Genomic DNA, 55,250 nt, shown 5'->3' on the forward strand with positions numbered 1-55,250 from the left:
TCGGCATCGACGTCGAGGTCGTCGCCAAAGACCCGCACATCAAAGGATTCTCGGTGGTCAAACGCCGGTGGGTCGTCGAACGCACCCTCGGCTGGCTCATGCTGCACCGGCGCCTGGCCCGTGACTACGAAGCCCTACCCGGCAACTCCGCCAGCATGATCCAGATCGCGATGATCGACAACCTCACCAAACGGGTCACCGACGAAACCACCCCAACCTGGCGAGACATCTGAAGATCACATCACTCGCAAAATACCTGAATCAGACGCCCTCTCAGACCGAATAGCTGAGATCCTGAACGGTCATGGATTCAGCGGATATCCGTAGCCACACGGTCCCGCGGCTGTGCGGGTCGTCATAGAGATATCGATGGAACCTCTCATCCCAGCGGTTCTCGTCCGCACCGAGATAACGGGCGAGTTTGCGCCTACCGCGCGGAACGTCGAACGGCAGAAGTTCCCCGCGTCCACGGGCGATGACCTGCCTGACGACCCCGGTGACCAGGTCGCATTCGTCTACGATCAAGGCGAGGCTCGGATCGGCATGGACCCGGGTGAACAGCTTCGTCCACGGGCCGGTGAGGACCCAGAACGCATGGTCCTCCCACAGATACCAGACCGGTCGCACGGTCGGCCCGTTCGTTGCCACGCGGGCAACGAGGGGCCGGGCGAGGAAGGCATCCACGTCGAACGGGGTGCTGGCCATCGATTGCTCCTTTTGTCGCCTGCCGGAACGCCGGCCGCATGCGGTGGCCCTGCCGACAATTCCGACGTTTTCTCGCCGGTCAGAACTGCTGGTCCTTGGACTTCTCAGGGGTCGGTTGATCTGGCGGGAGAGTCGTGCGGGCTGGCTCACGCAGGTGCGCTGGTAACGCGGATGAGGTTGCCGGCGGGATCACGGAAGGCGTAGTCGCGGACTCCGTAGTCCTGGTCGCTCGGGGGCGCGCCGATCACGGAAATGTCACGCAACCGCTGGGTCTCCGCACGCCCGATACCCACACGCACCATCGTTCCACCTCGCACCTGCCGCTCGGGCGACAGGGCCGCGGGCCACGCGACGAGGTGTCTCCCAGGAGCACGGGGGGCCGCGCATCGATCAAGAATCGAGAAGCTCCGGCTTTCGCAGCACGGCTAACGTCACGATCACGTCCACCGATAGCGACCAGGAGAGCGACGCGATGAGCGCGAACAGCAATGCGAAGAGCAGGACAAGCACGGACGGTTTCTCCGAGGACGAACGCGCTGCCATGAAGGAACGTGCCGCGGAACTGAAGAAGGAGGCGAACCGCGGTCGTGGCAACAAGGCAGCCGCCGAGGCACTCGACGTGCTGTCGAAGATCGCGGAGATGGAGCCGTCGGACCGCGCCCTGGCCGAACGCATCCACGCCATCGTCACCACCAACGCCCCAGAGCTGTCGCCGAAGCTGTGGTACGGACAGCCGGCCTACGCCAGAAAAGGCAAGGTCGTGTGCTTCTTCCGTAGCGGGCTCGTGGACAAGGCGCCCTACTCAACCGTCAGCTTCACGTCCGACGCCAACCTCGCCGACGACAGCGGCCTGTGGCCCACTTCCTTCGCCTTGACCGAGCTCAGCGACGAAGCTGCAAAGACCATCACCACCCTCGTCAAGAGGGCCGTGAGCTGACGTACTGCGCGCCTTCGGGATGCAACTGAGCGCCGAGTTCGTGCAGGCGCCCAAGTAACGCTCACTCCGCATGGCGAACAACTACGGCTGCACGCACTCAAACATCTGACGCGCTCAGTCACAGCGACGGCGCGGCCAGGCGGTGTCGCGGTGCCCTAAGGCGACGGCGTCGCGTCGTGTGACAACGTGTAGTGGTGCATCGACACCGCGCTGCCGTCGGGGGCGGTCCACGATGCCGTGCTGGTGCCGGTGCACCGCCACCCGGTGCGCTCGTAGAGGGCGGCGGCCGCCGCGTCGCCGTCGGCCACCTCGAGCACCAGGTCCGTCCCGCGCTCGCCCGCCCACTGCCGGGTCCGGGCCAGCAGTGCGCTGCCGAGCGCCATGCCACGGGCGGCCGGCAGCACGAAGAGGCGAGCCACCTCGGCCGTCGGCCGAGCGAGCGGCACGTCCGCCCGGTCGGGCATCCGCTGCACCGCCACGTGCCCGACGACCGTCCCGCCGTCGTCGATGGCGACCCAGGCGCGCGCCGGGCGAGGCTCGCGCAGCCAGCGGTGCGGGTCGGCGGGCCAGTTCAGCGGGTACCGGTCGGCCTGGTGAACCAGAGCCAGCGCCGCGACGCATCCGTCGAGGTCGGTGGCGCGCCGACGCCGGATGAGCGGACGGCTCACAGCTCGTCGAACGGGGCGGCGTAGCGGAACTCGCCGCGGATCGACTCCCGCCAGGCGCCCAGCGGGCGGGCCTGGAAGTACTGCGGACCCCACGGCTGCGGCGGGGTGACGCCCAACTCGACGGCGGGCCGGAACCCGAACCGGGGGTAGTAGTCGGGGTGCCCGAGCAGCACCACCAGCGGCTCGTCCCGGGCGTCGGCCGCACCGAGCACCGCGTGCATCAGCGCCGTGCCGACCCCCCGCTGCTGCCAGCCAGGGAGCACGCCGAGCGGCCCCAGGCCGAGCGCCACCGGCTGACCGGCCACCAGACCGCGGGTGGCCACCACGTGCCCCACCACCTGTCCGTCGGGGTCGGTCGCCACCAGGGAGTACGCGGGCAGCCAGCCCTCGTCGGCGCGGAGCGCGTCGACCAGCGTCGCCTCGACCGGTACGCCACCGCCGGCGTCCGGCGCGGCGAAGGCGGCGGCGTGCACCGCGCGGATGGCCTCGACATCGGCGGGCGTCTCACGTCTGATCAGCACCGCGCCACGATACGGTGCCACCTGGCGCCGGTTCCACGCGTTATCGGCGGGCGCCGGTCAACCGACGGCGGTGGGGGAGGGCGGGGCGCTGCCGCCCTGCGGTGCCTCCGGGTTCATCAGCCGGACGATCTCCGCCCGGTCGGCCGGCGAGGGCAGCCCCCACTGCGGCCGGTAGCCGTACACCTTGTGCAGGGGGGTGGAGCCGGTGCGGCCGTCCAGGATCTCCACCGCGTCGGTGTCGATCAGGCCGGGGTGCTCCACGCCGCACGCCTCGGCCACCTTGGTCAGGTCCCGGCGCAGCGTCCGCAGGTAGTTGGCCGCCCGAACCGACTTGAGCGTGGGATCCAGGCCCCGGCTCAGCCACGCGTTCTGCGTCGCCACCCCGGTGGGGCAGGTGTCGGTGTGGCACTTCTGCGCCTGGATGCAGCCGATCGACAGCATCGCCTCCCGGCCCACGTTGACCAGGTCGCAGCCGAGCGCGAACGCGACGATGGCGTTGTCCGGCAGGCCGAGCTTGCCGCTGCCGACGAAGACCACCTGTTCGTGCAGGTCGTGCTCGGCGAAGACCTTGTAGACCCGGGAGAAGCCCTGCTGGAACGGGAGCGACACCGAGTCGGTGAAGATCAGGGGCGCGGCGCCGGTGCCGCCCTCGCCGCCGTCGATCGTCACGAAGTCGACGCCCCGGCCGGTGTCCCGCATCAGGGTCGCCAGGTCCTGCCAGAAGCCCAGGTCGCCGACCGCCGACTTGATGCCGACCGGCAGGCCGGTCTCGGCGGCCAGCAGCTCCACCCAGTCGAGAAGGCTGTCGCAGTCGGAGAACTCGGCGTGCCGGGACGGGCTGACGCAGTCCTGCCCGGCCGGGATGCCCCGGGTGGCGGCGATCTCGGCGGACACCTTCGCCCCGGGCAGCAGCCCGCCGAGGCTGGGCTTGGCGCCCTGAGTCAGTTTGATCTCCAGCGCTCGCACCGGCGCGCTGGCGACCAGGTCCTTCAGCCGGTCCAGGCTGAACCGGCCGTGCTCGTCCCGGCAGCCGAAGTACGCCGTGCCGAGCTGGAAGACCAGCTCACCGCCGTTGCGGTGGTACGGCGACAGGCCACCCTCGCCGGTGTTCTGCAAGCACCCGGCGAGCGCCGCGCCCCGGTTGAGTGCCGTGACGGCGTTGCCGGAGAGCGAGCCGAAGCTCATCCCGGAAATGTTGACCACCGACTCCGGTCGGAACGCGCGGGCCCGTCCCCGGGCCGCGCCGAGCACTTTGGCGCAGGGCAGCCGCACGTCGTGCCCGGCGGTCGGTGTCGACGGCGGCACGGCCCGGCCGAAGGTGCGGTGTTTGATGATCGGGTAGCCGGGGGTGTACTCGATGTCGTTGTCCGTGCCGAAGCCGAAGTAGTTGTTCTGCTGCTTCGCCGACGCGTACACCCAGCGGCGTTGGTCCCGGGTGAACGGCCGTTCCTCGTTGTTGCCGGCCACGATGTACTGCCGAAGCTCCGGCCCGATCGCTTCCAGCAGGTACCGGGCGCGCCCGAGCACCGGAAAATTGCGCAGCAGCGCGTGGTCGCGCTGGATCAGGTCCCGCGCGGCGAGCGCGGCGACAGCGGCGGCGACGGCAGGTACGGCTCGGCGGGCCCATCTCATGCCCCGCACTCTTTCCGCCCGGGTCGTCGGCCAAACCGGTCCACCGGCGAGGCCGCGCAGGTCAGGCCTGCGGCTGGACGATGTTGACCATCCAATCGATGCCGTACGGGTCGACACACTGGCCGTACTCGTCGCCCCACATCTGCTTCTCCATCGGCACGAGCACCGACCCGTTCGCGGAGAGTTGGTCCCAGTAGCCGCGCAGCTCGTCGGCGTTGTCACCGCTGAGGCTGATCGCGATGTTCCTGCCGGGCACGTGGTTCATCCCGGGCGCCGTGTCCGAGGCCATCAGCGTGAAGCCGCTGGGGGACTCCAACCGCGCGTGCATGATCTGGTCGGACAGGCCCGGCTCGGCCCTGCCGAACTCGCCGAAGGTGTTGATCGTCAGCTCGCCGCCGAACACGCGGTGGTAGAACTCCATCGCGCCGCGGGCGGTGCCGGGAAAGTTGAGGTACGGGTTGAGTCGCGTCTGCACAGCACCCTCCTTGGTCCTGGTCGGCGTCATCGTCGCAGACCGGTGGGGGGTGGACAACGAGGCGCGCCCACGTTTGCGCTGGTGTCGGGCCTGGTGGCGGCGTGGACGCGGTCCGCGCCGCCACCGTGCCGAGGATCAGCGGTGCCGGAACGACTGCCGGACCGTCCCGCCAACGACGGTGCACCAGGTGCTCGTGCTGAGCTTGCCGTTGCGAGGCAGCCCGTGCAGCGCCTGCAGGTCCTTCACCGCCGCTCGGGTGGCGTGGTCGTACGCCCCGGTGACGGTGACGGCGAACCCCTTGGTGGCGAGGATTTCCTGCACCGCGGTGACCGGCAGGCCGGTGGCGTGCTGGTTCAACTCGGGCACCAGGGTTTCCCAGGTCGGCGTGGTGAGGGTGGCGTCCACGTCCACCGGGATCCCGTTCCGGGCCTGCCAGTCCTGCACAGCCGTCACGGTGGCGGCGTCGAACGTGCCGCTGACCGTCACCGGGTAGCCGCGGAACGCGAGCAGGTACTGCACCACCCGGACCGACGGGGAGTTGACGAAGCGCCACAGGTCCGGCCAGCGGCGCGCCGGCACGTCGCCCAGGTCGGTGCCGAGGGCGGCGAACACCCGCTGGCGCAGTGCGGGGAACTGTCGGTAAAAGGCCGCGCCCGGGCACTGCGTGGTACGGAAGTCCCAGTGGCCGAAGATGTCGTGCGCGTGCAGCCCGTACTGCCGGCAGATGGAGACGCAGAGCTTCACCAGCGAGTCGGTCAGCGCCTGCGGTGGGGTCTCCGTGACGTAGGTGCCCTCGTTCTCGATCCCGATGGCCCGCCCGTTCTCGCCCGGGCAGTGCGCCGAGATCATCTGCCGGTCGCCGACCTCCAGCCGCTCCAGGCTGCCCCGACGGCCCTCCAGCACGTAGCCGCCCCGGCTGACGGTGAAGTGCTGGCCGGTGTCCGACCAGCCGTTGCCGTCCATGTGCAGGTCCTGGCAGTCGTGGGCCAGCTTGACCGCCTGCTCGCGGGAGTAGTCGGTGACGTTCGGGAAGGCCATGTGATGCACGATGATCTTGTTGGTGGCGATGGCGCTGACCGCCAGCGGATCCTTCGGCGGGCGGGCGTCCCACTCGTCGCAGCTGATGATCCAGTCCAGGTCGGTGCCGGGGGCGGCCTGCGCCGCGCCCGGGAGGGCGAGCTGACTCCCGACCACAGCAACTGTGGCGGCGCCGAGACCGGCGCGCAGCAGCGTCCGGCGATCCACTTCGGAATGGTCGACGTGCATGACATCTCCTCCTGCGGCCGACGGCGGGGGATGAAAAGTAACTCCAGTGGCCGCACGTGCTCTGGAGGATATTGCCAAATCTCACCCGCGCGCTAGACCTTGGTGAACCGGAGTCGACGGCGGGATAACCGGTCGGCCGGGAGATCAAAGTTCGGCTAATCTGGCCGCGCTGACTCGGGGGTGGAAGATGAAGCTTGGTGAGGCGTTGGCAGATCGCGCCGATGCGGTACGACGGGTGGAACAGCTGCGAACCCGGATCACCGGCAGCGCCCGGTACCAGGAGGGTGAGCTGCCGTCCGAGGACGCCGGGGCGCTCCTGATCGAGCTGGACGAGGTACTCGACGGGCTGGAGACGCTGATCCGGCGGATCAACCGGACCAACGCCACGGTCCCGGTCGGCGGCCTCGGCACGCTCACCGACGCGTTGGCGCGGCGGGACGTCCTGCGCCTGCGGCACGCCGCGATCACGAGCTCCGCCGACGCCGCCGCCGGCGGTGGGCGTGGCCAGTACGCCCGGCAGTTGCGCTCAGAGTTGAAGATGCTCGCCGCGCTGCCGGTCGCGGAGCTGCGGGGTCGCGCCGACCAACTGGCCCGGGAACTGCGCGAACTCGAGGTGCAGATCCAGCGTACTAACTGGGAGGCGGACCTGCTGGACTGACCGGCGGAGACGATGTGGAGCAGGTAGCCGTCGTGGAGGCGTGTACACACAGGGCCGGCTGCAAACCGGCACCCTCTCCTGGCGCGCGGAGGGCAGCGCGGGGTTCGACTCCCTGATCACGACGCAGCCCAGCACCAAGGACAGGTGACAGTGCAGCACGCACGACACATCACCACGTACAGATCCACGACGGCGAGGGTGGGCTCGGGGCACTCCACACCGCGGGACGGCCAGTCGCACACGACCAGATGAGGCCCAGCGCCTGGGCCATCCGGGCAGATCCCGAACGGCGGCATGGCCGGGGACGGAACGGGTACCCGGCGCTCCGGGGAGGTGGGCGCCTCCGGGGGAGCGGGATGTCATGGGAGCCGCCGTCGTTGGCCTGGTCATCGTCGTCGTGGTCGTGCTGCTGGCGTTGGCACTCAGCGTCCGGCAGGTGCAGCAGTACCAACGCGGCATCGTGTTCCGGTTCGGTCGGGTGCTGGAGCGGGTCCGCCAGCCGGGCCTGCAACTGATCGTCCCGATCGCCGACCGGATGGCGCGGGTCAGCCTGCAGACCACCGTGATCGGCGTACCGGCACAGGGCGCGATAACCCGGGACAACGTCACGCTCACCGTCGACGCGGTCGTCTACTACCGGGTGGTGGACCCGGTGAAGGCGCTGGTGAACGTGCACGACTATCCCTCGGCGGTGCTCCAGGTCGCGCAGACCGCGCTGCGTTCGGTGATCGGCCGGGCCGACCTGGACACCGTGCTGGGCGACCGGGAACGGGTCAACGCCGAGCTGAAGTCCGTCATCGACGCGCCCACCGAGAAGCCGTGGGGGCTGCTCATCGAGCGGGTGGAGGTCAAGGACGTCTCGCTGCCCGAAGGGATGAAACGGTCGATGTCCCGGCAGGCCGAGGCGGAACGGGAACGCCGGGCCCGGGTGATCGCCGCGGACGGCGAGTTCCAGGCGTCGCGGCGCCTGGCCGACGCGTCCCGGGCGATGGAGGCCACACCCGGCGCGTACCAGCTACGCCTGTTGCAGACCGTGGTGGACGTGGCGGCCGAGAAGAACAGCACCCTGGTCATGCCGTTCCCGGTCGAGCTGCTGCGCTTCTTCGACCAGATGGCACCACACGCGGCGGGGCCGGGCCAGCCGGTGACACCCGCGACGCCGGATCTGGGGCCGGTGACGGAGGGCGTTGCCGCCGCCGCCGAGGAAGGCGACGACCACCCCGGAGCGCCGCAGCGCTGAGCGGCCGGCGTTTCCGCGCGCGGCAGCGGGGGTAGGTCGGGACCGACCGTCCCGGCTGCCCCGCGTGGAGGAAACCCGATGAGTGACAACGTCAGCGATGCGGTGGGCGACGCCCTCCGCTCGGTGATGCTCTTTCTGCCCAAGGCCGTCGCCTTCCTGGCGATCCTGGTGGCGGGATGGCTGATCGCCAAGGCCGTACTGAAGATCGTGGAGAAGGTCCTGGAGCGGGTGGGCTTCGACCGCGCCGTCGAACGCGGCGGCATCCGCCGGGCACTGAGCCGCTCCCGGTACGACGCCAGCGACATCGTGGCGAAGGTCGTCTACTACGCGGTGCTGCTGCTCACCCTGCAGCTCGCCTTCGGCATCTGGGGACCGAACCCGATCTCCGACCTGATCGCCGCGGTGATCTCGTGGTTGCCCCGCGCCTTCGTCGCGATCGTCATCGTCGTGGTCGCCGCCGCCATCGCCAACGCCGTCAAGGACATCATCAGCGGCGCGCTCGGCGGCCTGTCCTACGGTCGGGTGCTGGCCGGCATCGCCTCGGTGTTCATCCTCGGCCTCGGCGTCATCGCCGCGCTGAACCAGATCGGCGTAGCCACCGCGGTCACCACCCCCGTGCTGATCGCCGTGCTGGCCACCGTCGGCGGCATCCTCGTCGTCGGGGTCGGCGGCGGCCTGATCCGTCCGATGCAGAGCCGCTGGGAGGCGTGGCTGACCCGCGCCGAGCAGGAGTCGCAGCTGATCGCCACGCACGCCCGGGCCTACCGGGCCGGCCGTCGGGACGCCGAGGCCAAGCTGGCCCGGCCGTCGGCCGTCGACACCGACCCGGAGGCCACCCAGGTGGTGCGTCCGTCCGCCGACCCGGAGGCCACCCAGGTGGTGCGTCCGCCCGCCGACCCGACGCCACCCAGGTGGTGAGCCCCGGCGTCGACGCCGACGCGACCCGGGTGGTGAGCGGCGGCGACCGCGTGGCGCCCGGCCAGCGCACCAGCGACGACATCGAGGCCACCACGGTCATCCCGCCGCTGGACCCGGACCGTCGCTGACACCGTGCGGGACAGCGGGGCGGGCTCCCTAGGGAGCCCGCCCCGCTTCGCGTCGTCGGGCACCCCGAAAACGCTGGCCGGCGCCGCGAACCAGGTCTAGCATCGCCGACATGACCTGGCGACATTGATCCAACGCCGTAGGCCGATCCCGTGGGCCACCACGGGCACCGCACGTCCGGTGTCCGTCTCCGCTCCCACGGGAAGGCCTCATGACCCACCTCGCCTCGCGCGTGCCCGACCCGGCGGTCCGCCGGCTCGCGGTCACCCTCTACGGGTACGCGTTCCTCAGTGACCTCGTCCTGCTCTACCCGCTGTACGCGCTGCTCTTCGCCGACACCGGGCTGTCGGTGGGGCAGGTCTCCTCGCTCTTCGTCATCTGGTCGGCTGCCGGCATCCTGTTCGAGGTGCCCTCCGGCGCCTGGGCCGACGCGGTGTCCCGCCGGCTGTTGCTGTGCCTCGCTCCGCTGGTGACGGCCGCTGGCTTCGCGCTCTGGGTGCTGGTTCCGTCGTACCCGGCGTTCGCGGTCGGGTTCCTGCTCTGGGGCGCGGGCGGGGCGTTGGCCTCCGGCGCACTGGAGGCGCTGGTGTGGACCGAGTTGGACCGGCTCGGCGCGGTCGGCCGGTACCCCCGGGTGCTCGGCCGGGCCCGGACAGCGGGTGTGCTGGGCGTACTGGTCACCGGAGTGCTCGCCGGCCCGGTGCTCGCCGCCGGCGGATACCCGGCGGTCGGTCTGGCCAGCGTGCTCGCCTGCCTGCTCGCCGCCGCCGTCGCCACCCGGTTCCCGGAGCACCGCACCCTCCCGACCGCGCCGCACGACCCTGCCTGGGTCGCGGCGCCGGTGGCCGCCGCCGCGGCCCGGGACCGCGACCCGGTGCCGACCGCGGCGGCACCGGCGGTCCAGCTCGTCGGTGCGGACAACGACGATGCCGACCTGGGTTGGCGGGACGCGCTGCGGGCCGGGTTGGCGCAGGTCCGTACACATCCGCCGGTGCGTGCCGCCGTGCTGCTGGTCGCGGTGGTGGCCGCCGACTGGGGCGCGCTGGACGAGTACACCCCGCTGCTGGCCCTGGACACCGGCGTCGGGGCGGAGGTCGTGCCGCTGCTGCTCCTGCTGCTCTGGGCGGGCGTCACCGCCGGAGGGTTGCTCGCCCCGGCGGGTGAGCGGCTGAGCGGCCGGGGCTACGCCGCCCTGCTGGGCGTGGTCGCCGTCACGCTGGGCGGGGGTGCCCTCATCGTGCACCCGGCCGGCTTCGTGCTGCTCGCCGTGGCGTTCGGGGCCGCGCAACTGGCCACCGTGCTGGCCGACGCGCGACTCCAGGCCCAGATCACCGGGAGCAGCCGCGCCACGGTCACCTCGCTGGCCGGGATGGCCACCGACGTGCTGATCATCGTGACCTACGTCGGCTACGGCCTGGTCGCCACAGCGGCCGGCAACGCGGTGGCGTTCGCGGTCACGGCTGGGCCGTACCTCATCGTGGCGCTGGTGCTGGTGGCCCGCCACCGACGGTCGCACGCCCGGCCCACCGCCGGGCGGGGCTCGTTCACGACCAACCCTCCGAGCGACAACGCCACGACCGTCTGACCGGCGGCGGCCTCCCCGGCGGCGGCCGGAGGGGCCGCCGCCGGGCCTTCGCTCAGCCGGCCAGATGCAGGAACGACCACTGGTGGCCGTCGATATCCCGGAAGCCGCGCATGTACATCGACCCGTTGGCCACTCCCGGCCCGACCGACACCCCGCCGGCCACCACCGCCCGGTCGACCAGTTCGTCGACCCGCTCCCGGCTCTGTGCCGACAGCCCCACGATGACCTCCCGGCTGGTTTCCGTGTTCGTAGCGGCGACCCCGGTGTACCCCTCGAAGGCCGAGCGCAGGTGCAGCATCAGCCGGGTGCCGTCGGAGACGGTGATCAGCACGTTGCCCCCCTCCAAGTTCTCCTGCTCGCTGGTGAAGCCGAGCGCCCGGTAGAACTCGGCGGCAGTGGTCAGGTCGCGCACCGGCAGGTTGATGAACGTCATGGTCATCGGTGGTCTCCGTCCGACTCCAGCAGTACCTTCAACGCGGCGAGCCGCTCCCGCCAGTACACCTTCAGCTCCGCGGCCTGCTCGGCCCCCGTCAGCTTCTCGTGCGAGACGCTGACCCGGGCCTTCGACTCGCCGACCGCCTCGAAGCCGACCACGATCCGGGTGGGACCACCGGCCCAGTCGGCCCGGAAGCTGCGGGGCGTGGTGGCGGTGCGGAGGCGCACCTCGGCGTCGGGCAGCCAACGGGCGCGTGCCGTCTCGTCGGCGAACGCCCCGAACAGCCGCAGTACCGGCACCGCCACCGTCCGGCTGGCGTTGGCCGAGAAGCCACCCCCGCGTTGCTGACCGGGCGCGCGCAGGCCGCGTTCCTGCTCGTACCCGACCGTGATGCTCTGTGCCCACCAGCCCGGTACCTCGTGCTCGACGACCAGTTGGCGGGCGATCTCGGTGTGCGTCCGCTCGGTGGCGCCCGCGGCGTCGAGCAGGGCGAACCACTCCGCCCAGCCGCGGCCGGTCCGCGCGTGGATCAGGTCGTCGGCGATCCGCTCGGTCTGCGCCGCGGCGGGTGCCGGAGACGGCGACACGTCCGGTGCCGGCGCGACGGTGGGTGCGGCGGTCCGATTGATCAGGTGCCGGCGGGCGGTGGTGTAGCTCTCGCCGGTCTTCTCCATCCGGGCTCGGACCCGGGTCTTGAACGATCTCTGGTTGGTCATCACATGCTCCCGGTCAACGGCACGGTCACCGGGACTCACGCTCCCGTCGACCCCGCCGGAGTGGGGCATGTGGCACCACGTCCCGAGGGCTCAGGCCCCCTTTGCCTCCGCATGGCCGGCGGCGTGAGCGCCGGGAGGGAGGTGCGGCGCAGGACTACGCCGACGTCATCCTACGCGCGAACCGGTCGTCGGCGCAGCCGTCATGGCTGTTCGCCGTCGAGGTAGACCCACCGGCCGTCCTCGCGGACGAACCGGCTGCGTTCGGTCAGCGTGCCCGGCCGACCCGCGTCCCGGTAGTGCGCGTGGAACGTCACGGTGCCGGCGGTGTCGAGCAGGCCGCCCCGCTCGGTCTCGACGATCTCGAGCCGGGTCCACCGCTGCCCGGGCTCCAGCTCCAGCCGCGCCGGGCGGGTCGAGGAGTGCCAGCTACGCAGCAGGTAGTCGGCGTCGCCGAGGGCGAAGGCGCTGAACCGGGAGCGCATCAGCGCCTCGGCGGTCGGCGCATGCGCCACGCCGCCGTGCACCTCGGCACAGCAGTCGGCGTACACCCGGCCGGAGCCGCACGGGCAGGCCCGTCCCGTCGTCGCGTCCGCCCGCCGACGCCCCGCACCCTTACCCACGCCGCCATCCTGCCGCACCGCCAACCGGCCCCGGACGCCGACCGTCGCTACTCCAGCGGCACGGGCAGCGGCACCGGCCGCTTCGCGACCCGGTCGTCGCCGGACGACCGTCCGCGGAGGTGCCGAACCAGCCAGGGCAGCAGGTGCCGGCGGGTCCAGGCCAGCTCGGCGCCGAGCACCTCACCGCGGCGCCGCCGTGACACCGGCGGCAACGGCTGCGTCCAGGAGTCGTCGAACCCGGGCAGACCCGCCGTGTACGCCAGCGCGGCGGCGATCCGCGCGTGGCCGGCGCTGTTGGCGTGCAGCCGGTCGTCGCTCCACAGCCGGGGATCGGAGGAGACCGGGTGCGCGCCCAGGTCGAGCAGGGTGGCACCGGTCTGCGTGGTGACCACCCGCAGTGCCGCGTTGAGCGCCAGCATCCGGCCTCGCAGCGGCCGGGCCAGCGGCATCACCGGTGCCGGGTCCGGCATGGTGAAGGTCAGCACGGTGGCGCCCTGCCCCACCAGCGCCCGCTGCATCTCCGCGACGTGCTCGGCGACCTGCTCCGCGTCGAAGGAGGGGCGCAGCACGTCGTTCATGCCGGCGACCACGGTGGCCAGGTCGGGGGCCAGGTCGAGGGCGGGCTGGAGCTGCTCGGCGCGGATCCGGGCGGTGGTCCGGCCACGGATGGCCAGGTTCGCGTACTCCAGGCCGCCCTGCGCGCGGGCCACCGCCAGGGCGAACCGATCGGCCCAGCCCCGGTAGCCGCCGGCGCCGTCCGGATCGTCGAGCCCTTCGGTGGTGCTGTCGCCGATCGCCACGTACCGCTGCCACATCACCCGGGCGACGTTAGCCGCCCGCCCCGCACCGGTGTACCGCTGGGGCAGGGATGGTTGACGGTCGATCCTAGACTCGCGACATGTCGCGATCTCCGGCCGTGCCGCTCGCCCCGAACGTCTGGCGCATCCCCACCCTGGGCCGCGCGGCTGTCAACTCGTACGCCTTCGTGAGCGACGACGGCAGCGTCACGCTGATCGACTGCGGGCTGACCCGGGCGCCCGCCCGGATCGTGCGCGGGCTGGCGGCGATCGGCAAGGTGCCGGCGGACGTCACCCGGATTGTGCTGACCCACGCGCATCCCGATCACGCAGGCGGGGCGGCGGAGTTGGCCCGCCGCACCGGTGCCCCAGTCGCCGCGCACGCGGCCGACGTGCCGTACGCCGAGGCGGGCCGCAAACCGGTCAACGACCCGGCGGTGACCGGCGGCCGGTTCTTCGCCCGGGTCGACGGGGGCCGGTTCCCCGCCGTCGAGGTGGCGCAGCCGCTGGTCGACGGCGATCTGATCGACGTCGGTGGCGGACTGCGGGTGGTGCACACTCCCGGGCACTCCCCGGGGCACGTGTCGCTGCTGCACGAGCCGACCCGGTTGCTGATAACCGGGGACGCGCTGTTCAACGTGCTCGGGGTCCGCTGGCCGGTGAAGTGGCTGTGCAACGACTTCCGGCTGACCCAGCAGACCGCGCACGTCCTCGGCGAGCTGGATTACGACATCGCCGCCTTCACCCACGGCCCCGAACTGACCGACAGTCCCCGCGACCGGATCCGCAGCTTCCTCCTCTCCCAGCCCCACTGACCCGTCCCGCGCCCCCGGCGGGTCAGAGCCAGCCGGAGCGGCGGAACAGGCGGTACAGGCCGAGGGCAGCCAACGCCATCAGGGCGAGTGCGCCAGCGTAGCCGTAGCGCCAGGTCAGCTCCGGCATGTGCGAGAAGTTCATGCCATAGACGCCGGCGATGCCGGTCTGGGCGGCCGCGATGGCCGCCCACGCGGCGATCTTGCGCATGTCGTTGTTCTGCTCCACGGCGAGCTGCGCCAGTCGGGACTGGACGATCGAGGTGAGCAGGTCGTCGTACGCGGCCACCCGATCCACCGCCCGGCTCAGCCGGCCGTCCACGTCGACGAACCAGCGGTGCAGGGCGCGCGGCGGCCCGTCGTTGCCCGGGTCGAGCAGCGTGCGCATCGGCGCCTGCAACGGCAGCACCGCCCGCTTGAACTCCACCACCTCGCGCTTGAGCTGATAGATGTGCTGGATGTCGACGGAGCGGTCGCGGGCGAACACCGACTCCTCGACCCGTTCCAGGTCCCGCTCCACGTGCCCGGCCACCTCGAGGTAGGAGTCGACCATCCGGGCGCAGACCGCGTACGCCACCGCCCACGGCCCCGCGGCCAGCAGCGCGGGGCGGCGCTCGATGTCGGCGCGGACGCTGCGCAGCGCCCCGGCGGCGCCGTGCCGCACGGTGAGGGCGAACCGGTCACCGAGCAGCACCATCACGTCCCCGGTGTCGATCACCTCGGAGGTGTCGGTCAGCTCGGCGTGCTCCACGTACCCGGCGGTGCGGAGCACCAGCAGGGTGACCGGCCCGTGCCGCTGCACGGTGGGCCGGTGCCCGTCGGCGAGCGCCTGCTCGACGGTCAGTTCGTCGAGGCCGAAGGTCCGGCCCACCGCGGCGAGCACCGCCGGGCCCGGCTCGTGCAGCCCCAGCCAGACGAAGGCGTCGCGGCCGTGTCGGGCGCGTGCGTACGCGTCGGCGTAGTGCGGACGGCCGGGTTCGCGCCGGCCGTTGACGTAGACGGCGCAGTCGACCACGGCATCCGGGTTGGACCGGCGTGCCGTGGGGGAGTCGGTCTCGACCCGACCGAGCAGTCGACGGGCCAGGGCGCGTACGCCAAGGCCGGCTCGGTCCCGTACCGGTCGCTGATCCACCGCGTGCCTCCCCGCCGCCGGCGCACCGCCCCGATCGAGGTGCCCGGAGGGGATGGTGCCACCGCATTCTGCCGAGCGGGGTCCGGCTCCCGACAGGCGGGCCGGCGGTCTCAGGCCGTGCGGGTGGCGAAGACGACGACGTTGTCCACGTAGTTGCCGGTCCCGGCGTCGAACCGGCCGCCGCAGGTGATCAGTCGCAGCCCGGCGGTGTCCGCCGGACCGTAGACCAGGCCGCTGGGAAAGCGGTCCTTGGGGTACGCGCGGACATCATCCACAGTGAACGTGGTCACCCGGGCGTCGGCGCGGGTGACCTGGATCTGCTGGCCGGCGCGTAGCCGACCGAGGTCGAAGAAGACCGCCGGACCGGCCGGGGAGTCGACGTGCCCGACCAAAACCGCGTTGCCGGTCTCACCGGGGCTGACCCCGTGTCGGTACCAGCCGGCGACGCTGGGCCGGTCCAGTGGCGGCACCTCCAGCACCCCGGCGGCGTCCGCGCCGACCGGGACGACCTCGGCGCGGACGTCGATGGCCGGGATCTGCACCCGGACCGGCGCGGCGCGGGGCAGTGGCGCCAGGTCCGGTGCGGGGTGGGTGCGCGTCGGCGCGTCGGCCGGTGGTCGTGGTGGTCGTGCCGGGTCGGCGGTGAGGCCGACGGCGATCAGCCCCAGCCCGGTCACGCCGAGCAGCGCGACCACCGCCGGAAGGGTCCGCCGCCACCACACCGTGCGCACCTCCGTACGGGATCGTCGGGGTGCCCGCGCCGGTGTCACCGGCACGGGCACCCGTCCTCAGGGATGGAGCGGGTCGCCGGTCAGGCGACGGCGGACACCGGACGGCGTCGGCGAAGCAGGATGACCGCGCCCGCGACGGCGGTGCCGAGCAGCGTGCCACCGGCGGCGAGAGTGCCGTTGTCGCGGCTGTCTCCGCCGGAGCCGGCCGGGGCACCGCCGATCGGGGTGACGGTGAACGTGGCGCTGCCGGCTGAGCTGCCGTCGCCGCAGGTCGCCGCCACCGTGTACGTGCCCAGGGTGAAGCCGGCGGTGAAGAGTTCGGCGCTGAGCCCACCGCCGGCCGCGGCCGTGGTCGACCGGACATTCTGGTCGCGGTTGGGGCCGGTGACACGGAAGAGGGCGTCACCCGACTTCGGGTTGCAGGTCGTCGCGGTGAGCACGACGGTCCCGCCGACCGGCGTGGTGGCTGGTGACACCGTGGTGTCGGCCAGTGCGGCGCCCGGCAGCAGGAGCGTGCCGAGGCCTACGCCGAGCGCCGCCGAACAGAGTGCTGTTGAGACCTTCATACGCGTCTTCCCTCACATTTCGTCCGCTGACTGCGTGGGACGTCGTTCGGGTGGCCATCTCCGTGACTAGCACCGGTGTGACCAACACTAGGTGCGTTGGGTCCTCGATCCGGTGAAAATGAGAAATCCTCGTTGCCGTCACGTGTCCACCCGAAGACGGGGAGAGCTGCGGAAACGCCCCGACGGGCCGACCGGCACCGGTGACCCGGTCGATGTCCGTCCGGCCGGGCTGTCACGGCTGGGTCGATGGCGAGGTATTGCCGGCGCCGACGGGATTGCCCCCACCCGGCCAGCGGCGTTGCGCGTCAGCCGCCGTTCTGCCGACGGACAAATCGAGGAGGAGAACGGGAGAGCCGCTGGTAGGTTCCGTGCCCGTGACACAGGACAGGGTTGCCGGACTGGGGACACGGTTCGCGCGGCTCTGGGCGGCGAGCACGCTCTCCGCCCTGGGCAGCGGCCTGGCCACCGTCGCCGCGCCGCTGTTCGTCGCGTCGCGTACCGACGACCCGCTCGTGGTGGCCGCCGCATCCGCGGTGGCCTGGCTGCCCTGGTTGCTCTTCGCCCTGCCCGGCGGCGTGCTGGTGGACCGGATGGACCGGCGCCGCCTGATGATCATCATCGACCTGGTCCGGGTGGTGGCGCTGGCCGTGCTGGCCGCGGCGATCATGACCGACCGGGCCGGGGTGGCGCTGCTGTACGTGGTGCTGTTCGTGGTCAACACCGGTGAGATCGTGTTCCGTTCGGCCAGCCAGGCCATGCTGCCGACCGTGGTGCCCCGGCACCGGCTGGAGCGCGCCAACGGCTGGCTCGGCGGCGGCACCACCCTCATGAACGGCATGCTCGCCGGACCGCTGGGTGGTTTCCTGTTCGCCCTCTCGGCGGGCAGCCCGTTCCTGGTCAACGCCGTCACGTACGCCCTCAGCGCGGTCCTGGTGGCGCTGATCGGGGGCGACTTCCGGGCCGCCGCCACCGACGCGAACACCCGGCGGACCCGTTCGATGCGCCGGGAGATCGTGGAAGGACTGCGCTGGCTGGCCCACCAGCGCTTGCTGCGGACGATGGCCGTGCTGATCGGCCTGCTCAACGTGACCCTGACCGCCGCACTGGCGGTGCTGGTGCTGCTCGCCGACGAGCGGCTGCGGCTCGGGTCGGTCGGCTACGGGCTGCTGTTCACCTGCATGGCCTGCGGCGGGGTGCTCGGCGCGCTCCTCGGCGACCGGCTCATCGCCTGGACCAGCGCCACCTGGACGATCCGGATCGGTCTGGTGATCGAGGCGGGGCTGCACCTGGCGCTGGCCGCGTCGCGCAGCACGATCGTGGTCGGGTTCGCGCTCTTCGCCTTCGGCGTGCACAGCGCACTGTGGAACATCGTGGCGAACTCGTTGCGCCAACGGCTCACCCCACCGGAGTTGCAGGGTCGGGTGGCGAGCACCACGCTCTTCGTGGCGGCGGGTGGCAACTGCGTGGGCGCGCTGCTCGGCGGCCTGCTCGCCGCCCGGTTCGGCATCACCGCGCCGTACTGGGTCGGGCTCGTGGTGGCGATCGGCGTCTCCGCCGCCACCTGGCGGGTCTTCAACCGCGCGGCGGTGGCCCGCGCCTACGCCGATCCGCCCCCAACCGCCCCCGAGCCCGCCCGGGCGGCCTGACCACGCGTCGCGTCGGGTGGTGGCGCGTGACGCCGGCAGGTGGTGTGGCAGCGTGATGCGGTGACCGAATCCGCGCCGCTCGACGTCGACCTCGCGCTGCTCGGCGGCGGCGGCGCCGCGTCGCTGCTGCTCGCCGCGCTGGACCGGCACGGCGTCCGCGACCTGCGGATCGCGGTCGTCGACCCGGTGCGCCGACGCGGGCAGGACCGCACCTGGGCGTTCTGGGGCCACCCGGACAGCGACCTGGACCCGCTGCTCAGCGCGAGCTGGCAGCAGGTCGAGGTGGCCACGCCGGCGCGGCGTCGGGTGCTGGACCTGACCCCGCTGCGGTACGCCATGCTCCGCTCCGGCCCGGTCTACGACCGGGCGGCCGAGGCCGAGCGCCGGCTCGGCGCGACCCGGATCGTCGCCCCCGCCGAGAGCGTGGCCGACGACGGCGCCCAGGTGGTGGTGCGCACCGGCGGTGGGCCCACGGTGCGCGCCGGTTGGGTGTTGGACTCCCGCCCCCGCCCACCGGCACGACCCGGGCGGACCACCTGGTTGCAGCACTTCCGGGGGTGGTGGCTGGAGGCGGACCGGCCGACGTTCGATCCGGCGCGGGCGGTGCTGATGGACTTCCGCACCCCGCAGCCAGCCCGGGGCGTCTCCTTCGGCTACGTGTTGCCGGTGAGCGACCGCTACGCCCTGGTCGAGTACACCGAGTTCTCGCCGGGGCTGCTCACCGACGCCGGGTACGACACGGCGCTGGCCGGCTACCGCGACCTGCTCGGGCTGGACCCGGCCCGGCTGCGGGTGCGCGAGGTGGAGAACGGGGTGATCCCGATGACCGACGCCCCGTTTCCGGCCCGGCCCTCGACCCGGGTCGTCCGCCTCGGCACGGCCGGCGGCGCGACCCGCCCGTCCACCGGCTTCACCTTCTCCGCCATGTACCGCCAGGCCGACCAGGTGGCCCGCGCCCTCGCCGCCGGCCAGCCGCCGGTGCCCGCGCCGGCCTACCCGCGCCGGCACCGCTGGATGGACTCGGTCGCGCTGCGCGCGCTCGACCGGGGCGGGGTCGGTGGTCCCGAGTTCTTCGACCGGCTCTTCGACCGCAACCCTGCCGAGCGGGTGCTGCGCTTCCTCGACGGCGTCACCAGCCCCGCCGAGGAGGTCGCGGTGATGAACTCGACCCGGCTGCTACCGATGATCGCCGCCACCGCCGGCGACGCGGTGCACCGGGTCCGCGACCGGCTGCGCCCGACCCGACCCGCGCCGAGCATCCCGGCCGCCGTCGTCGGCACCCCGCCGTCCGGCGCCGCACCGGACGCCGGCCCCCTGCCCGGCTGACCCGCCGGGAATCAGCGGTCCCAGCCCGGCGCGGCGGTCACCCGAGCGCGGGGTACGGCGTCGCCGCCCGGTAGGTTGCCGGGCATGGTGGACGCGGTGGACGGCAGGGGCGTGCAGATCTGGACCGACGGGGCGTGCAGCGGCAACCCCGGGCCGGGCGGCTGGGGCGCGCTGCTGCGCTACGGCGACCATGAGCGGGAGCTGTGCGGCGGCGAGGCCACCCCGACCACCAACAACCGGATGGAGCTGATGGCGGCCATCCAGGCGCTGGAAAGCCTGAACCGGCCGGTCGTTGTGGAGCTGCACACCGACAGCACGTACGTCCGCAACGGCATCACCAGCTGGCTGGCGTCCTGGAAGCGCAACGGCTGGCTGACCGCCGCGAAGCAGCCGGTGAAGAACGCCGACCTGTGGCAGCGCCTGGAGGCGGCCTGCGAGCGGCACCAGGTCACCTGGCTGTGGGTCAAGGGGCACAACGGGCACCCCGAGAACGAGCGGGCCGACGGGCTGGCCAACAAGGGTATGACCGAGGCGCGCGCGGCCGCGCTGGCCAGTCGCTGATCCCGCGCCGAGACCGCCTCAGCGGGTCGCGTCCGGATGTCCGGGCATGCTCGACCCGCCGCCGCTGCTGCCGGAGGAGCCGCCGGTCATGCCCGAGTTGTTGTCCTCGGTGACGATGTCCGGTGGCACGTCGGTGTCGTCCGGCGGCGGGACCTTGGTGTCCGCCTCGACCTGCACCAACGGCACCTGGCCGGCCTCGTCCTCGGCATGTGCCGGGTCCGCCGGCAGCTCACCGTCACGCTTTCGGTAGCCCACGCCGTGCCCCCCGTCGGTGCCGTTCCGCGTCGGCGGTGGCTACCCGGCGTCGTCGCGGACGAAACCTCGCCCCGCCGCAGCCACCGGTTCCGTGGCCGCGGTGGCTTCCGGCGGCGCTTCCGGCAGGCGCAGGGTCCGTCGGCGGGTCAGCGCGATGGCCGAGGCGAGCACCAGCGCTGCGGACACCACCAGGAAGCCCGGGGTGTTGCCGAAGTGGTCGGTGATCGCCCCGCTGGTGGCTGAGCCGACGGCGAGACCGATTTGCCCGGCCGTCTGCAACCAGCCGTACGCCTCGGCAAGCTGGGGTGCCGGGGTGGACCGGGCCAGGAGCTCGTCGGTGACGGCGAGGAAGGGTGCCAGCGCCAGCCCGAAGACCGCCAGCGCGACGGCCATCTGCGGCACGGTCCGGGGTAGCAGCAGCGCCAGCGAGGTCACGGCCAACGTGCCCACCAGCGCCAGGTACGCGCCGCCTGGGCTGCCGGGTCGACCCCTGCGGGCCAGCAGCAGGCCGCCGGCCAGGCTGCCCACAGACCAGACGGTGACCAGCAGTCCGGCCTGGTCCGGGTGCCCAACCGTGGTGGCGAAGGCGGGGACCAGCACCCACATACCACCGATGGCGGCCATGTAGCCGACGTGCGTGCTCAGCATGGTGCGACGGGTTGCCCGGCCGGAGGTCGTGGGACGGCTTTCGGCGGACCGGTCGTCGACGGCGCGGTAGGGCACCACGGCGGCGGTGCCGACCAGCCCGGCGGTGCCGATCGCGGCGAAGGTCAGCAGCGCCCCGGCCGGACCGCTGACCAGCAGGCTCAGCGTCACCGCAAGCGGCCCGCCCACGTAGAGCACCTCCTGCCCGACCGCGTTGACGGCGTACGCACGGCTCAGCGCGGGGGAGGGGACCATCCGGGCGAGCTGTGCGCGCCCGCTGCCGAGGACCGGCGGCGTGCTCAGCCCGGCAGCGGTGGCCAGCGCCACGAACGCCACCGGGTTCGTGGCCACCGCCAACCCGAGCAGGGTGACCAGGTGGACGGCGCCGGTGGTCAGCAGCACCGGCCGGTTGCCGAGCCGGCCCAGCAGCCGGCCGACCAGTGGCGCGGTGACCGCCAGCCCGATGCCGCAGCCGGCGCTGGCCACACCGGCGGTGGCGAAGCTGCCGGTGTTCTCGTGACCGAGCAGCACGACAAGCAGTTGCCGCATCGCGACCGGTAGCTGCGCCACGGTCATCAACACGATGAGCAGCGACGCCCGCCGGGGTAAATTCATGACTTATGAATCTAGCCGAGGATGGCTCGGCCAACCTGCTCGGCGCACTCGCCCTGCTCGTCGGCTCCCGAATGCGCGCGTCGGTCAGTTCGTCGGTCGGGGCCGGAGGTGCGCTCGCGGAGGCGCTCGTCGTCGTCAAGGACCAGCCGGGTGCGACCGCCGAGTGGCTGGGTCAGGTACTGGGGCTCAGCCAGCCCGGTGCCGCGCACCTGGTCCGTCGACTGCGTGAGCAGGGTTGGGTGGAGCGGCGGGCCGGCGCCGACGCGCGCAGCCGGGCGCTGCACCTCACACCGGAGGGTGCGAGGGCGGCCGACCGCGTCCTGCAGGCCCGAGACCAGGCGCTGAACGCGCTGCTCGCCCCCTTGCCCGCCGAACAACGCCACCAACTCGCCGACATCGCCCGTGCCCTGTTGCGCGACGAGGTGACCGACGCCCGCAGCCTGGCTCACCTCTGCCGACTCTGCGACCGCACCCGATGCCCGCAGTGCCCGGTCGACGCCGGCTTCCGCGAGCGGAGCGGCGACCGAGGTGTACCCCCGGGCGCGACGCGTACCGATCGTTAGCGGCGTCGACCGCGCCGGGCGGGGGCCGCGGCCCGGGATGGCCGGCGGACCGGGGTGAGCGCCAGCGCCGACCAGTGCGCCGGCCGGGTGAGCGTCGCCGGCAGCGCGGTGCGCGCGTCACCCCGCGCCGCGTCCAGCTGGGCCTGGTGCAGGAAGAGAGTGGCCCGCAGGTCCGCGCCGCGTAGATCCGCCCCGCGCAGGTCGGCGCCGGTGACGTCGGCCAGCCCCAGGTCGACCCCGCGCAGGTCGGCGCCGATCAACAGCGCACCGCGCAGGTTGGCCCGGCGCAGGTCGACCCCGCGCAGGTCCGCCCCGAGCAACTGGGCGCCCCGGCGGTCCGGGCCGGCCACGCCGCCTCGGGCGCGGGCCGCGTCGCCGGCTCGGGACAGCAGCGGGTTGACCCGCTCCCGGTGCGCCGCCACGTCCACGGCGCGCAACTGCGCCGGGTCGCCACCGGTGAGCGCCGCCGTCTCGGCGCGGGCGCGGTCCAGCTCGGCGCGCAGCTCGGCCGGTGGGCGCAGCGCCAACGCCTCGGTGAGGTACCAGAGCAGCTCGTGCAGCGGACGAAGCACGGTGAACGCCGCAGCCATCGCCGGCAGCGTCTCGGGCGCGTCCCGCCAGTCCCGCCCACCGAAGGTCACCTGGGCGACCTGTTGGCCGGCGCCGAAGCAGTCGAAGACCGTGCAGCCCGGGAACCCTCGCTCCCGCAGCTCGGTGTGGATGCCGCAGCGGTGGTCCGGGCGCAGGTTCGGGCAGGCCTGCCCGGCCGGCTTGTCGATGGCGAAATCCGCCGACGCGGCGAAGGCGGGCACCACGCAGCACAACCCGAAGCAGCGCTCACAGTCGGCGCTCAGCTGCGCCGGCCCGGGCGGGGGAGCGGGGCTGTGCGACACGCGGACGGTCCTCCTGGCGATCGGCACGGCGGTGAGCCGTGGCCACCATTGTCCTGCGTACCCCCGCGACCGAAAGGGTCGGGGGTCACCGTCCGTGTAGGTCGCCGGCCGCAGTCGAGCGGGGTGCCGGGGTACGGGGGCCGCCGCCCGACGGCTGCGACACCAGCCGGCGTACCGCCCGCTCCCCGTCGCCGGGCCCGTACTTCTGGTCGAAGGTCCGGGCCACGGTGGCCGCCGGCGTACGGTCTCCGTCGGCCAGCTCGGCCAGCGCGAACACCGTCGGCGCGGCCCCGGGTGCCCGGGGTGGCAGCACGGCCCGCACGGTCAGCGGCCGGGTCAGGCGGAACGCGCGGCAGTCGATGTAGTGCTGGCCGTCGACCGTCACGTAGGGCACCTGCACCTCGACCACGTCGGAGTCGTCGTGGCGCAGCGTGACGGTCACCGACCAGTACTGTTCCAGGTTCACGGTCGCCTGCTCGTGCTCCCACAGCTCCTCGAACCGGGCGTGCACGAACCCACCCCACGGGCTGTCCATGTCCACCTCAAGTTGGGGCACGTTGAACGACAGCTTCCCGATCGGGAAGAACGAGATCAGCGCCCGGCCGTCCCACTGGTAGAGCTGGATCGACGGGGAGGCGTCGTAGAGCCGGACCTGCAACCGGTGTCGCAGCCGGGGGTCGAGGGCGTCGGAGAAGGCGGCCAGGTGGCGCAGGTTGGTGCGAATCTGCCGCGGCACGTTCACCCGCTGCCGTTCCAGCTCCTCAGAGCGCTGCTGGGCGGCGGTGCAGTCCGGGTCGAGCAGGAGCAACTGCACCTGCGAGCCGTTGGTGAGTGCCGCGCGTACCGCTGCCAGTGTCTCCTCGCGATGCCGCTGCTCCAGCAGGATCGTCCAGGTGTCGAGGATCCGCACCCGGCGGCCGGCGCGCTGCAGCCGGGTCACGAACGCCTGCTGGTCGAAGCTCAGGTGCTCCTGCACCCGCGCCTTGCGGGCCTCCTCGAACAGTGGGTCGAAGATGACGTACGAGATGGCCGCGAGCACCACGCTGGCGCCGAGGTTGAGCAACAGGTCGCTGAGGAAGCCGGTGCTGCGCCAGGCAGCCAGCAGCATCAGGGCGGCGACCCCGAGCAGCGTCCCACCGACGCCGAAGGCGCGTCGTTGCCGGCCGCCCCGACCAGCCCACTCGGGCATCCGGTCCCCCTCCGTCGTCGGCCGGCCCCACGTGGCCGCCCGCTGATCACCGGAATGCGGAGGATACGTGCCCGCTTTGCCGGGCGCTGTCCCGTTCGCGACCGCCGGTTTCATCCATGGAGCAGGTCCGCCGTGAACGGGCAGTGCTCAGATCGACCGCCAGTCGTCGGTGGTCAACGCGGCGGCCTGCGGGCCCATCAGCAGCATGCCGCCGTCGACCGGCCAGGACGCCCCGGTGACGTAGCTGGCGGCGGGGGAGGCGAGCAGCGCCACCACGGCGGCGACCTCCCGGGCGTCGCCCGGCCGTCCCACCGGTACGCCGGGCCGCTCCTGGGTGAACGGGTCGACGTCCTCCTGACCGGTCATCGGCGTGGCGATCTCGCCGGGGGCGACCGCGTTGACGGTGATGCCGTCGGCGGCCAACTCCTGCGCCATCACTCTGGTGAGCAGTCCCAGCCCGCCCTTCGCCGCGCAGTACGCGGCCGAGCCGACCCGGGGCGCGTGCTCGTGCACGCTGGTGATGTTGATGATCCGCCCGCCGGCACCGGCGGCCCGCATCCGCCGCGCGGCTCGCTGCGCGCACAGGAACGGCGCGTCCAGGTCGACGGCCAGCACCTCCCGCCACTGCTCCCACCCGGTGTCGACGAACGGCGTCGAGGCGCCGGTGCCGGCGTTGTTGACCAGCACCCCGATGCCACCGAGCCGATCGGCCAGCTCGTCCACCACCGCCGCGGCCTCCGGCAGCCGGGTCAGGTCCACCTCGCTGACCTCGCAGCGCCGCCCGGTGGCGCGGACCTCGGTGGCGGTCCGATCGGCGCCGTCGGGGTCGCCGTACCAGGTGATGCCGATCTCGAGGCCGGCCTCGGCCAGGGCGACCGCGCAGGCCTTGCCGATGCCGGAGTCCGCACCGGTGACGACCGCGACCCTCGGGTAGTTCTCGTATCGCTGGGGCATCCTCCCGCACTACCCCGACCGGACCGGCCCAACCGGGTGTACGAGTGGACCCGGCGGGTAGCCGCCGGGTATGGAACTGGTCCAGGAGTCGCCGTACCGGTTCCGGATCGACCGGGCGGCACCGATGCGGGTGCCCGGGGTGGTCTTCGCCGTGCCGGAGCTGCTGCCCGAGGTCGGCACGGACCGCGCGCTGGACCAGGTGGCGAACGTGGCCACGCTGCCCGGCATCGTCGACGCGTCGTACGCCATGCCCGACGTGCACTGGGGTTACGGCTTCCCGATCGGTGGCGTCGCCGCCACCGACGTCGCCGACGGCGGGGTGGTCTCGCCCGGCGGGGTGGGCTTCGACATCTCCTGCGGGGTACGACTGCTCACCGCCGAGCTGGACCGGGCGGAGCTCTCCCGGGTGCTCGACGCGCTGATGGACGGCCTGGACCCGGCGGTCCCGCGCGGCATGGGCCGGGGCGCGGTCTGGCAGCTCGCCGACCGGGCCGAGCTGGACGCGGTGCTGCGCGGCGGCTCCCGGTACGCGGTCGAGCAGGGGCACGGGGTGCCCCGGGACCTGGCCCGCTGCGAGGACGGCGGTGTGGTGTCCGACGCCGATCCGGCGCAGGTCAGCGACCGGGCCGTGCAGCGCGGGCAGGGCCAGGTGGGCAGCCTCGGCTCCGGCAACCACTTCCTGGAGGTGCAGGTCGTCGAGGAGGTGTACGACGAGCCGGTCGCGGCGGCGTTCGGGCTGCGGCTCGGGCAGGTCTGCGTGATGATCCACTCTGGATCCCGGGGGCTGGGCCACCAGATCTGCACCGACCATGTGCGGATCATGGAACGGGTGATGCCCCGGCACGGCATCGAGGTGCCGGACCGGCAGTTGGCCTGCGCGCCGGTCGAATCGCCGGAGGGGCGGGCCTACCTGGGTGCGATGGCCGCTGCGGCGAACTACGCCCGGGCCAACCGGCAGCTCCTCGCCGAGGCGGCCCGCCGGGTCTTCGCCCGGGTCGCCGGGACCGGCCTGGATCTGGTCTACGACGTGTCGCACAACCTTGCCAAGATCGAGGAACACGAGCGGGACGGTGGTACCCGGCAGCTCTGCGTGCACCGCAAGGGCGCGACCCGCGCGCTGCCGCCCGGGCACCCGGACCTCCCGGGCGACCTGCGCGACGCCGGGCAGCCGGTGCTCATCCCCGGCTCGATGGGCACCTCGTCGTACGTGCTGACCGGCGTCGCCGGCAATCCGGCCTTCGCGTCCACCTGTCACGGCGCCGGCCGCGTCCGCAGCCGGGGGGAGGCCACCCGGGCCGCCCGGGGGCAGGACGTGCGGCGTGACCTGGAGGGGCGGGGCGTGGCCGTACGTGGCGCGTCCAGGAAGGGGTTGGCCGAGGAGATGCCGGAGGCGTACAAGGACGTCTCGGCGGTGGTCGAGGCTTCCCGGGGGGCCGGGTTGTGCCGGCTGGTCGCCCGGCTCACGCCGCTCGGCGTGGTCAAGGGCTGACCGCGCGGGGCCGGACCCGGGACCGCCGATCGTCGGCGCTCAGACGTCCAGGGTCACCGCGCAGGCCCAGCCAGCGGCGTCCGGGCCGACGCGCAGCGCGTGCAGCGACACCGCCTTCGGTACCGCGCCGACCAGCTCCACCGCGTCGGTGCCGGTCGAGTGCCAGCGCACCCCCAGGCCGCCGTCCTCGGCTGGCCGCACGTCGCAGTCCAGTGGCAGGGTGCCCTCGGTGTCCAGCCGGAAGATCACCTCGTCCAGGAGGCCGACCAGCAGGTCCTCGTCGTCGCCGGGCGGCAGCCGGAACTCGGTGTCGGTCTGCGGCCGGGCGCCGGCGGTGTCGGCGAACGTCTCGACCAGCGCGGTGACGGCTTCGGCCAGGCACCCCTCGCGGTCCGGCGCCCACGCCTCGATCCGCACGTCGGCGGTGTGCGGCACGCTCCGGTGCCCCCGTTGCGTCGAGCGCTGCATGCCCCGATCATGCCCGCCCGTGGCGCGGCACCCGACCCGCCGCCTGAATTCGCCTCGGGGACAACCCGGACCGGTCCCGGAAAGAGGCCCGTCCGGCTGGCCGTCGGGTCCATAAGAAGAGAGGCTACATGTAGCCAATCTTCTGGAGGTGGATCCGTGCCAACCCGACGACGACCCCTGGTCCGGGTGCTCATCGGCGTGCTCGCCGGCGTGCTGGTGCTCTGCGGCGGCGGCGTCGCCGCGGTCACCTGGACGCTGGTCCGCACCACCGACACCGTCGGCGAGGTGGACTTCGTCCGCCCGCTGGCCGTACCCCCGCTGGCGCAGTCCCGGCTCGACGACCAGGGGCGGCGGGTCTTCGACCTGCTCGCCCGCGACGGCCGGCGGGACTTCCGTGGCGATGGGCGGCTGACCCGCACCGCCGGCTTCGACGGCGACTTCCTCGGCCCGACACTGCGCGCCAAGCGTGGGGAGCAGGTGCGGGTGAACGTGGTCAACAAGCTGGGCGAGGAGACCAACGTGCACTGGCACGGCATGCATCTGCCGGCCCGGATGGACGGTGGCCCGCACCAATTGGTCCGCCCCGGCGCCACCTGGTCGCCGACCTGGCGGGTGGACCAGCCGGCGGCCACCCTCTGGTACCACCCGCACCCGCACGGCGCCACCGAGGAGCAGGTCTACCGGGGCCTGGCCGGCATGTTCATCCTCGACGACGACCGGGAGGCGGCGCTGCCACTGCCCCGCAGCTACGGGGTCGACGACGTGCCGGTGATCGTGCAGGACCGCAGCTTCTCCCGCAGCGGTCAGTTCAGCAAGAGCCGCAACGTGATCGCCAGCATCGGTGCGCTCGGCGACACCGTGCTGGTCAACGGCACCGTCGGCCCCTACCTGGACGTGCGCACCGAGCGGGTCCGGCTGCGGCTGCTCAACGCCTCCACCGCGCGTACCTACGACTTCGGGCTCTCCGACGACCGGTCGTTCGCGCTGATCGGCACCGACGGCGGGTTGCTGGCCCGGACCGCCCGGCTCACCCGGGTGCGGCTCTCCCCGGGGGAGCGGGCCGAGATCGTGGTGGACGTCCGACCAGGGGAGCGGGTGACACTGCGCAGCACCCCACCCGATCTGGGCATCGGCGGGCTGGCCCGGCGCTCGGCGGGCGGAGCCGACCGGTTCGACGTGCTGCAACTGCGCGCGGCCGGCACCCTGACCCCGTCACCGCCGGTGCCGGACGCGCTGGTGCCGGTGGACCGGTTGGACCCCGCCGCCGCAGCCACCACCCGGCGGCTGGAGTTCCAGGGGCGGGACATCAACGGCCGGTCGATGCGGATGGACCGGATCGACTTCGCCGCCACCCGGGACACCACCGAGGTCTGGGAGGTGGTCAACTCCGACGGCACCCCGCACAACTTCCACGTCCACGACGTGCAGTTCCAACTGCTCTCGGTGGACGGCGCCGCGCCACCGCCCGAAATGGGCGGCTGGAAGGACACCATCTACCTGCCACCGCACCAGCCGATGCGGATCGTGCTGCGGTTCACCGACCACAGTGACCCGAACCTGCCCTACATGTTCCACTGCCACCTGCTCTGGCACGAGGACAGCGGGATGATGGGCCAGTTCGTGGTGGTCGACCCGGGCCAGGCGCCGGGCCGCCCGCCGGCACATGGCGGCCACGCGGAGCATGACTGACCGGCCGACGGCGTACGGTCGCCGGATGCGGATCACCCGATTCACCCACTCCTGCGTCCGCGTCGAGCACGACGGCGGGGTGCTGGTCGTCGACCCGGGCACGTGGAGCGAGCCGCGTGCCCTGGTCGGCGCGGACGCGGTGCTGGTCACCCACGAGCACACCGACCACGTGGACGTCCTGCGGCTGGTCGGCCTGGGCGTCCCGGTGTACGCCCCCGAGGGCGCCCGGCTGCCCGACCTCGCCCCGCTGCCGGTGACCCGGGTCGCCCCCGGGCAGCGCTTCACCGCCGCCGGCATCACGGTCAGCGCGCACGGCGGCCGGCACGCCGCCATCCACGAGGGCCAGCCCGACTGTCCCAACCTCGGCTACCTGATCGGCGACGGGCTCTACCACCCGGGCGACGCGCTGCACGTGCCGGACGAGCCGGTGCACACCCTGCTGGTCCCGGCTCAGGGGTCCTGGCTGCGCCTCGACGAGGCGATCCGGTTCGCCCGCGACGTGGGCGCCGATCGGGCGTACCCGATCCACGACGCGCAGATCAACGAGCGTGGCCTGGCCAGCGTCGCCGGCTGGTTCGGCGAGACGATCCCCGGCTACCGCCACCTCGTACCGGGCGACACCGCCTGACCGGCCGTGCCACCGGCCGCCGGAACGTCGAAACGGGGTGCGGCGGCGGTGAGCACGGCGGCCCGCGTCGGTACCGACCATCCCTCGGTCAGCTCCGCCACCAGCGCGGCGACCAGCCGGGTCACGTCCGCCTCGGCGTCGGAGTGCAGCGCCTCGGCGACGATCAGCACCGACGAGGTGCCCGCCCGCACGGCCGACCAGCCGCTCTGCCGGTTCGTCCAGCGTCGGGCGTGCGCGCGACCGGCGGCGTCCGCGAAGGTCACCTCGCCCGGATCGGGGTGCTCGGTCTCGCCGGCGAAGCTCAGGTACTCCTCGTCGCCGTGGGCCGGCCGGACCTCCAGGTCGCCGTCGACCCGGTCCAGGTCGAGCACCGCGACCGGGATCGCGTACGCGGCCGACACGGCGTTGCAGAGGTCCACCAGCGGGTGCAGCCGCGGCAGCTCGTCGTCCAGCCGGAGCCGACGCAGCAGCGCCTCCGCGGCGCACCGGTATCGGGTGGGTCGCAGCCCCATCGCGGCGTACGCCCGCCGCCACGCCTGGATCTCCGGGAACCCGCTCTCGGCGCCTCCGGCCAGTCGATCGCGAGCGACCGCGGTGTACGCGGCGGTCTGCTGCGCCACGTCCGCCGTCGGGGTGATGCCGGTGGCCAGGACCACTCCGGCCACGAGGTCCGGGTACGCCGCGCGGAGCTGCGCGGAATGCTGGAACTGCACGGGACTCCTATCGTTCGGTGAGAGCGAGCGTCACGCCGAGCGCGACGAACGTGCCGGCGACGGACCGGCGCAGCCAGTCGGTGACCCTCGGCCGGGTCAGCACCCGGTCACGCAGCCGGGCCGCGAAAATGCCGTAGCCGCTGAACACCACGAAGGTCAGCAGCATGAACACCGCCCCGCACGCGAGCATCGACCGGGTCGAGCCCGGCGCGGTGGTGTCCACGAACTGCGGCAGGAACGCGACGAAGAACAGCGTCGGCTTCGGGTTGAGCAGGTTGACCAGCACCCCGGAGAGGATCACCCGGGCCGCCGAGCGGGGCGGCGTCGCGGTGGTCGCCGCGAAGGCGCTGCGGTCCCGCACGGTCGACCAGGCTAGGTAGAGCAGGTACCCGACGCCGAGGTACCTGACCACCTCGAACGCCGCCGCGCTCGTCTGCAACAGCGCGGCGAGACCGGTCATCGCCGCCAGCAGGTGCGGCACCACGCCCAGCGTGCAGGCGAACGCGGCCAGCACGCCGGCCCGGGCGCCCCGGGACAGGCCGGCGGACAGGGTGAAGAACACCCCGGTGCCCGGGGTGACCACCACGATCAGCGTGGTGACCAGGAACGGGATTGTCACGGTCGTCCTCCGGTGGGCTCGGCGGGGCTGCCTGATCACCACTCTGCTGCCAAGATGGTCCGGTGAGCAGGGCCAAACCAAGGGCATCCGAGAGGTCCATATCGGCCGGGTCGGATTTTCTGCACCTGACCATCGCCGACGCCTCGCCCGGCGGGCGCGCCGACTGGCTGGCCGCCCGGCTGCGCCAGGCCATCGCCGACGGACGGGTGCCGGTCGGGGGCCGCCTGCCCGCCACCCGGTTGCTCGCCGCCGACCTCGGCGTCTCCCGGGGCGTGGTCACCGAGGCGTACCAGCGGCTGACCGAGGAGGGGCACGTCACCGGTCGGGGCCGGGCCGGGACGGTGGTCGTCGCCGCGGGGCCCGCACCGGCCGCGCCGGCACCCGCCCCGGCCGCCGCGCCGGCTCCAGCCGCGCTCTTCCCGCCGGCTCCGGGCAGCGACATCTTCGACGCGGTACGCGCGGCGACCGCGACCATCGACCTGACGCCCGGCGTACCCGACCTGGCCGCCTTTCCCCGCGCGGACTGGCTGCGCGCCGAACGGACCGTGCTGCGCCACCTCGCGGCGGCCGATTTCGGCTACGGCGACCCGTGTGGCGCCCCCGCGCTGCGCCAGGCCGTCGCCGTCTGGCTGGCCCGCAGCCGGGGCATCGTCGTCGACCCCGTCGAGGTGATCATCGTGGCCGGGGTGTCCCAGGCGCTCGGGCTGCTCGCCCAGGCACTCGGCTCGGCCGGCATCGACCGGATCGCGGTCGAGGACCCCGGCTCGCTCGGCGTACGGCAGCACCTCAACAACTGGCGGGTGGACACCCCGCCCATCGCGGTGGACGACGCCGGGCTGCGGGTCGACGAGCTGGCCGCCAGCGGCGTGCCCGCGGTGATGCTCACCCCCGCGCACCAGTTTCCGACCGGCGTGGTGCTCGACGGCGACCGCCGCCGCCAGCTCGTCGACTGGGCACGGGCCGGCGGCCTGATCATCGAGGACGACTACGACGCCGAGCACCGCTACGACCGGCCGCCGGTGCCGGCGCTGCGCGGCCTGCTGCCCGAGCAGGTCTGCTACGCCGGCAGCGTGTCCAAGCTGCTCGCCCCGGCGCTGCGGGTCGGCTGGCTGCTCGTGCCGACCCGCCACCGGGAGGCGGTGGTGGCCGCCAAGCGCAACGCCGACCTGGGCAACGCGGTGCTGCCGCAGCTGGTGCTGGCGGAGCTGATGACCTCCGGCGCGCTGGAGCGGCACCTGCGGCTGCTACGCCGCCGGCACATCCACCGCCGGGACGCGATGATCGCCGCGCTGGCCCGGCACCTGCCGACCGCCACGGTGCACGGCGCGGCGGCCGGGCTGCACCTGATGATCACCTTGGACGACGCCGTGGCGGACACGGAGCTGGCGGCGGCCGTGCTGGCGCGCGGGGTGAAGGTGCAACCACTGTCCTGGCACTGCCAGCGGCCGTACCGGCCGGGGCTGGTACTCGGCTACGCGGCCCGTACGGCGACCGAGATCGAGGACGGCGTCGCGACGATCGCTTCCGTCCTCCGCCGCGGCCGGTGACCTATCGTGAGCGGGGAGTGCCGGTCGGCGTCGCGGCCGGGTGGCGTAGGCAGGGCACCGTGCTGCGCGCTTCAAGATCCGTCGGCATCGGGAGTAGGGCATGGGCCTCATCCACATCGAGCTGTTCGCAACCCTCGACCTCGTCGGGCAGTCGCCCGGCGGCCCCGAGGAGGACCCGGTGGGGTTCCCGTTCGGCGGCTGGCAGGCGCCTCTGCTGGACGAGGTCGCCGGGGCGCAGGTCGGTGCCGCGTACGAGGGCACGGACGCCCTTCTGCTCGGCCGGCGGACGTACGACATCTTCGCCGCCTACTGGCCGCACCAGGAGGGCGGCGAGGACAACGAGATCGCCGCGCTCTTCAACAGCGTCCCGAAGTACGTGGCCTCCCGCGGCAGGCCCGACCTCTCGTGGGCCGGGTCCACCCAGCTCGGCCCGGATCTGGCTGGCGCGGTGCGCGAGATCCGTGACCGGCACGAGCACGTGAAGGTCGTCGGGAGCCTGAACCTGGTGCAGACCCTCCTGCGCGAGAAGCTCTTCGACCGTCTCGACCTCTGGGTGCACCCGATCGTGCTCGGCGTCGGGAAGAAGGTGTTCGACGGTGGCGCGGTGCCCACGAACGTCACACTCCTCGAACCGCCGGTGGCCAGTCCGACGGGCACCGTGTACCTGCGTTACGGACTCGCCGATGGCACGCCCGGGACGGGGGACATGAGCGCACCGGATCGCGGTGCCGGGCGCGACGGCTGAAGCCGCCCCGCGCCAGGTGGGTCCGTGTGGTCGGCGGTGCATCCGCCAGGTCGGCATTCGGCTGGGCCGCCGGGCTGACCGGGCGGATCCGCCCGGTCAGCCCAGGAACAGGCGGACCAGGACCAGCACGGCGAGCAGCGCCGGCCCCCGCGAGCCCTGGCGGAGCAGGTCGACCGGGATCATCCCGAACGGCGTGTTCACCGTCGCCCCGCCGTAGTCGATCGGTGGTCGGGTGCCGGCCCGCCAGGCGGCGGCCACCACCCCGAGCGCCAGCGCCGGCCCCAGCCAGGGAGGCCCACCGTCGACCGTCGGCATGGTCAGCAGCCACCACAGCCCCGTGCCGATCGCGGGCACGATCACGTGGATCCCGCGCAGCGCGGCGTCACTGCCGCCGAGCGCCCGACGCAACCCGGGCGACCGGCTGATCGACCGGAGGCCGCCGGTCAGCCGGTCGGCGGCGAAGTAGCCGAACACCACCTGCGCGGCACCGGCCAGGCCGGGCAGGGCGAGCGCGGCGGCGTACTGGACGAGGATCAGCGCCGTCCAGATCAGCAGGGCGCTGGGGTGGCGGCGGAGCCGGCGCACGTCGGCCTGGAGCAGCGCCCACCAGCCGGGGCCGGGCAGGAATCGGCGACTGCGGACCCGGCCGATCTGGCGCCAGCGCCGGCTCTCCACCAGGCCGGCGAGCATGCTCGGGTCGAGCAGGATGGTGGCCGTCGCCGCGGCGTTGGCGAACTGCGCGCCGGTGGTCAGCGTGGCCCGGTCCACCCGGGGCAGCGCGCGTACCGCGAGGACGGTGGCGGCGACCGCGAGGGGCACCCCGACGACGACCAGCGCGGTGGTCGGTGACGCCGTCGGCCGGGGCAGCCCGTCGCCGAGACGACCGGCGAGGACCACCAGAGCCGTGACGGCGGCGGCCGCCAGCAGCGGCACCACCCCGGCGAGGGTCGGCCACCGCCGGCCCGGTCGGCCGCCCTGGGCGACCACGCTGAACGCCAGCGCTGTCGCCCCCCACCCCGCACCGGCCGCCGCCGCCCAGCCCAGGACGGCCAGGTCGGTGACGCCGCCGAGCGCCGCCACGGCCACCCCGATCAGCGCGGTGCCGGCCGTCGCGCCCGTCAGCAGGATGACCAGGCGCGGCGCCAGCCAGGCCCGCCGGTCGACCGGCGCGCTGGTCACCCAGCTCTGCGTCGCCGGGGTGACCAGCAGCGGGCCGAGCGCGCGCAGGCCGCGCCAGGCGAGCCCGGCAGCGGCCAGCAGCGCGGCGACCGCCAGCCACCAGCGCACCCCCGGGTCGGCCCGCCCCACCGTAGGCGAATCCAGCATGTCGCGGCTGGCGCTGATCGCGAACCAGCCGTACATGCCCACGAAGAGGACCATGACGTACGCGTCGCCCAGCACGTCGCCGAGGGAGTGGTCGTGGTGCCGGCGGCGGGCCCGGCGCAGGTGCGAGCGCACCTGCCGGGCGGTGGGCACCCCGGCCGGCGCGTCGGCGACCGTGGCCGGCGGGGCCGTCACCGGCCGATCTCGATCCGCTCGTCGACGACCGCGTCGATCAGCTCCGGATCGTGCGAGGCCAGCAGCACGGCGGTGCCCGCCTCCCGCTCCCGGCGCAGCCGGTCGGCCAGCCACTGCCGGCCGCGCACGTCCAGCCGCTGCTCCGGCTCGTCGAGGATCAGCACCCGACGGGGCCGTACGAAGCAGGACGCCAGCGCCAGCCGGCGGCGCTGCCCACTGGACAGCGTCACCGGCAGTTGGTCGCGGGCCGGCTCCAAACCAAGCTCGGCGAGGACCTCGTCGACCGGGTCGGCGTTACCCCCGTGGGCGTACGCGACCAGCTCCAGGTGTTCGACCACGGACAGGTCGGGAAAGAAGTCGATGTCGTCCAGGGCGGCCGCCACCAGCGCCCGCACCTGGGGATCGGTCTCGTCGGCCCGGCGACCCTGCACCAGCACCTCGCCCGCGTCCGGCCGGTCGGCGCCGACCACGCAGCGCAGCAGGGTGGTCTTGCCGCTGCCGTTGGGGCCCAGCACCACCGCGATCCGGCCGGCCTGGAGCGTGAAACTCACGTCGTCGAGCACGACCAGGTTGCCGAAGTTGCGGCTGAGTCCCCGCACCGAGAGCGTATCCACGATCACACACTCTCGCAGACCCGTTCAACCGCCCAACGCGAGCGATCGACATCACGCCGGCCAGGTGGTCACGGGTCAGCCGGCGACAGGTCCGTGCCGTCCTCCAGCCGGCTGTCGGCGGCGGCCAGCCCTTCGGCGTCGTCGACCTCCTCGGCCACTGCCGCCGCGTCCGCCCAGTGCTGCCGCGCCTCGGCCCGGTCGCCCAGCTCGGCGGCGGCGTCTCCCAGGTACAGCAGGGTCCGGGCCAGCCCGAGGGTGGGCCGGCTCTCCTCGCGTAGCCGCCGGCCCTCGGCCAGCAGCTCGTACGCCGCCCGGGCCTGCCCGGGCGCGGCGGTCAGCAGCGTCGCCCCGGCGTTGAGCAGCGCCGCCGCCCGGCTGGTCGGGTCGCTGACCGACTCGTACTCGCGCAGCGCCGCGCGCCACGCCTGCGCGGCGTCCAGGTGCTCGCCAAGGGCGGCGTGCACCAGCACCAGGTTGGTCAGCGCCGCGGCGTAGCCGCGAGCGTCACCCACCGACCGGAAGGTGTTCGCCGCCCGCACGAGGTGGTGGTGCGCGCTGTCCAGGTCCCCCCGGGCCAGCTGCGCCGCGCCGAGGCCCAGGTCGGTGAGCGCGAGCCCGGCCCGGTCCGCTCCCGAGCGGTGCCGGCGGGACAGTTCCAGGTGTTCCACAGCGTCGTCGAGCTGCCCCAGGTCGAGCAGCGCCAGGCCGAGGTTCATCCGGGCCTGGGCGGTGCCCCGCCGGCCGCGCTCGGCCACCGCGAGGGTGAGCGCCGCGGCGGCGCCCTGCGGGTCGTGTCGGCGTCGGCGCAGCACCCCCAGCTCGTTGTGCGCCCACCCGGCGATCTCCGGTCGGTCGTCGGCGGTCGGGGTGGCCAGCACGGTGCGGCACACCTGCTCCCACTCGTCCAGCCGCTCGACGTGCGCCAGCCACCCGCACAGCGCCACGGCCAGCCGGAACCACCACCGGCGTACCCGGCGGGGCAGCGTCTCGGCGGCGCCGGCCGGCACCCGGACCACCGCCAGCAGCAGCTCCTGGTGCAGGTCGAACCAGCCATACGGGTCGTCGTCCAGCGGCAGTGACCACTCCCGGTCCGGTGGGGAGCCGAGCACGGCCAGGTTGGCCGCGTGCCGCTCGGCCCGGCGCGCCAGGTGCCGGGTCAGCCGGGCCTGCGCGGCGACCCGAGCCCCGGCCGGATCGGCGTCCCGCAGGTGCAGCCGGGCGTTGCCGGCGAGCAGCGGCCGGATCTCGTACCGGTCGCCGGGAGCGCCGACCACGAACGCCGCGGCGGCCAGTTGGTCGAGCAGCGCGGTCACCCGCTCCGGGTGCCGACCGGCCAACGCGGCGATGGCCGGCCGGTCCACCGGCGCGGGTGCCAGCGACATCAGCCGGTACAGGCGACGTGCCTCGCGGGTCAACGCCCGGTACGCGGTGTCCCGCTCGGTGACCAGCCGGGCCGCCGGCGAGATGCTGACCCGCTGGTGCGGCGGCGTCTGCACCGCGCGGCGCAGCACGTCCAGCACGTCGGCGTGCCGCCAGCCGTGCTGCGCGGTGCGGTAGCCGAGCGCCCGGACCGTGCGCGGCTGCTGCCCGCACAGCTCGACGATCTCGCGGACCGCCGGGTCGGTACGCGGGTCGGCGCGGCGGACCCGGGCGGCCGGTGCCGCCCCACCGGCGGCGGCGAACAGCTCCACCGCCTCGGCCGGGCCCGGCTCGGCGATCCAGTGGGCGACCACGCCCTCCAGCCCGCTCAGCGCCGGGCCGCCGGCGAGCAGCAGCCGACAGGTCCGCGAGGTGGGCGGCAGCAGCGGTCGGACCTGCTCGGGACGGTCGACGTTGTCCAGCACGAGCAGGATCTTGCGATCGTCGAGCTGGCGGCGCAGCGCGTCGGCGGCGAGCGTGAGGGCGTCCGGCCGGCCCGAGGTCGGCGGTGTGGTGCCCAGGACGCCGGCCAGCGCGGTGAGCACCTGCCGGGCGGAGCGGAGCCGACCGCCGCGGCGCAGGTCGAGGTAGTACTGCCCGTCCGGGAAGTCCGCCCGGCACAGGTTCGCCGCCTGCACGGCGCAGGCGGAGGCGCCCACCCCCCGCCGGCCCAGCACGGCCACCGCGTGCTCCCGGCTGAGCAGCCCGAGCACCGCCTCGACGTGCTCGGCGCGGCCGGTGAAGCCGGCCGGATAGGGCAGCGTCGACGCACCGGTGGCCGGTGCGTCGACGACGTCGGTGGGCTCCTGGCTCACCTCCCGACCGGCTCGGCGCCGGCGCATCTCGAACACCACGAAGCCGACCCCGCCGCTGACCACCAGCACGATGCTGGCCGGCCCGAGCACGCTGGCCGCCAACTCGGAGAGCAGGTTGCTGGCCAGGTTGCCGAGCACGCCACTGACCAGCGTGCCGACCGCGATCAGCACCGGCCAGCGCGGCCCCCGGCCGGCGCCCGTGGGGCCGGTCACCGGACGCCCCCGGAGACCAGCCCGGCGACGAGCTTCCGCCGGGCGAGCACCACCAGCATCACCGGCAGCACCGAGGCGAGCACCGAACTGGCGGCCAGCAACCCGCTGTTGCTCACGAAGCCGCGGGTCTGCCCGGCCAGGAAGAGCCCCAGCGGCGCCGCCTCCGGCCCGCTGAACAGCAGGCCCACCACCAGGTCGTTCCAGACCTGGACGAACTCCAGCACGGAGACCGCCACCATCGCGGGCAGGTTGTGCCGGGCGAGCCGGCGCAGGGTGCCCCACCAGCGCCGCCCACCCAGCCGGGCGCCGCGCACCTGCTCGGACGGCAGGTCGGCGAACGCGTTGCGCAGCACCAGCACCGCGAACGGCACGCCGAGCGCCACGTGCACCAGGGCCAGCCCGCGGGCGGTGCCGGAGGACAGCACCAGGCCCAGCACCTCGTTGACCGGCCCGGCGATGACCTGGATCGGCACGACACTGGCCGCCAGCAGCAGCAGCCCGGTGGCCTGCGCGGCCGGCCCGGTCAGCCAGGCCAGCGGGTACGCGGCCAGCAGCGCGACCACCAGCACCGTGGCGGTCACCACGGTGGCCAGCAGCAGCGTGAAGGCCAGCGTCCGCCACAGCTCGGTGTTGGCGACCAGGTCACGGTAGGAGGCAACCCCCGGCGCGGCCGCCCACCAGCCGCGCGCCGCGGCGTCCACCCGCCCGTGCATCGAGGTGGCGACCAGCACCGCCAGCGGCACCAGCCAGGCCACCGCGGCACCCGCCGCCAGCAGCCGGAACACCCGCCGGGGCGGGGGCGCCCGGTCCGGTTCCGGCGGCGTCTCGGCGCGCGGCGGTGGCCACGCCTGCCGGACGAACAGCGCCGCCACGAGGATCCCGCCGACGACCGCCACCAGCCACACCACACCGAGTGCGGCGCCCTCGCCGGTGGTGGTGCCGCCCGAGGTCTGCCAGACCCGCAGTGCGAGCACGGCGGCCTCGTCGCGCACCGAGCCGGGGGTCATCACCAGGATCAGGTCGAAGGTGCGGCTGGTCCCCACCGCCACCAGCGCGAAGACCACCGCGACGGTACGCAGCAGCAACGGTCGCCACTGCGCGTCCCACAACACATGGCGTCGACCGCCGCCGTAGGCGCGGACCGCGTCGGCCAGGCTCGGCGGCACCGCGTCCAGCGCGGCCCGGAAGACCAGCACGGCCAGGCCGACCCAGGCCCAGACGAACGCCGACATCAGCGCCACCGTGACCAGGCCCGGCCCGAGCAACTGCGGGGCGTCCTCGGCGGACCGGCCGGTCACCCGCGCCGCGACCAGCGTGGCCAGGCCCCGGGTCGGGTCGGGGTCGTACATCAGGCGGAAGGTCACCCCGGTGACGACCAGCGGCAACGCCACCGGCACCAGCAGGATCAGGCGGACCAGCCCGCCCTCCTGGGAGCGGCGGGACGCGGCGGCGAGCAGGTAGCCCAGCGCCGTCACGACCGCCGGCACCAGCACCGCCCAGAGCACCGTACGGCCGACCACCGCGCCGGTACCCGGCGCGGCGAGCGCGGTGCGGAAATGTGCCGCGCCGACCCAGTGACCGTTGGTGGTGACGCTGGCGTGCAGGGTGCGCAGCACCGGCCACACCACCAGCCCGCCGAGCAGCACCATGGCGGGCAGCAGCAGCGCTGAGGTCGCCCCGGCCGCCGGGTAGGCCCGGCCACGGCGGGGCGGCCCGACGTCGTCGAGCACCGCCAACTCGCCGAGTACCCGGACCTGGGTCATCGGCCGCCGCCCGCGCTGCGCGCCGCCGCGGCGAGTTGCCCGGTGGCCCGACGGACCGCCTCGGCGGCGGGCACGCCGTCGGTGACGTCGGCGAAGAAGTCCTGCATGATCCGCCAGATGCCCACCCCGTCGGAGCCGGTGAACGGGCCGGGCAGCTGGTCGGAGAGGTCGAAGCGCAGGGTGCCGGGGGCGCGCATCTCCTCGGCGAGCCTGCGGCGGACCGGGTCGGCGTAGTCGTCCAGAGGGATCCTGGTGTTGGGTGACAGGTAGCCGCCGGCGCGTAGCCAGGGCCGGAACGAGTCGGCCCGGGTGAGCCACTCGACCAGCTCCACCCCGCCCTGGCCGCCGGCGAACGCCACCGCCACGTCCCCGCCGACGATCAGTGGGCCGGTGCCGCTCGGCCGGGCGCTCGGGAACCGGATGGTCGCCGGCTCCTCCGAGCCGCGCCGGAACGTGCCGACCACCTCGGCGGTGAAGTCGGCCTCGAAGACCATCACCGCCCGGTGGGAGTGAACCACCTGGATCACCGACTCCTCGTACTGGGTGAGCAGGGCGCGGCGCCCGCCACCGGGAAACGCGCCATCGATGCTCCAGAGCTCGGCGAGCCGGTCCAGGGCGTCGCGCACCGGTCGGCCCTGCCAGTCGGCGTCCCGCCGGGTGAGGGCGTCGTAGCTGTTGGGTGCCAGGTCGGCCAGCACGTTCTCGAACCAGTCGGTGAGCACCCAACCGTCCGCCGCGCCGATCGCCAGTGGCGCCGGACCGGACCCGCGTCGGGCGATCGCGCCGAGCTGGCGGGTCAGCGCGACGAGCTCGTCCCAGGTGCGTGGCGGCGTGCGCAGCTCCGACGGCAGGTGCCAGATCAGCGACTTGTGCGCCGCCTTCACCCAGACGCCGTAGCGCTGCTCCTCGGTCACCAGCAGGTCGCTCAGCCCGGTGGGCACCGCGTACTCGGGCGACGCGCGCACCGGGCTCAGCCAGTCCCGCAGGGCGTACTCGGTGACCAGGCCGGGACGGGACAGGATCGCCACATCCGGGCTGGTGCCGGCGAGGTGCCGGGCGCGCAGGAACGCGTCGATGTCGTTGCCGGCGCTGACCACGTGCACCGGATCGGGGTAGCCCGCGACGACCTCGCGGAACCGGTCCAGCTCGCTGCCGCTCCACACCACCGCCACCTGCACCGACCGGGTGCCGCCGGTGCAGCCGGCCGCGGTCGCCGCGGCGCCGGCCGCGGCGGCGCGCAGCAGCGTACGCCGGGTGGCCCGGACGGCCGGCGTCACCGGAGCATCCCCTCGGGCTCGGTGACCAGCTCGTGCCGGCGCGGGATCTCGGCCAGGGTGGCCGCATCGGCGGTGCACACCAGCACGGCCACCCCCGGTGCGTCCGGTGGGGACAGTCGGGGCAGCAGGTCACCGAGGCGGCTGCCGCCGGCCGGATCGGCCGGGAGGTCGATGACGAGCACCTCGGGCAGGCAGACCGCCGCCCGGGCCAGCGCCACCCGGAACCGCTGGGCGTCGGAGAGCAGGTGCGGCAGCAGGGCCAGCGTCGGCGCCAACTCGAGCCGGTCCACCACGATGGCCGTCCAGTCGTCGGCCACCTCGTGCACCCGTTCGCGCTTGCGTTGGCCGTACTCGATGTTGCGGCGCACGGTGAGCTGTGGCAGCAGCGCGCCGCCGGCGGGCACGTACCCGATCTGCCGGCGCGGCGGCGGTAGGGCGGTGACGTCCCGGTCGCCGACCATGATCCGCCCGGTGACCGGGGCGGCGAGCCCGGCCAGCACCCGGGCCACGGCCGTGCCGACCCGGGGTGGCGCCACCAGGGCGGCCGTCGTGCCGGCCGGGACGTCGAGAGTCACCGGCCCGGTGCCGGGGACGGCGACCAGTGCGCGTAGCCGTAGCGTGACCCTCACCTCCGGTGACCGCTGGTGACCCGTCCCAGGGTGGCACACCATGCCGAGAGTCGATGCCCCTCGGATCTTCCACTGTGGAGAAGATTGGCCGGGTGGGGCGTGCGGTCAGCGGACCGGCTGCTCGGCGGGGGCGTACAGGGCGGCCAGTCCGGCCGCCGTGGCGGCCAGCTGCTCGCGCAGCGCGACCGGGGTCAACACCTCCACGTCTGCGCCGAGGCGCAGCAGGTCACCGTGGGCGTGGGTGAGCGACTCGATCGGCAGCGCGGCGGTCACCCAGCCCTGCGCGTCGGGCGGCCCGGCGCTGGCGTCCACCGCGGCCACCACCGGGTCGCTGCCGATCTCGCGTAGTCGCGCCCGGCCGGCCGGGGAGAGCCGCACGGTGGCCTCGTCGCGGTGCAGCCGGGCGCGGAACTGCACCACGTGCGCCCGCCACCAGGCCGGCAGGTCGAAGTCGTCGGGCCGGTCGAACTCCTCGGCCAGCGGGGTCAGCGCGAGGATCTGGTTGACCCGGTACGTCGCCGGTGCGCCACGGCCGGGCCGGTCGGCCACCACGTACCACCGGCCGCCCTTGAGCACCAGGCCGTACGGCTCCAGCACCCGGGTCACCTCGCCGCTCCAGCTGCGGTAGCGCACCTCGATGCGGTGCTGCCGCCAGACCGCCTCGGCCGTGCGGGCCAGCTCGGGGGAGGCGTCGCCGTCGGCGTACCAGCCGGGCGTGTCCAGGTGGAAGCGTTGCTGGAGCTGGGTGGCCCGGTCGCGCAGCGGCGCCGGCAACGCGGCGTGCAGCTTGAGTTGCAGCGCGGCCACCACGTCGCCGTAGCCCAGCTCGTCGGCCGGCCCGGGCAGCCCGGCCAGGAAGAGCCGGTCGGCCTCCTCGGCGGTCAGCCCGGTCAACCGGGTCCGCCAGCCGTCGACCAGCTGGTAGCCGCCGGCGTGCCCGGCTTCCCCGTACAGCGGGATGCCGGCGGCGTGCAGCGACTCCACGTCCCGGTAGATCGTGCGCGGGGAGACGGCCAGCCGCTCGGCGAGCTGCGCGGCGGTCAGCCGGCCGTGCGACTGGAGCAGCAGCAGGACGGAGAGAAGTCGACTGGCTCGCACTTCACTGACACTAGCTGTCAGGGGAGTCGTTCTACCGTCCCGGCATGGCATTTCGCGACAAGGAACTTCGAACGCCGGGACCGGTCATGGTGAACGGTCGGCAGTTCAAGCGGTACCACATCGACCAGCCGGAGCAGCCGATCGAGCCGGAGGTGGAGAAGGCCGCGTACGACCTGCTGCCCGCGCTGCTGGCCGACCTGGCGGACGACGGCACCCCGGGCGCCGGGTGGGTGGTGCTGCACCGGGGCGGGGACACCGGCGCGTACCTGCTGGCGTACACCTGGGTGTGGGACAACGCGGTGGAGATCCGCACCGCGGCGGCAGGGCAGCCGGCACTGGACTGCCCCGACCAGGATCCGGCACACTTCGTCGAACTGCGCCGCCCTGCGGTGGGCTGCGTCTGGGAGTTGGCGGTGCTGGAGCACGAGCGGGCCGCCTGGGTCCGGCACATGCTGGTGCCGGAGAGCCCCGATCTGACCGGTTATCTGCAGGACACGCGAGCGGAAGGGCCGGTGGGCCGCTGATGGGCGACTTCGACTTCTTTGTGGGCACCTGGAACGTGGTCAACCGACGGCTGCGCAAGCGGCTGGTCGGCTCCGACGAGTGGGAGGAGTTTCCGGGGTTGTCGGTCGCCCACGGCTTCTTCGGCGGCGGCGGCCACTTCGACGAGATCACCTTCCCGACCAAGGGCACGGCCGGCGCCACGATAAGGATCTTCGACCCGGCGCGCCAGGAATGGTCGATCTACTGGATGAACAGCGATCGCGGCGAGTTGGAGCAGCCGCCGATGGTGGGCCGCTTCGTCGACGGGGTCGGCCGCTTCTACGCCGACGACCAGCATGAGGGGCTTCCGGTCCGGTGCCGGTTCATCTGGTCGGAGATCACCGCGACCACCGCCCGCTGGGAGCAGGCGTTCTCCACCGACGGCGAGCGCACCTGGGAAACCAACTGGATCATGACGTTCGCCAAGTCGGCGGAGTAGATCAGGTCGACGGTGGGGGAGTGGTGTCCCGGTAGATGCCGGCCAGCCACAGGTCGAGCAGCACGTCCACCACGTCCTGCTCGGCGACCGCCGGTCCGTCGCCGGCGAAGGTGGCGTACCAGACGCGCTCGTTCATCGAGTTGAGCGCGATGGCGAGGTCCCGAGCGGGCAACCCGTCCGGGGCCGCGCCACGTCGTCGTTCCGCCACGACGGCCGCCTCGATCGCCTGAACCCAGCGCTCCAGCACCGCCGCCCAGAGCCGGCGTACCTCGGCGTTCGTGCCACGGACCTGCGCGCAGGCGAGCACCAGCGCGCGGTGCGCGCCGAACGTCTCGTGGAACCGGTGGATCAGCTCGCGCCACCGGGCCCGGGGGTCCTCGGCGAGCCGGACCAGCACGTCTCCGGCGGCCGCGTCGGCCTCTTCGGTGACCCGGTCCAGCAGGGTCAGCAGCACCGCGTCCTTGGACGGGAAGTAGAAGTAGAACGTCGGCCGGGAGATGCCCGCGCCCCGGGCCAGATCGTCGATCGAGATGTCACCGAACGCCCGCTGTTCCAGCAGCTGCTCGGCGGTGGCCAGGATCGCCATCTCCCGGTCGTCGCCGGTGGAGCGGGCGGCGCGGCGACCGCGCGGAGTCGCCCTCCCGGCGCCGGTACGGGCGGTCGTCATGGCCGCTGATGCTACCCGTACTCAACACTCTGTCGAGGACACTCGACAGGGTGTTGACGGCTGTCGATGACGGTGGATATGGTCCGTCCACCGCCCCGGATGGAGGAACGCGATGCCCTCCGACCACGTCGACGTGCTCATCATCGGCGCCGGCCTGTCCGGCATCGGCGCCGCCTGCCACCTGCGCCGCGACTGCCCCGACAAGACGTACGCGGTGCTGGAGGCACGCGACGCCGTCGGCGGCACCTGGGACCTGTTCCGCTACCCGGGTATCCGGTCCGACTCGGACATGTTCACGCTCGGCTACTCCTTCAAGCCGTGGACCGATCCCAAGGCCATCGCCGACGGCGCGGCCATCCGCGAGTACGTCCGGGAGACCGCCCGGGAGTACGACGTGCAGCGGCACATCCGCTTCCAGCACCGGGCGCTGCGCGCCGAGTGGGACAGCCCCACCGCCCGCTGGACGGTGCACGCCCAGTGCACCGACACCGCCGAAACCACCGTGCTGACCTGCTCGTTCCTCTTCGCCTGTGCCGGCTACTACCGCTACGACGAGGGCTACACCCCACCCCTGCCTGGCGTCGAGGCGTACGCCGGCCGGCTGGTGCACCCGCAGCACTGGCCGGACGACCTCGACCACACCGGCAAACGGGTGGTGGTGATCGGCAGCGGCGCCACGGCGGTCACCCTGGTGCCGGCCATGGCCGAGCGGGCCGCCCACGTGACCATGCTCCAGCGCTCACCCACGTACGTCATCGCAATGCCGTCGCGCGACGTGCTGGCCGACGCCCTGCGGCGCTGGCTCCCGGCGAAGGCCGCGTATCCGGTGGTGCGCTGGAAGAACGTGCTGCTGTCCACCGCCAACTTCCAGCTCAGCCGGCGTGCGCCCGGGCTGGTGAAGCGGCTGCTGCGCCGGGCCGCCAAGGGCCGGCTGCCGGTCGGGTACGACGTCGACCGGCACTTCGCACCCCGCTACGACCCGTGGGACCAGCGGCTCTGCGTGGCGCCCGACGGCGACCTGTTCACCGTCCTGCAGCAGGGCAGGGCGTCGGTGGTCACCGACACCATCGACACCTTCACCACCCATGGCGTCCGACTCGCGTCCGGCGACGAGTTGCCCGCCGACATCGTGGTCACCGCCACCGGGCTCAACGTGCTCGCCCTCGGTGGCCTGACGCTCAGCGTGGACGGCACCGAGGTCGACCTGGCCAGCACCGTCGCCTACAAGGGCATGATGCTCTCCGGCGTACCGAACTTCGCGCTGACCATCGGCTACACCAACGCCTCGTGGACGCTCAAGGCCGATCTGGTCGCCGGATACGTCTGCCGGCTGCTGCGCCACCTGGACCGCACCGGCCAGCAGGTCGTCACCCCGCTCCCGCCGCCCGACGACGAGCGGGTGCCGCTCATCGACCTCCGGTCGGGCTACGTGCTGCGCAGCGTCGACGCGCTGCCCAAGCAGGGTGCGACCGCGCCGTGGCGGCTGTACCAGAACTACGCTCGCGACGTGCTGCTGATGCGGCACGGCCGGCTCACCGACGAGGGCGTGCGGTTCTCCCACGCCCGCCCCGTCGCCGAGCCCGTCCGTCCCCGGGCCGGCTGAGCCCGTCCGTCCCGGCGCCACCCCGACCCCTACCAGCCATGTCGCCGGGACCCACCAGGATAGGAGCACCGATCGTGCGGAGATTCGCCTTCGTTGGCGCAACGGCTGTGGTCACCGGTGCGGCCAGCGGCATCGGTGCCGCGCTGGCGCACGCGCTGGCCGATCGGGGTAGCGACCTGGTCCTGCTGGACCGCGACGCCGAACGGCTGGATGCGGTCACCGCCGCGATCCGCGCCGAACACCCGGACCGCGAGCTGCACACCTACCTGGTGGACCTCGCCGACGCGGCGGCCACCGCCCGGGTGGCGGCGGAGATCGGCCAGCGACACCCACGGGTCCGGCTGCTCGTCAACAACGCCGGGGTCGGCCTGGGCGGCCGGTTCGACCAGGTGACGTACGACGAGTTCAGCTGGGTGATCGACATCAACTTCCGGGCCGTGGTGCAGCTGACCCACGCGCTGCTGCCCAACCTGAAGGCGGAGCCCGGTGCGCACCTGGTCAACGTGTCGAGCCTGTTCGGGCTGATCGCCCCGGCCGGGCAGACCGCCTACTCGGCGAGCAAGTTCGCGGTGCGCGGCTTCACCGAGGCGCTGCGACACGAGTTGGTCGACGACGGCATCGGGGTGACCTCGGTGCACCCCGGCGGGATCCGCACCCGGATCACCGAGAACGCCCGGGTGGGCGGCGGTGTCCCGCTGGAGGAGTACGCGGCCGGCCGGGCGCAGTTCGAGAAGCTGCTCACCATTGCGCCGGAACGCGCCGCCGAGGTGATCCTGCGCGGCGTGGAGCGCCGTCGGGGGCGGGTGCTGATCGGCTGGTCGGCGAAGGTGCCCGACCTGCTGGCCCGGCTCCTGCCGGCCTCGTACAACCGGCTGCTGGTCACCGGTCTGAACCGGGGCGTCGACCGCCCGGCGACCGCCGCCGCGCCGACCACCGCCGCCCCAACGCCGGCTGGCGACGTGGCCGGCGGGTGACGGTCCGATCGTGTGGCGGCGGGTCAGGCCGGATCGGTGCCGGCCGGCGCCCGGGTCGGCAGGGTGTCGCGCTGGCGTAGCAGCACGGTGAGCGTCACCAGGGCGAAGAGGAGCAGGGCGATCAGATGCACCGGCACCGGCCCCAGCGGTGCGAGGAGCGCCAGCAGCGCGACAACCGGGAAGGCCACGACCACCGCGCCGTGCTGCTGGCGGCGGATGTGCAGCATCCAGACGGTGAGCAGGTAGACGGCGACCGGGACGGCGACCGCGTAGCCGGCCGCCACCCCGGAGAGGTGCCCGATGTGCCGCTCGTGGTCCACCGCCACGGCCAGGCCCGCGCCGACCGCGGCGATCGCAGCGAAGATCAGGTAGTGGCCGTAGCCCCAGATCAGGGAGTACGGCAGTTGGTCGGGCGCTTCGACCGACCGGTCGAAGTAGAGCCACCAGAGTGCGAACACGATCACCGCGCCGGCCGCCGCGAGCGACCAGAGGCCGTGGTTGCCGGCGTCGATCCCGGTCTGGATCGCCACCGAGATGGCCAGCACCGCCTCACCGAGCACGATCAGGGTGAACAGCCCGTACCGCTCGGTGATGTGCCGGGGGTGCCACGGGGTCATTCCGGGGCGCTCGGCCACCGCCGGCACCAGCAGGTCGGCCAACGCCAACAGCACGAACGACGCGATGCCCCACTCCTCGGGCAGGGTGAGCCGCAGCAACCACCCGAGTTGCACCACGGTGACGCCGATCGCGTAGCGGCGGGCCGCCGCACGGTGCGCCGGGTCGCCGGCGGCCGCCCGGCTCCACTGCACGACGGCTGCCAGCCGCATCACCACGTACCCGTAGGTGATGATGCTGAAGTCGCCGTCGGTGAAGGCGCGCGGCACCCCGGCCGCCAGGATCAACGCTCCGGTGATCTGCACAAGTGTGGTGATCCGGTAGACGTCGTCGTCGGTGTCGTAGGCCGAGGCGAACCAGGTGAAGTTCATCCACGACCACCAGATCGCGAAGAACACCATCACGTAGCTGGTCACCGCGTGCCCGAGGTGGCCCTCGGAGACGTCGTGGTGCAGGTTGCTGGCTGCCTGCGCCACGGCCACCACGAAACACAGGTCGAAGAACAGCTCCAGCGGGGTCGAGGAGCGGTGCGGTTCGTCCCGGCGACGGGGCCTCATGGGCTGGTAGAACGGCCGCGCGGAACGGGGTTGGGTCAACGCAACTCCTCAGGCCGGCCGCCGGGTCGCCCACACCATAACGACCTCGGGGGTGGGCGTCGGGCGCGCCGGCCCACGGCACGGTCGGGTCAATGGCGCTTCCGGCCGTGGGTCAACCCCTCCAGCACCAGGGTCAGCCCGGCACCGAGCAGCCAGGAGTCCTTGGCCAGCCCGGTGCCCTGCTGGGTCGGGCGTAGGCTGCCCGGCTCGCGCAACCCCGGCGTCTTCAGGTACAGCTGCACCAGGCCCGCGCCGAGCGCGGTCAGGCCGAGCCCGGCCAGGGTGGCCGGGACGAACGGCGCGAGCAGCGCGGCCCCCAGGGAGATCTCGGCGTATGACAGCAGCTTGGCGAAGCGCGCCGGCTCCAACTGGGCGAGCTGCGGCATAGCCCCGACCGCCATCCCGTGCAGGCCCTCGGCGGCACCGCCCTCCAGGTTCCGTTTGCCCAGACCCGAGTTGAGGACGAACGCGCCGATGCTGACCCGCAGCGGCAGATGCGCCAGTTTCATGATCACTCCCGGTGGCCGTGGCTCGACTGCGGCCCGCGTACCCGCCGGGACCCGCGATAACCCGCCGACCAGCCGACTGGGCCGGCCGTGGCGGTCGCGGTAGGTTCGCCAGGGGCCCACCGTCGAACTCGGCGCGAACCGCCTGCCCGGCACCCGGCCCCCGCCGCACACCACCAGCAGGAGGCGAAGTGAGCCAGGAAGTCCGGGGAGTCATCTCCCGCAGCAAGGGCGCGCCGGTCGAGATCACCACCATCGTGGTGCCCGATCCTGGCCCCGGCGAGGCGATCGTCCGGATCCAGTCCTGTGGGGTCTGCCACACCGACCTGCACTACCGCGAGGGTGGCATCAACGACGACTACCCGTTCCTGCTCGGCCACGAGGCGGCGGGCATCGTCGAGCAGGTGGGGGAGGGTGTCACCGACCTCGCCCCCGGCGACTTCGTGGTGCTGAACTGGCGGGCGGTCTGCGGGGTCTGCCGCGCCTGCCGCCGGGGCCGCCCCTGGTACTGCTTCAACACCCACAACGCCCGCCAGCGGATGACCCTCACCGACGGCACCGAGCTCACCCCGGCGCTGGGCATCGGCGCGTTCGCCGAGAAGACCCTGGTGCACGCCGGACAGTGCACCAAGGTGGACCCGGCCGCCCGACCCGCCGCGGTGGGCCTGCTCGGCTGCGGGGTGATGGCCGGGCTGGGCGCGGCGATGAACACCGGCAACGTCACCCGCGGCGACTCGGTCGCAGTGATCGGCTGCGGCGGCGTCGGGGATGCGGCGGTCGCCGGGGCGGCGTTGGCCGGCGCCACGACGATCGTCGCGGTGGACACCGACAGCCGCAAGCTGGACTGGGCCCGCCGGTTCGGCGCCACGCACACCGTGAACGCCTCCGAGACCGACCCGGTCGAGGCGATCCGCGCCGCCACCGGCGGCTTCGGCGCCGACGTCGTGATCGACGCGGTGGGCCGACCGGAGACGTGGAAGCAGGCGTTCTACGCCCGGGACCTGGCCGGCACGGTGGTCCTGGTGGGCGTGCCGACCCCGCAGATGAAGGTCGAGCTGCCACTGCTGGACGTTTTCGGCCGGGGCGGCGCCCTAAAGTCCAGCTGGTACGGCGACTGCCTGCCCAGTCGGGACTTCCCCCTGCTCACCGAGCTGTACCTGCAGGGCCGGCTCGACCTCGACGCGTTCGTCACCGAGGAGATCGCGTTGGACCAGGTCGAAAATGCGTTCGACCGGATGCACCACGGCGACGTACTCCGTTCGGTGGTGGTGTTCCCGTGACCGCCCGGGTCGACCACGCGGTCACCTCCGGCACGTTCTCCCTCGACGGGCAGACGTTCGAGGTGGACAACAACGTCTGGGTGCTCGGCGACGACCGTGAGTGCGTCATCCTGGACGCGCCGCATGACGTGGACGCGATCCTTGCCCTGGTGGGTGACCGCAAGGTCCGGGCGATCCTGGCCACCCACGCGCACGACGACCACGTCCGGGTGGCGCCCGAGCTGGCCCAGGCAACCGGCGCGCCGGTGCTGCTGCACGCCGCCGACCGGGTGCTCTGGGACATGGTCCACCCCCACCTGCCGCCGCACGGCGAGGTGCACGACGGGCAGAGCATCGAGGTGGCCGGCACCACGCTGCAGGTGTTGCACACCCCCGGGCACAGCCCCGGCGCGTGCAGCTTCTACGCGCCGGAGCTGGGCGTGGTGTTCACCGGCGACACGCTCTTCGCCGGCGGGCCGGGCGCCACCGGCCGCTCGTACAGCGACTTCGACACCATCGTCCGGTCGATCCGCACCCGCCTGCTCACCCTGCCGGCGGAGACGGTCGTGCACACCGGGCACGGCGAGGACACCACGATCGGCGCGGAGGCTCCACACCTCCAGGAGTGGCTGGCGCGGGGCCACTGAGGCCGGTCGGCTGATCATCGGGCTCGTGAGCGCGACGCTAGGATCGCGCGCATGACCGAGCAGCCCGCGCCCGCCGTCCGTCAGCTGCGCCTTGTGGTGGAGGCAGCGGACTACGAGGCCGCCGTCGCGTTCTTCCGCGACGCGCTCGGCCTGCCTGAGCAGGCGGCGTTCAGCGGCGAGGGTGACGCCCGGGTGGTGATCCTGGACGCCGGCCGCGCCACCCTGGAGATCGTCAACCCGGCGCAGAAGCGCATGATCGACGAGGTCGAGGTGGGCCGACAGGTCGCGCCCCGCATCCGGGTGGCCTTCGAGGTGGACGACGCCCGCGCGACCACCGCCCGCCTGGTCGCCGCCGGGGCGAACGAGATCGCGCCGCCCACGCGTACGCCCTGGCAGTCGCTCAACTCCCGCCTCGACGCCCCGGCCGACCTCCAGATCACCGTCTTCCAGGAGCTGCGTACGCCGGAGGAGCGGACCGGGGCGGACGGCTTCGGCACCGGACGTGACAGCGACGACTGAGCCCGGTGGGCCTCCCGCCGTTGCTCTCACTGCGGCGCAGGCGGCGGCACTGGCGTACGTGCGGTCGCTGGCGTTTGCCGAGCGTCCCGCAGCGCTCGCGGCCGTCGCTCGCGAGCTGGCCGCGGCCGACGTCGGCCACCGGCCGGACGAGCTGCTCGCCGCGGTCGTCAGGTACGGCCGGCTGACCGTCAACTTCCACCCCGACCGGGTGTGCGCCGACGGGCGGACGGTTGCCGCCGCGCTGGCCGCCGACGGGGTCTACCGCAGTCAGTTCGTCACCGGGATCTCCAACGGTGGCCTCAGCGCGTATCCCGGCGGTGACCGGGACAGCTGGGAGCGACGGATGTTCGGCGGTGCGTACCAGCGCCCCGGGGCGGCACCGGCGCATCGGCCCACGTACGGCGGCCTGAACCTGCTCGACCATCCGGACGGCGCCTGTCCCCGCTTCGGCTCCTGTCACCTGCGGCTGCGCCCGGCCGTGCTGGCCCGTGCCACCTTCTGCCTTGGCGACAGCCACCTCGGCCCCCGGACAACGGGCACCGCCGACGTACTCGAACCGGTGCTCGCCGCGCTCCTGGCCGGCACCGTCGCCACCGGCGAATGCCTGGGACGGGTCGGGATGGACGTCGGCGCACTGGTACGGACCCTGCTGGGCGGGCCGATTGTGCCCACCACGCCGCCTTCGCCCGGTCGGGCGCTGGACGACTACGTGGAGGCCCAGATTCACGGCACCCTCGACCTCGCTCGGGACGTCGAGGCGCTGGTGGTGGACCCGTCCTTCGCCGGCACCCCGGTCGGCGCGACGCTGGAGCTGATCGCCCGGCGGTACGACTTCCCGCTGCGGTGGCACCCGGGCTTCGCGCTACCGGTCGATCGGGTCGATCCGGCGTTCCGTGGCCCGGAGATCCCGGTGCTGGCAGCTCGGCTGCACCGCGAGTTCGCCCGGCCGGGCGAACCGGTGGAGGCCGCGCTGATCGGTCGGGCAGCGGCTTCGGTGGTCGCCGAGCCGGACCGTTGGGCGGACCGGGGACCGGCTGCGGTCACCCTCCAACACCTCAAGCAGCTCTGGCACGTCGTGGTCCGGTACGGCGCACCGCGCGCCCACTGATGCCGCGATTGTTCCGCAGGTCACGGGCGTCCGGTTTCGCCCGGCCTGCCCACGTCCGGGTCGTCCACGTCACGACCGTCCGGTGCGCGGAGTGACCGGGACCGCAGCTCGCCCGGGCCCCGGCATTTCCGGAATGCCCGACACCTGAACCTGGTTGTGTCCCCCGTACCGCCGGAGCCCAAACCCTTTCCGCGGTCATCTCCCGAGGAGTGTTCACCCCGGAGCGCTCCGCACGATCGAAAGGGCAACCATCGTGAAGGTCGACTTCACTCGATGGCTCCCCGCCATCGCTAAGGACTCGTACCGCAAGACCGCGCTGAGCGTTGTGGGTGTTGCCGCCCTCGGCGGCCTGGCGCTCGCACCGACCACCGCGGCAGCCCCGGTCACCTCCGGGCCGCACCAGGGCGCTGTCGCCGCCATCGACCTCGCCACCGGCAACGCCGCCACCTCGGCACGCCAGGAGGAGCAGCCCGTCGAGTCCGGGCTGACCACCGGCTCCGCCACCGGCAAGCCGCCGGCCGGCAAGCCGAGCCGCGACGAACTGATCCCGCACGGCATCGAAGGTGCCCAGTCGCGCATCCCGCTCGACGACGCGCAGCTCGACAACGCCAAGGCGATCGTCGACGCGGCCAAGGAGACCGGCGTCGGCGACCGTGGCGCGGTGATCGGCATCGCCACCTCGCTGCAGGAGTCGAAGCTGTACAACCTCGGCCACCTCGGCGCGTCCAACGACCACGACTCGCAGGGCCTGTTCCAGCAGCGCCCGTCGTCCGGTTGGGGCACGCCCGAGCAGATCACCGACCCGGAGTACTCCGCCACGGCGTTCTTCAGCGCGCTGAAGAACGTGGGCGGCTGGCAGGAGCTGCCGCTGACCGCCGCCGCGCAGACCGTTCAGGTCTCCGCCTTCCCGTACGCGTACGCGCAGTGGGAGGAGCAGGCTGCGGACGTCGTCCAGCAGCTCTGGTGACACGACAGCGCCAACGCACGCCGGCCGGTTCTCGAGAGGGGACCGGCCGGCTTCGTCGTGCCTGGGGTCAGGCCAGCGGCGCGACCTCCTTGCGCAGCTTCGCGGAGCCGGTACCCACCGACCAGCCGGCAACCCAGCGGCTGGTGCTGGCCGCGCGGGTCCGGTCCGCCAGGTGGTACCAGTCCATCCGGCACCGCTGCCGGGTCACCTCCAGCACGCCGTAGCCGTGTCCGTCCAACTCCGTCCAGCGCACGTGCGGGTTCGTCGAGCGGAGCAGCCCGGCGCCGAGCGCGCTGAGCGCGTTGCCGGCCGGCAGGCCGAGGAAGTCGTTGACGTTGTCGCTCGTCACCGAGGGCACCACGAACTCGGCCGCGGCCGGGTTGGACGGGCCCGTGGAGCGAGTGGTCACCTCGTTGGCCCAGGAGGTGTGGATGTCACCGGTCAGGAACACGACGTCGCTGGTGCCACTGGCCCGCAGGTGGTCGACCAGCTCGTTGCGGTCGGCGTTGTAGCCGTCCCACTGGTCGGCGTTGAGCACCGCCCCGTTCTGCGGGATGCCAAGCAGGGTGCCCAGCGGGCCGAGCAGCCAGGCGGGCAGCGCCCCGACGTCGACCCGGGCCATCATCACCGGGTTGCCAACCAGCTTCCACCGCGTAGTCGACTCGGCCAACCCCGCCTTGAGCCAGGACATCTGCGCGTCCCCGGTGAGGGTGCGACCCGGGTCGTCCACCGCCGCGCCGGACGTCTGCTGTGAGCGGTACGAGCGCAGGTCCAGCATGGACAGTTCCGCGAGCCGACCGAACCGCAGCCGCCGGTAGATCGCGCCGTCCACGCCGGCCCGCACCGGCATCCACTCCAGGTACGCCTGCCGGGCCGCCGCCAGCCGGTCGGCATACGTCCCCTCGGTGCCCGGCGTGTGGTTCTCCGCGCCGCCGGACCACTGGTCGTTGGCCACCTCGTGGTCGTCCCAGGTGATCACCCAGGGCAGCGCCGCGTGCAACGCCTGCAGGTCCGGGTCGGTCTTGTAGAGCGCGTGCCGGATCCGGTAGTCAGCGAGGGTGAGCACCTCGTGCGCCGGCCGCACCGCTCGGACCACGGTGCCGCCCGCGTCGAACTCCCCGGTGCCGTACTCGTAGAGGTAGTCGCCCAGGTGCACCACCAGGTTGAGATCGCCGCGCTCGGCCAGGTGCCGGTACGCGGCGAAGAACCCGGCCTCCCAGTTGGCGCAGGACACCACGCCGAGGCGCAGCCGGTCGATCTCGGCATCCACGGGCGGCGCGGTCATCGTGCGCCCGGCCGGCGACCAGCCGTCGGCATGACCGAACCGGTACCAGTAGGTGGTCGCCGGGGCCAACCCCGTCACCGCCACCTTCACCGTGTGGTCCCGGCTCGGACCGGTGTGCTGCGTCCCGGCGGCCACCACCGCGGTGAAGTCCGGGTCGGCAGCGACCTGCCAGGTCACGTCGACCTCGGGGCCGACGCCGGAGCCGGGCTGCGCCTCGGCGGTCGGGGTCAGCCGGGTCCAGAGCAGGACGCCGTCCGGCAGAGGATCGCCGGAAGCGACCCCGTGCCGAAAAGCGCCGTCGGCTGCTTGGGCGGGGCCGCTGCCGGCGAGGGTGGCGCCGGCCAGGACGGCGGTGCCGGCGGACGCGCGCCGGCCATGCGCAGGAGGGTACGACGGTCGAGGGTGTTGGTCATGGTCTATGTGTCTACCGTCGGCAGTGCCCGCTGCGCTGCCCCGGTGACGACTGTTCGCCGACCCGTTGACGGCGGTTCCGTTTGGTCAGCCTCATGGTCAGCACGCCGCGTACAGACGGCGGGTGCCGACACCGGCGGCGTACGCGGCCCGGTCGCTGAACCGACAGCCGTAGTCGGGACGCGCCACCACCGCCGGATCGGTCACCGTGTCGCCGGCCGGGCGTTTGCCGGTGCGTACCCAGGACACCAGGTCGTCCCAGGCGGCGCCCGCCTCGGCCGGGCTGAACTCGCAGTGCTGCGTTGCCCGGATGGCCCGCTGCACCACCAGCTTGCTGCGGCCGTGCCGGGCAACGTCGGTGGCGTACGCCTGCTCCATGCTGAACGGTACGAAGAGGTCACCGAGGCCGTGCAGGCTGAGCACCGGCGCGGTGGGCCGGCCGGCGATCCGCGGCACCTTGGTCAGCGTCGGCAGGAGCCGCTGCCGAACGTTCTCCGGGGCGATCCGCGGCACGGTGGCGTTGACGTTGACCGGGCTGTTCGGGCTGTAGCGGGTGAGCAGGTTGGTGGAGAGCTGACCGGGCCGTTGGGCGGGGGAGTCGCCACCGCTGGTCACGCTGATCGAAAAGAGGAAGTCCTTCCAGACCGCGAACGCGGCGTCCGCGCCGGGCCTCGGCCCG

The 55,250-nt window shown here is 73.4% G+C and carries 58 protein-coding genes and 2 pseudogenes (1 of these 60 running past the window's edge); 26 read left to right on the forward strand and 34 right to left on the reverse strand.

Translation table 11 applies throughout. From position 1 onward, the window contains the following. Window positions 1-233, forward strand: a 233-nt coding sequence (locus ABZV00_RS30175) for a transposase (protein ID WP_355612370.1), incomplete at its 5' end; no start/stop codon positions are given. A gap of 40 nt (window positions 234-273) precedes the next feature. On the opposite strand, the gene ABZV00_RS30180 is transcribed toward ABZV00_RS30175, so the two are convergent. Together ABZV00_RS30180 and ABZV00_RS30185 are read right to left on the reverse strand one after the other, a co-directional pair. Further along, a complete protein-coding gene (locus tag ABZV00_RS30180) occupies window positions 274-705 on the reverse strand; it encodes a pyridoxamine 5'-phosphate oxidase family protein (protein ID WP_355612373.1) in 432 nt (143 codons plus the stop codon). Between the two features lie 146 nt (window positions 706-851). Further along, window positions 852-938, reverse strand: a pseudogene (locus tag ABZV00_RS30185) (VOC family protein); the annotation flags it as partial. 239 nt (window positions 939-1,177) lie between these two features. Between ABZV00_RS30185 and ABZV00_RS30190 the strand changes: the two are divergent. Then, window positions 1,178-1,642, forward strand: coding sequence for a DUF1801 domain-containing protein (locus tag ABZV00_RS30190; protein ID WP_355612376.1), 465 nt, complete (start codon window positions 1,178-1,180; stop codon window positions 1,640-1,642). 155 nt (window positions 1,643-1,797) lie between these two features. Here the strand turns inward: ABZV00_RS30190 and ABZV00_RS30195 are convergent, their stop codons facing one another. From ABZV00_RS30195 to ABZV00_RS30215, 5 genes are all read right to left on the reverse strand, one after another. Next, window positions 1,798-2,310: a GNAT family N-acetyltransferase gene (locus ABZV00_RS30195; protein WP_355612379.1), complete on the reverse strand. Its 513-nt coding sequence runs from the start codon at window positions 2,308-2,310 to the stop codon at window positions 1,798-1,800. After that, entirely contained in the window at window positions 2,307-2,831 is a 525-nt protein-coding gene (locus ABZV00_RS30200) for an N-acetyltransferase (RefSeq protein WP_355612382.1), read from the reverse strand. The genes ABZV00_RS30195 and ABZV00_RS30200 overlap by 4 nt, the downstream gene beginning before the upstream one ends. Before the next feature lie 57 nt (window positions 2,832-2,888). Further along, entirely contained in the window at window positions 2,889-4,463 is a 1,575-nt protein-coding gene (locus ABZV00_RS30205; RefSeq protein ID WP_355612385.1) for an FMN-binding glutamate synthase family protein, read from the reverse strand. Window positions 4,464-4,524: 61 nt separating this feature from the next. Then, window positions 4,525-4,938: a VOC family protein gene (locus tag ABZV00_RS30210; protein ID WP_355612388.1), complete on the reverse strand. Its 414-nt coding sequence runs from the start codon at window positions 4,936-4,938 to the stop codon at window positions 4,525-4,527. A 135-nt stretch (window positions 4,939-5,073) separates the two neighbouring features. Further along, window positions 5,074-6,204, reverse strand: coding sequence for an N-acetylmuramoyl-L-alanine amidase (locus ABZV00_RS30215; protein ID WP_355612391.1), 1,131 nt, complete (start codon window positions 6,202-6,204; stop codon window positions 5,074-5,076). A 187-nt stretch (window positions 6,205-6,391) separates the two neighbouring features. Here ABZV00_RS30215 and ABZV00_RS30220 point away from each other — a divergent pair, with 187 nt between their 5' ends. The 5 genes from ABZV00_RS30220 to ABZV00_RS30240 all read left to right on the forward strand — a co-directional run bounded on the left by ABZV00_RS30220 (window position 6,392) and on the right by ABZV00_RS30240 (window position 10,731). Further along, window positions 6,392-6,862: a DIP1984 family protein gene (locus tag ABZV00_RS30220; protein ID WP_355612394.1), complete on the forward strand. Its 471-nt coding sequence runs from the start codon at window positions 6,392-6,394 to the stop codon at window positions 6,860-6,862. A gap of 361 nt (window positions 6,863-7,223) precedes the next feature. Further along, window positions 7,224-8,102, forward strand: coding sequence for an SPFH domain-containing protein (locus ABZV00_RS30225; protein ID WP_355612397.1), 879 nt, complete (start codon window positions 7,224-7,226; stop codon window positions 8,100-8,102). A gap of 78 nt (window positions 8,103-8,180) precedes the next feature. After that, the gene (locus ABZV00_RS30230; protein WP_355612400.1) at window positions 8,181-9,020 is read left to right on the forward strand and encodes a hypothetical protein; all 840 of its coding nucleotides are present in this window, start codon (window positions 8,181-8,183) and stop codon (window positions 9,018-9,020) included. Beyond that, entirely contained in the window at window positions 9,014-9,148 is a 135-nt protein-coding gene (locus tag ABZV00_RS30235; RefSeq protein ID WP_355612403.1) for a hypothetical protein, read from the forward strand. Before ABZV00_RS30230 ends, ABZV00_RS30235 begins: the two co-directional genes overlap by 7 nt. 209 nt (window positions 9,149-9,357) lie before the next feature. Beyond that, window positions 9,358-10,731, forward strand: a complete 1,374-nt coding sequence (locus tag ABZV00_RS30240; protein ID WP_355612406.1) for an MFS transporter — start codon at window positions 9,358-9,360, stop codon at window positions 10,729-10,731. A 52-nt stretch (window positions 10,732-10,783) separates the two neighbouring features. Here ABZV00_RS30240 and ABZV00_RS30245 read toward each other — a convergent pair whose 3' ends face one another. The 4 genes from ABZV00_RS30245 to ABZV00_RS30260 all read right to left on the reverse strand — a co-directional run bounded on the left by ABZV00_RS30245 (window position 10,784) and on the right by ABZV00_RS30260 (window position 13,318). Next, a complete protein-coding gene (locus ABZV00_RS30245) occupies window positions 10,784-11,170 on the reverse strand; it encodes a VOC family protein (RefSeq protein ID WP_355612409.1) in 387 nt (128 codons plus the stop codon). Beyond that, the gene (locus ABZV00_RS30250) at window positions 11,167-11,883 is read right to left on the reverse strand and encodes a hypothetical protein (protein ID WP_355612411.1); all 717 of its coding nucleotides are present in this window, start codon (window positions 11,881-11,883) and stop codon (window positions 11,167-11,169) included. Before ABZV00_RS30250 ends, ABZV00_RS30245 begins: the two co-directional genes overlap by 4 nt. A 200-nt stretch (window positions 11,884-12,083) precedes the next feature. Then, complete coding sequence (locus ABZV00_RS30255; RefSeq protein ID WP_355612414.1) at window positions 12,084-12,503, reverse strand: YchJ family protein; 420 nt, start codon at window positions 12,501-12,503, stop codon at window positions 12,084-12,086. 47 nt (window positions 12,504-12,550) lie between these two features. After that, the gene (locus ABZV00_RS30260; protein ID WP_328426670.1) at window positions 12,551-13,318 is read right to left on the reverse strand and encodes an SGNH/GDSL hydrolase family protein; all 768 of its coding nucleotides are present in this window, start codon (window positions 13,316-13,318) and stop codon (window positions 12,551-12,553) included. 83 nt (window positions 13,319-13,401) lie between these two features. Here ABZV00_RS30260 and ABZV00_RS30265 point away from each other — a divergent pair, with 83 nt between their 5' ends. Continuing rightward, window positions 13,402-14,115, forward strand: coding sequence for an MBL fold metallo-hydrolase (locus ABZV00_RS30265; protein ID WP_355612417.1), 714 nt, complete (start codon window positions 13,402-13,404; stop codon window positions 14,113-14,115). 22 nt (window positions 14,116-14,137) lie between these two features. Here the strand turns inward: ABZV00_RS30265 and ABZV00_RS30270 are convergent, their stop codons facing one another. From ABZV00_RS30270 to ABZV00_RS30280, 3 genes are all read right to left on the reverse strand, one after another. Beyond that, window positions 14,138-15,244, reverse strand: a complete 1,107-nt coding sequence (locus tag ABZV00_RS30270; protein WP_328417297.1) for a magnesium and cobalt transport protein CorA — start codon at window positions 15,242-15,244, stop codon at window positions 14,138-14,140. A gap of 110 nt (window positions 15,245-15,354) precedes the next feature. Then, window positions 15,355-15,966: a class F sortase gene (locus ABZV00_RS30275; RefSeq protein ID WP_355612515.1), complete on the reverse strand. Its 612-nt coding sequence runs from the start codon at window positions 15,964-15,966 to the stop codon at window positions 15,355-15,357. 89 nt (window positions 15,967-16,055) lie between these two features. Next, window positions 16,056-16,541, reverse strand: a complete 486-nt coding sequence (locus tag ABZV00_RS30280) for a hypothetical protein (RefSeq protein WP_328417293.1) — start codon at window positions 16,539-16,541, stop codon at window positions 16,056-16,058. A 374-nt stretch (window positions 16,542-16,915) separates the two neighbouring features. On the opposite strand from ABZV00_RS30280, the gene ABZV00_RS30285 reads away from it, so the two are divergent. The 3 genes from ABZV00_RS30285 to rnhA all read left to right on the forward strand — a co-directional run bounded on the left by ABZV00_RS30285 (window position 16,916) and on the right by rnhA (window position 20,074). Further along, window positions 16,916-18,187 carry an MFS transporter gene (locus ABZV00_RS30285; RefSeq protein WP_355612422.1) on the forward strand — a complete coding sequence of 424 codons (1,272 nt, stop codon included), beginning with the start codon at window positions 16,916-16,918 and terminating at the stop codon, window positions 18,185-18,187. Window positions 18,188-18,247: 60 nt separating this feature from the next. Continuing rightward, window positions 18,248-19,513: a lycopene cyclase family protein gene (locus tag ABZV00_RS30290; protein ID WP_355612425.1), complete on the forward strand. Its 1,266-nt coding sequence runs from the start codon at window positions 18,248-18,250 to the stop codon at window positions 19,511-19,513. A gap of 84 nt (window positions 19,514-19,597) precedes the next feature. Further along, a complete protein-coding gene (gene rnhA, locus ABZV00_RS30295; protein ID WP_355612428.1) occupies window positions 19,598-20,074 on the forward strand; it encodes a ribonuclease HI in 477 nt (158 codons plus the stop codon). Window positions 20,075-20,092: 18 nt separating this feature from the next. Here rnhA and ABZV00_RS30300 read toward each other — a convergent pair whose 3' ends face one another. After that, the gene (locus tag ABZV00_RS30300; RefSeq protein ID WP_328417285.1) at window positions 20,093-20,329 is read right to left on the reverse strand and encodes a preprotein translocase YidC; all 237 of its coding nucleotides are present in this window, start codon (window positions 20,327-20,329) and stop codon (window positions 20,093-20,095) included. 39 nt (window positions 20,330-20,368) lie between these two features. Beyond that, on the reverse strand, window positions 20,369-21,589 hold the full coding sequence (locus ABZV00_RS30305; protein ID WP_355612431.1) for an MFS transporter: 1,221 nt from the start codon (window positions 21,587-21,589) through the stop codon (window positions 20,369-20,371). A gap of 5 nt (window positions 21,590-21,594) precedes the next feature. Between ABZV00_RS30305 and ABZV00_RS30310 the strand changes: the two genes are divergently transcribed. After that, the gene (locus ABZV00_RS30310; protein WP_355612433.1) at window positions 21,595-22,152 is read left to right on the forward strand and encodes a MarR family winged helix-turn-helix transcriptional regulator; all 558 of its coding nucleotides are present in this window, start codon (window positions 21,595-21,597) and stop codon (window positions 22,150-22,152) included. Here the strand turns inward: ABZV00_RS30310 and ABZV00_RS30315 are convergent. The 3 genes from ABZV00_RS30315 to ABZV00_RS30325 form a co-directional block, all read right to left on the reverse strand. Further along, on the reverse strand, window positions 22,149-23,045 hold the full coding sequence (locus ABZV00_RS30315) for a pentapeptide repeat-containing protein (RefSeq protein ID WP_355612436.1): 897 nt from the start codon (window positions 23,043-23,045) through the stop codon (window positions 22,149-22,151). The genes ABZV00_RS30310 and ABZV00_RS30315 overlap by 4 nt on opposite strands. A gap of 85 nt (window positions 23,046-23,130) precedes the next feature. Continuing rightward, on the reverse strand, window positions 23,131-24,234 hold the full coding sequence (locus tag ABZV00_RS30320) for a DUF5919 domain-containing protein (protein ID WP_355612438.1): 1,104 nt from the start codon (window positions 24,232-24,234) through the stop codon (window positions 23,131-23,133). Between the two features lie 147 nt (window positions 24,235-24,381). Beyond that, entirely contained in the window at window positions 24,382-25,188 is an 807-nt protein-coding gene (locus ABZV00_RS30325) for an SDR family oxidoreductase (protein WP_355612441.1), read from the reverse strand. Window positions 25,189-25,258: 70 nt separating this feature from the next. Between ABZV00_RS30325 and ABZV00_RS30330 the strand changes: the two genes are divergently transcribed. Next, a complete protein-coding gene (locus tag ABZV00_RS30330; RefSeq protein ID WP_355612443.1) occupies window positions 25,259-26,677 on the forward strand; it encodes an RtcB family protein in 1,419 nt (472 codons plus the stop codon). Between the two features lie 39 nt (window positions 26,678-26,716). On the opposite strand, the gene ABZV00_RS30335 is transcribed toward ABZV00_RS30330, so the two are convergent. Then, window positions 26,717-27,145 carry an archease gene (locus ABZV00_RS30335; RefSeq protein ID WP_355612446.1) on the reverse strand — a complete coding sequence of 143 codons (429 nt, stop codon included), beginning with the start codon at window positions 27,143-27,145 and terminating at the stop codon, window positions 26,717-26,719. Window positions 27,146-27,301: 156 nt separating this feature from the next. Between ABZV00_RS30335 and ABZV00_RS30340 the strand changes: the two genes are divergently transcribed. Then, window positions 27,302-28,834 carry a multicopper oxidase domain-containing protein gene (locus ABZV00_RS30340; protein ID WP_355612449.1) on the forward strand — a complete coding sequence of 511 codons (1,533 nt, stop codon included), beginning with the start codon at window positions 27,302-27,304 and terminating at the stop codon, window positions 28,832-28,834. A gap of 25 nt (window positions 28,835-28,859) precedes the next feature. After that, on the forward strand, window positions 28,860-29,462 hold the full coding sequence (locus ABZV00_RS30345; protein WP_355612452.1) for an MBL fold metallo-hydrolase: 603 nt from the start codon (window positions 28,860-28,862) through the stop codon (window positions 29,460-29,462). Here the strand turns inward: ABZV00_RS30345 and ABZV00_RS30350 are convergent. Both ABZV00_RS30350 and ABZV00_RS30355 read right to left on the reverse strand, forming a co-directional pair. Further along, complete coding sequence (locus tag ABZV00_RS30350) at window positions 29,429-30,175, reverse strand: phenylalanine--tRNA ligase beta subunit-related protein (RefSeq protein WP_355612455.1); 747 nt, start codon at window positions 30,173-30,175, stop codon at window positions 29,429-29,431. The genes ABZV00_RS30345 and ABZV00_RS30350 overlap by 34 nt on opposite strands. Before the next feature lie 7 nt (window positions 30,176-30,182). Beyond that, complete coding sequence (locus ABZV00_RS30355) at window positions 30,183-30,794, reverse strand: LysE family translocator (RefSeq protein WP_355612458.1); 612 nt, start codon at window positions 30,792-30,794, stop codon at window positions 30,183-30,185. A gap of 62 nt (window positions 30,795-30,856) precedes the next feature. Between ABZV00_RS30355 and ABZV00_RS30360 the strand changes: the two genes are divergently transcribed. Both ABZV00_RS30360 and ABZV00_RS30365 read left to right on the forward strand, forming a co-directional pair. Beyond that, a complete protein-coding gene (locus tag ABZV00_RS30360; RefSeq protein WP_355612461.1) occupies window positions 30,857-32,341 on the forward strand; it encodes a PLP-dependent aminotransferase family protein in 1,485 nt (494 codons plus the stop codon). Between the two features lie 100 nt (window positions 32,342-32,441). Next, window positions 32,442-33,086, forward strand: coding sequence for a dihydrofolate reductase family protein (locus tag ABZV00_RS30365; RefSeq protein ID WP_355612464.1), 645 nt, complete (start codon window positions 32,442-32,444; stop codon window positions 33,084-33,086). 96 nt (window positions 33,087-33,182) lie between these two features. On the opposite strand, the gene ABZV00_RS30370 is transcribed toward ABZV00_RS30365, so the two are convergent. The 7 genes from ABZV00_RS30370 to ABZV00_RS30400 all read right to left on the reverse strand — a co-directional run bounded on the left by ABZV00_RS30370 (window position 33,183) and on the right by ABZV00_RS30400 (window position 42,432). Continuing rightward, window positions 33,183-34,604 (reverse strand): DUF6297 family protein, encoded by a 1,422-nt coding sequence (locus tag ABZV00_RS30370; protein ID WP_355612467.1) that lies wholly within the window; start codon window positions 34,602-34,604, stop codon window positions 33,183-33,185. After that, window positions 34,601-35,203 carry an ABC transporter ATP-binding protein gene (locus ABZV00_RS30375; protein ID WP_328417259.1) on the reverse strand — a complete coding sequence of 201 codons (603 nt, stop codon included), beginning with the start codon at window positions 35,201-35,203 and terminating at the stop codon, window positions 34,601-34,603. Before ABZV00_RS30375 ends, ABZV00_RS30370 begins: the two co-directional genes overlap by 4 nt. A gap of 83 nt (window positions 35,204-35,286) precedes the next feature. After that, complete coding sequence (locus ABZV00_RS30380; RefSeq protein ID WP_355612471.1) at window positions 35,287-37,665, reverse strand: tetratricopeptide repeat protein; 2,379 nt, start codon at window positions 37,663-37,665, stop codon at window positions 35,287-35,289. Continuing rightward, window positions 37,662-39,428, reverse strand: a complete 1,767-nt coding sequence (locus ABZV00_RS30385) for a hypothetical protein (RefSeq protein WP_328417255.1) — start codon at window positions 39,426-39,428, stop codon at window positions 37,662-37,664. Before ABZV00_RS30385 ends, ABZV00_RS30380 begins: the two co-directional genes overlap by 4 nt. After that, the gene (locus tag ABZV00_RS30390) at window positions 39,425-40,705 is read right to left on the reverse strand and encodes a hypothetical protein (RefSeq protein WP_355612474.1); all 1,281 of its coding nucleotides are present in this window, start codon (window positions 40,703-40,705) and stop codon (window positions 39,425-39,427) included. Before ABZV00_RS30390 ends, ABZV00_RS30385 begins: the two co-directional genes overlap by 4 nt. Then, the gene (locus tag ABZV00_RS30395; protein WP_328417251.1) at window positions 40,702-41,334 is read right to left on the reverse strand and encodes an ATP-binding cassette domain-containing protein; all 633 of its coding nucleotides are present in this window, start codon (window positions 41,332-41,334) and stop codon (window positions 40,702-40,704) included. The genes ABZV00_RS30390 and ABZV00_RS30395 overlap by 4 nt, the downstream gene beginning before the upstream one ends. Window positions 41,335-41,439: 105 nt before the next feature. Continuing rightward, window positions 41,440-42,432 (reverse strand): WYL domain-containing protein, encoded by a 993-nt coding sequence (locus tag ABZV00_RS30400; RefSeq protein ID WP_328417249.1) that lies wholly within the window; start codon window positions 42,430-42,432, stop codon window positions 41,440-41,442. A 44-nt stretch (window positions 42,433-42,476) separates the two neighbouring features. Here ABZV00_RS30400 and ABZV00_RS30405 point away from each other — a divergent pair, with 44 nt between their 5' ends. Then, entirely contained in the window at window positions 42,477-42,956 is a 480-nt protein-coding gene (locus tag ABZV00_RS30405) for a hypothetical protein (RefSeq protein ID WP_355612478.1), read from the forward strand. Then, window positions 42,956-43,414 carry a hypothetical protein gene (locus ABZV00_RS30410; protein ID WP_328417245.1) on the forward strand — a complete coding sequence of 153 codons (459 nt, stop codon included), beginning with the start codon at window positions 42,956-42,958 and terminating at the stop codon, window positions 43,412-43,414. Before ABZV00_RS30405 ends, ABZV00_RS30410 begins: the two co-directional genes overlap by 1 nt. A 1-nt stretch (window position 43,415) precedes the next feature. On the opposite strand, the gene ABZV00_RS30415 is transcribed toward ABZV00_RS30410, so the two are convergent. Continuing rightward, window positions 43,416-44,081 (reverse strand): TetR/AcrR family transcriptional regulator, encoded by a 666-nt coding sequence (locus ABZV00_RS30415; protein WP_355612481.1) that lies wholly within the window; start codon window positions 44,079-44,081, stop codon window positions 43,416-43,418. A 112-nt stretch (window positions 44,082-44,193) separates the two neighbouring features. On the opposite strand from ABZV00_RS30415, the gene ABZV00_RS30420 reads away from it, so the two are divergent. Further along, window positions 44,194-45,684 (forward strand): NAD(P)/FAD-dependent oxidoreductase, encoded by a 1,491-nt coding sequence (locus ABZV00_RS30420; protein WP_355612484.1) that lies wholly within the window; start codon window positions 44,194-44,196, stop codon window positions 45,682-45,684. 74 nt (window positions 45,685-45,758) lie between these two features. Next, window positions 45,759-46,658, forward strand: a complete 900-nt coding sequence (locus ABZV00_RS30425) for an SDR family oxidoreductase (protein ID WP_355612487.1) — start codon at window positions 45,759-45,761, stop codon at window positions 46,656-46,658. A gap of 23 nt (window positions 46,659-46,681) precedes the next feature. Here ABZV00_RS30425 and ABZV00_RS30430 read toward each other — a convergent pair whose 3' ends face one another. Continuing rightward, on the reverse strand, window positions 46,682-47,869 hold the full coding sequence (locus ABZV00_RS30430) for a low temperature requirement protein A (RefSeq protein WP_355612490.1): 1,188 nt from the start codon (window positions 47,867-47,869) through the stop codon (window positions 46,682-46,684). Window positions 47,870-47,958: 89 nt separating this feature from the next. Next, window positions 47,959-48,378, reverse strand: a complete 420-nt coding sequence (locus ABZV00_RS30435; RefSeq protein ID WP_355612493.1) for a hypothetical protein — start codon at window positions 48,376-48,378, stop codon at window positions 47,959-47,961. Between the two features lie 188 nt (window positions 48,379-48,566). On the opposite strand from ABZV00_RS30435, the gene ABZV00_RS30440 reads away from it, so the two are divergent. The 5 genes from ABZV00_RS30440 (at window position 48,567) to ABZV00_RS30460 (ending at window position 52,875) form a co-directional block, all read left to right on the forward strand. Continuing rightward, entirely contained in the window at window positions 48,567-49,655 is a 1,089-nt protein-coding gene (locus ABZV00_RS30440; RefSeq protein WP_355612496.1) for an S-(hydroxymethyl)mycothiol dehydrogenase, read from the forward strand. Continuing rightward, window positions 49,652-50,281, forward strand: coding sequence for an MBL fold metallo-hydrolase (locus ABZV00_RS30445; RefSeq protein WP_355612499.1), 630 nt, complete (start codon window positions 49,652-49,654; stop codon window positions 50,279-50,281). Before ABZV00_RS30440 ends, ABZV00_RS30445 begins: the two co-directional genes overlap by 4 nt. A gap of 51 nt (window positions 50,282-50,332) precedes the next feature. After that, window positions 50,333-50,800 (forward strand): VOC family protein, encoded by a 468-nt coding sequence (locus tag ABZV00_RS30450; RefSeq protein ID WP_355612502.1) that lies wholly within the window; start codon window positions 50,333-50,335, stop codon window positions 50,798-50,800. Beyond that, window positions 50,784-51,908, forward strand: a complete 1,125-nt coding sequence (locus ABZV00_RS30455; RefSeq protein WP_355612505.1) for a DUF3626 domain-containing protein — start codon at window positions 50,784-50,786, stop codon at window positions 51,906-51,908. Before ABZV00_RS30450 ends, ABZV00_RS30455 begins: the two co-directional genes overlap by 17 nt. A 253-nt stretch (window positions 51,909-52,161) precedes the next feature. After that, window positions 52,162-52,875: a hypothetical protein gene (locus ABZV00_RS30460; RefSeq protein ID WP_355612508.1), complete on the forward strand. Its 714-nt coding sequence runs from the start codon at window positions 52,162-52,164 to the stop codon at window positions 52,873-52,875. Between the two features lie 67 nt (window positions 52,876-52,942). On the opposite strand, the pseudogene ABZV00_RS30465 reads toward ABZV00_RS30460, so the two are convergent. Continuing rightward, window positions 52,943-54,573: pseudogene (locus tag ABZV00_RS30465) on the reverse strand (alkaline phosphatase D family protein). A 97-nt stretch (window positions 54,574-54,670) separates the two neighbouring features. Continuing rightward, window positions 54,671-55,250 carry the final stretch of a hypothetical protein gene (locus ABZV00_RS30470; protein WP_355612511.1) on the reverse strand. 788 nt of this gene lie beyond the right edge of the window, so only the last 580 of its 1,368 coding nucleotides appear in the window; its start codon lies beyond the right edge, outside the window; its stop codon occupies window positions 54,671-54,673.

This window comes from Micromonospora sp. NPDC005173, assembly GCF_040608515.1.
In the GTDB taxonomy this organism is placed as follows: Bacteria; Actinomycetota; Actinomycetes; order Mycobacteriales; family Micromonosporaceae; genus Micromonospora.

What these genes read in the sequence shown, in the direction of transcription:
- ABZV00_RS30180 (WP_355612373.1), bottom strand. Translation starts at nt 705, where the DNA reads ATGGCCAGCACCCCGTTCGACGTGGATGCCTTCCTCGCCCGGCCCCTC.
- ABZV00_RS30190 (WP_355612376.1), top strand. Translation starts at nt 1,178, where the DNA reads ATGAGCGCGAACAGCAATGCGAAGAGCAGGACAAGCACGGACGGTTTC.
- ABZV00_RS30205 (WP_355612385.1), bottom strand. Translation starts at nt 4,463, where the DNA reads ATGAGATGGGCCCGCCGAGCCGTACCTGCCGTCGCCGCCGCTGTCGCC.
- ABZV00_RS30215 (WP_355612391.1), bottom strand. Translation starts at nt 6,204, where the DNA reads ATGCACGTCGACCATTCCGAAGTGGATCGCCGGACGCTGCTGCGCGCC.
- ABZV00_RS30220 (WP_355612394.1), top strand. Translation starts at nt 6,392, where the DNA reads ATGAAGCTTGGTGAGGCGTTGGCAGATCGCGCCGATGCGGTACGACGG.
- ABZV00_RS30225 (WP_355612397.1), top strand. Translation starts at nt 7,224, where the DNA reads ATGGGAGCCGCCGTCGTTGGCCTGGTCATCGTCGTCGTGGTCGTGCTG.
- ABZV00_RS30230 (WP_355612400.1), top strand. Translation starts at nt 8,181, where the DNA reads ATGAGTGACAACGTCAGCGATGCGGTGGGCGACGCCCTCCGCTCGGTG.
- ABZV00_RS30240 (WP_355612406.1), top strand. Translation starts at nt 9,358, where the DNA reads ATGACCCACCTCGCCTCGCGCGTGCCCGACCCGGCGGTCCGCCGGCTC.
- ABZV00_RS30245 (WP_355612409.1), bottom strand. Translation starts at nt 11,170, where the DNA reads ATGACCATGACGTTCATCAACCTGCCGGTGCGCGACCTGACCACTGCC.
- ABZV00_RS30250 (WP_355612411.1), bottom strand. Translation starts at nt 11,883, where the DNA reads ATGACCAACCAGAGATCGTTCAAGACCCGGGTCCGAGCCCGGATGGAG.
- ABZV00_RS30260 (WP_328426670.1), bottom strand. Translation starts at nt 13,318, where the DNA reads ATGTGGCAGCGGTACGTGGCGATCGGCGACAGCACCACCGAAGGGCTC.
- ABZV00_RS30265 (WP_355612417.1), top strand. Translation starts at nt 13,402, where the DNA reads ATGTCGCGATCTCCGGCCGTGCCGCTCGCCCCGAACGTCTGGCGCATC.
- ABZV00_RS30280 (WP_328417293.1), bottom strand. Translation starts at nt 16,541, where the DNA reads ATGAAGGTCTCAACAGCACTCTGTTCGGCGGCGCTCGGCGTAGGCCTC.
- rnhA (WP_355612428.1), top strand. Translation starts at nt 19,598, where the DNA reads ATGGTGGACGCGGTGGACGGCAGGGGCGTGCAGATCTGGACCGACGGG.
- ABZV00_RS30305 (WP_355612431.1), bottom strand. Translation starts at nt 21,589, where the DNA reads ATGAATTTACCCCGGCGGGCGTCGCTGCTCATCGTGTTGATGACCGTG.
- ABZV00_RS30310 (WP_355612433.1), top strand. Translation starts at nt 21,595, where the DNA reads ATGAATCTAGCCGAGGATGGCTCGGCCAACCTGCTCGGCGCACTCGCC.
- ABZV00_RS30320 (WP_355612438.1), bottom strand. Translation starts at nt 24,234, where the DNA reads ATGCCCGAGTGGGCTGGTCGGGGCGGCCGGCAACGACGCGCCTTCGGC.
- ABZV00_RS30325 (WP_355612441.1), bottom strand. Translation starts at nt 25,188, where the DNA reads ATGCCCCAGCGATACGAGAACTACCCGAGGGTCGCGGTCGTCACCGGT.
- ABZV00_RS30330 (WP_355612443.1), top strand. Translation starts at nt 25,259, where the DNA reads ATGGAACTGGTCCAGGAGTCGCCGTACCGGTTCCGGATCGACCGGGCG.
- ABZV00_RS30335 (WP_355612446.1), bottom strand. Translation starts at nt 27,145, where the DNA reads ATGCAGCGCTCGACGCAACGGGGGCACCGGAGCGTGCCGCACACCGCC.
- ABZV00_RS30345 (WP_355612452.1), top strand. Translation starts at nt 28,860, where the DNA reads ATGCGGATCACCCGATTCACCCACTCCTGCGTCCGCGTCGAGCACGAC.
- ABZV00_RS30365 (WP_355612464.1), top strand. Translation starts at nt 32,442, where the DNA reads ATGGGCCTCATCCACATCGAGCTGTTCGCAACCCTCGACCTCGTCGGG.
- ABZV00_RS30385 (WP_328417255.1), bottom strand. Translation starts at nt 39,428, where the DNA reads ATGACCCAGGTCCGGGTACTCGGCGAGTTGGCGGTGCTCGACGACGTC.
- ABZV00_RS30405 (WP_355612478.1), top strand. Translation starts at nt 42,477, where the DNA reads ATGGCATTTCGCGACAAGGAACTTCGAACGCCGGGACCGGTCATGGTG.
- ABZV00_RS30410 (WP_328417245.1), top strand. Translation starts at nt 42,956, where the DNA reads ATGGGCGACTTCGACTTCTTTGTGGGCACCTGGAACGTGGTCAACCGA.
- ABZV00_RS30415 (WP_355612481.1), bottom strand. Translation starts at nt 44,081, where the DNA reads ATGACGACCGCCCGTACCGGCGCCGGGAGGGCGACTCCGCGCGGTCGC.
- ABZV00_RS30420 (WP_355612484.1), top strand. Translation starts at nt 44,194, where the DNA reads ATGCCCTCCGACCACGTCGACGTGCTCATCATCGGCGCCGGCCTGTCC.
- ABZV00_RS30435 (WP_355612493.1), bottom strand. Translation starts at nt 48,378, where the DNA reads ATGAAACTGGCGCATCTGCCGCTGCGGGTCAGCATCGGCGCGTTCGTC.
- ABZV00_RS30450 (WP_355612502.1), top strand. Translation starts at nt 50,333, where the DNA reads ATGACCGAGCAGCCCGCGCCCGCCGTCCGTCAGCTGCGCCTTGTGGTG.